The following is a 57,671-nucleotide window of genomic DNA, read 5'->3' as shown; positions in this document are numbered from 1 at the left end:
CCATGCGCACACTAAAAAAATCAACAGATACTTTGTGGCTTTAATACGGATTTTACGAAAATTCCACGGCTCTTTTTCAAGCTTCAAACGCTTGTTACGGTCGCCTTCTACCAAATGGTCTATCCACAACATAATTTCGGTGTAAACGGTTTGAGGACAGGCATAGCCGCACCATAAGCGCCCCGCCAACGTTGTCCACCAAAACAAACCGAATGCACAAATAATCAGCAACCCGGCCAGATAAATTAAATCACCCATGCCCAGCGACAAACCGAAAATATAAAAATGACGGTCGGGAATATCAAACAGCACCATCTGCCGGCCGCCCCAGTTAAACCAAGGCAAAACATAAAATACAAACTGCGTGGCTAAAATCGCCAAAATACGCAAATTGGCAAAGCGTCCCTTCGCCAACTTCGGATGAATACGCTTACTGCCTTGATAAAGCTGGATAACCTGCTCTTTCGGCTGTTTGGATTGCGGCTCGGTTGACATAGTTTGTATTCCTTAATTATTCATAATAATTGAATTATTCATAATAATTGGCTCCGCCCGGCGGAATTGCAATTGCATTGTACGGTTCTTTCAGACGGCCTCAAATATATACATCAACACAATTTGATATATATGAAAGCATTGGGGTTATGCCATCTGAAAACGCTTGCCAAATATTGAAAAGTAGGTTAGATTTTATTGTACTAGAACAATATTAATTTTGTGTTATGCAATTAAAACCGAAAGGCAACAGTGCTGTCAACATCGCCGCCTCAATCGAAGAACTCGTCCGTACCGAAGCGTGGCCGCCGGGCTACAAACTTCCGACCGTGCGCGCACTGGCAAGCGAACTCAACGTTAATCCCAACACGGTCTCAGCCGCTTATAAACAATTACGGGATGCCGGCATTATCCAAACAGATGGCCGCCGAGGCAGCTTTGTACCCGAAAAAACGGCAGCCCACTATCCCGAAATGGCAATTCCGGCAGGCTTGGTGGATTTAGCCAGCGGCAATGTAGACCGCCGGTTATTGCCCGTTCTTACCCCCGAGCTAACCGAAGGTTACACACTGGCTACGGATGTCGGCAGTCATGGCGACAGCAGTGATTTAGTGGATTTTGCCCGCCGATGGCTGGATGCCCGCTGCGGAATCAAGCACGAACCGTATCTTTTTTTCGGTACACTCGATATTATCGAACGCGCCCTGACCCAGCGTTGCATGCCCGGTGCGAAAGTCCTCATCGAAGACCCTTGCTGGCCACCGGCCCTCGCACTGATTAACCATCTGCGCCTGCAAGCCGTACCACTTGTACTCGATAGCGAAGGTGCAAAAATACCTGATGAAAACGATTTGGCAGGTGCCTCGGCCGTTATCCTTACAGCACGCGCGCACAGCCCAACCGGCATTTGCTACAGTGCTTCTCGCTGGCGGGCATGGCAGCAAGCTTTAAGCCGCCATACGGCTCTTTTAATCGTAGACGACCATTGGGGGGCACTCAGCCACCAAACCTTTCACGGCATGGAAGGATTTCAAAACGAATGGATTTATTCTACGTCGACCAGTAAATTCCTCGGCACTGATTTCCGTATCGCTATCGCAACAGGTAATACGCCCATTCTGAGTGCTATGAAAATACGCTTTACCCTCGGTCCGAGATGGATAAGCAAATTATTGCAACACATGGCACTGCATATTTGGAGAAACTTCACTCCTTCACGTTTAAATGAAATTGCAGAAAGTTACAGCCGGCGGCGTACCTGTTTGTTAGAAAGCCTCCGCCGCCACAATATTCATTTACCCTACCATCCCGAAACCGGAGAAGGTATGCATATTTGGCTGCCCGTTAGCAACGAACCTCATGTCATCCAATCTCTTGCGGCAAAAGGCTGGGCGGTACAAAGCGGTTCTCCTTTTACCATTCGGAAACAATCCGCCATCCGCATTACCATCAGTAATCTCAATTTATCGGAATGCGAGCTACTGGCCGATGATATTGCCGCCGCACTTGCAAGCAGCAACCGCAGTATTTATTAAAAATATAAAAAACAGGCCGTCTGAAATTTTCAGACGGCCTGTTTTTTATATTAAAACGGGATACCGAAGCAACCGTTATCAACGCAATATCACATCGTTAGAAAGCTCGTTGACATCGCTGTCCGGCTGTTGTGGAAAATGCCGAACCAAAATCGTGCCGATATCGCGCAATCCCAACCGTAATCCGGAAATGAAATCACCGCCACGGAAATGCAACAACATATTGTCGCACACCCGGCGCCACTCACTTTCCGGTACTTTTGCCGCAATCCCGCGATCCGCTACGATTTCAACCGCATGATCGGCAAAAGAAACATACACCAACACCCCGCTGTTAGACATGGTATCCCACACACCCAACTCGCCAAACCATTGCCATGCCCGAGTACGCGTATCTATGCCTTTTAATACATCGGCGCTATCATAACCGGACTCGATCACAAATCGGATTTCACCCGAGTGGGCCAGTTCGGATTTGCCGATTTCATCACTGAGCTTCTTTAATTCGGATGAAGGGAAATACCGTTCGACACGCCAGCGGGGATGCAGCCAATGCTGCCATAAACGTTTAAATCTATTTTTTTCCTGCATTACCAACCTCCCGATGCACCGCCGCCGCCAAAACCACCGCCGCCGCCGCTGAATCCGCCACCGCCGCCAAAGCCGCCGCCCCCTCTAAAACCTCCTCCGCTGTGCCAACCGCCGCCACGCATCGGTCCGCCGCCTCCTGAAATAAATGTCCCGCTGCCAAGCGCAAACACCAGCACTGCGCCTGCAACAGCAGCCAGAACGGCAATAATCACGCCCCAGCCCAAAAACCAAGCCAGGCCGAACAATGCACCTCCGGTAAACAAACTGCCCAAAATCCGCCCAAATACTGCTTTTAAGAAGCCGCCGATAACAAACGGAAAGATCAGCAGAAACATCAGGCTGCTACCCTCTTCTTGCACATCATATCCGGTACTAGTGTGTACGGGAGGAGGTAGCTCTTCACCTGCAATCAGTTTTTCAATCTGAGCCACAGCCGCATAAATACCTTGATCGGTTTGACCCCGTTGCAAATACGGACGTAAAACATCTTCCAAGATACGTTTGGCATAAACATCAGGAATGGCACCTTCCAAGCCGCGCCCCACTGCCAAATGGGTTTTTCGCTCGTCGCGCACCAACAGCAACAACACGCCATCACTAACATCTTTGCGCCCCGGAGCCCATGCTTCCATAACTCTGGCCGCATAATCAAAAGGAGTTTCAGGAGCAATGGTAGGAACCGTCAACACAACAATCTGGCTGCCTTTGTCACGACTATATTGGGTAAGGTGCGTATTAAGCTGCACCCGTGCCTCGGGCTGCATCATCTGCGCACTGTCCATAACGGGTGCTGTAAGCGGCGGTATCGCTGCCAAATCGGCGGCAAATAATCCTATACTGGTCAGCAACACTGCCAGAAAAGTGCCGAAACGTTGGATATTCAATAGCATACTTTTCCCTAAATAAACCAAGCATACGCGGTTTAAGACTACATACACGGAATAACCGAACCCGCTCTCGCATTGTTTTAAAGCAGCTTTAAAAGAAAATAATTTTAAGTTGCCGTTTTCAAACAGTCGGCAAGAAGGCTGAAAATAACCGCTGATATTACCTTGGCGGTTTTATGTTTTCGCCCCCATCATAATGACGACCATTCCACTCAAACACAGCGCAGCCCCGAGCAAATCGGTTGCCGTAGGGCGAACGCCATCTATCTGCCACAGCCACAATAAAGCGGCACACACATAAACCGCACCATAAGCCGCATACACTCTACCGCTGGCAGTTGGGTGCAAAGTCAATAACCAGGCAAACAACGCCAAACTTACAACCGCCGGCACCAACAGCCAAGATGAACCTTGCTGCCGCAGCCAAACATAAGGCAGGTAACAGCCTATAATCTCAGCTAAAGCTGTAACCGCAAATAAAAACAATGTTTTCAACATACGGAATTTTCAGACGGCCTATAAAAGGTTGGGCCGTCTGAATAAACACTAACCTAGAAAGTCAGAAAGAAACTTTCGGAGCATTGGAAACGGCGGCTTCATTTTCTACGCTGAAATTGGCGCGGACCTTCATGCCGAAAATTTTTGCCGTAATGTTTTGCGGGAATTGGCGCAAAGTCGTGTTATAAGTTTGCACCGCTTTGATATAATTGTTACGCGCCAAAGAAATCCGGTTTTCCGTACCTTCCAATTGTGCCTGCAAATCACGGAAGTTTTGATCGGCCTTCAATTGGGGGTAGTTTTCAGAAACCACCAACAAACGTGAAAGCGCACTGCTCAGCTCTCCTTGAGCCTGTTGGAACTGTTTGATTTTCTCCGGATCGGTAGCGTCTTCGGCAGTCAGTTGAATGCTGCCTACCTTACTGCGCGCCTCGGTTACTTGGGTAAATACCTCTTGCTCATGCGTGGCATAACCTTTTACCGTATTCACCAAATTCGGAATTAAATCGGCACGGCGCTGGTATTGGTTTAAAACTTCCGACCAAGCTCCATTAGCCGCCTCATCTTGGGCCTGCATAGTGTTATAACCGCAACCGCTCAAACTAAATAAAGACAACATCACCGCAACCGCGGCCAACCATTTTTTCAACATTTTTAGAACACTCCGTTCAAATCAAACAAAATCTTACCGCTTCAACGGCAAACGCAATTTCATACCGTCTATTGAAACATACCTGATTGAGTATAGCCCAAAGCCGAACTATTACAAAACAAAGTCATCGTAACAATAAATAATTATCTTAAACACAACACGTTTTTCAACTTTCGCCCCTATTAATTTTCACCCCTATCGGAATATTTCAAAAAATCAAATAATTTCGTGTAATTTATACGGCTTGTTTTATAATGGAAACAATCATGCCGTCTGAAATCACCATATCCGGCACAGCTGTCAACAGCCTAGCGGCGCCGCTGCCCACTTAATAACAATCAGGCACGGGCTATCGGCACTTGCATTCAAATAACGAACAACAACCCAAGGAAATGACTCATGAGAATTCTGCTCACCGGATCCAAAGGCCAACTCGGCCGCTGCATCAAAGACCGTCTGCCCGAAGATTGGGAATTGATTGCCGCCGACTCTGCCACACTCGACATTACCGATGCCGCCGCCGTTCTCAATATGGCGCAAAACTTCCAACCCGATGCAATCATCAATGCAGCGGCTTATACTGCCGTAGATAAAGCCGAAAGCGAAAGTGCCAAAGCCTTTGCCGTAAATGCGCGCGCCGTATATAACTTAGCTGCCGCAGCCCGTACCGTACACGCCCGCTTCGTGCACATTTCAACCGATTACGTCTTTAGCGGCAACAATAAAGTTCCCTATACCGAAAGTGATGTTCCTGATCCCCAAAGCGTTTACGGCCGATCAAAATTAGCCGGCGAGCTGCTGGCATTATCCGAACACTCCGCCAGCGTGGTTATTCGCACTTCATGGGTATTTAGCGAATACGGCCAAAATTTCGTGAAAACTATGCTGAAAGCAGCTCAAGAGCGTGGAGACTTGCATATAGTTAACGATCAGATCGGCACGCCCACTTACGCCGGCGATTTGGCACAAACCATCCTTACCATGCTGCAACAGTCAGACTTTCCCCGTGGTATTTATCATTACTGTGGCGACAAGCCCGCCTCTTGGTATGACTTTGCCTGCACGATTTTCGAAACTGCCGCTTTACAGGATCCGACGCAACAACCTCCCCGAATCCATGCCATCGACAGCAGCGGCTTTCCCACTCCTGCCGCCCGCCCTGCCTACAGTGTGCTGGACTGCAACAAAATTCAAAACACCTTAGGCATTATCCCTGCCGACTGGCAAAAATCACTAGCTGGTGTTTTATTGAAATTACAGGCCTAAAACCATCCCAATCCGACATTTGGCGCGCTTTGCTTTACAGCAACGCGCCTTTTACATATCCGCACACATACTCCCAACCGGATTTAGATCTCTTGTAAAAAAGTATTTGAAATACATTTCAGCGTACCTAAAAATACGACCTTCCCTCATTAAAAGCCGCCCGACAATGCAAAACAATTCTTCTAACCAAGAAATACCAACATTAAGCCAATTTTATATTGCCCCGAAAAGCCATAGCCTAATATAATTACAAGTTTGTAATTCAACTGTACATAACCTGCTGCCCGTGCGCTTTTCCAGCAAGCAAACAGCTTTTTATCACCCTATAAAAAATGCCGCATACGGCATTTTGCTACTTAACCGGAGCATTCGCCCATGACCGCAACCGCTGCCTCTTCCGCCGCGCCCTACCTGCAAATCCAAGGGCTGGTGAAAAAGTTTGGTGACAATTACGCTGTCGACCATATCGACCTCGATATCTACAAACATGAAATATTCGCCCTACTCGGCAGCTCAGGCTGCGGCAAATCAACTTTGCTGCGTATGCTTGCGGGCATGGAAACGCCTACACAAGGAAAAATCATCCTCGACGGGCAAGACATTACCAAACTGGCCCCGTACGACCGGCCGATTAATATGATGTTCCAAAGCTACGCCCTCTTCCCGCACATGACGGTAGAGCAAAATATTGCCTTCGGCCTCAAGCAAGACAAAATGCCGAAAGACGAAATCGCCGCCCGCGTAGAAGAAATGTTGCGCTTGGTTCAAATGACCAAATTTGCAAAACGTAAACCGCACCAGCTTTCAGGCGGCCAACAACAACGCGTCGCATTGGCCCGCAGCTTGGCCAAACGCCCGAAAATCCTGTTGCTTGACGAACCATTAGGCGCCCTCGATAAAAAATTGCGCCAGCAAACACAACTCGAGTTGGTAAACACGCTTGAACAAGTCGGCGTTACCTGCATTATGGTTACCCATGACCAAGAAGAAGCCATGACTATGGCAACCCGTATTGCCATTATGTCCGAAGGCCAATTGCAACAAGTCGGTACCCCAAGCGACGTGTACGACTTCCCTAACAGTCGTTTTACCGCCGAATTTATCGGCGAAACCAATATCTTCGAAGGTACGGTAACGGAAGACCATGCCGATTACGCCGTCATCCACTGCCCCGAGCTGGAAAATCCCGTGCGCATCGACCACGGCTTAGGCGGCCCAACCGAGCAAGATTTATGGTTGAGTATCCGCCCTGAGGATATCGACCTATATAAAGAAAAACCCGAACACTTGGGCGAGTTCAACTGGGCGCGCGGTACGGTTAAAGAAATTGCCTATCTCGGCAGCTTTGCTACCTATCACGTTGAGTTGGAAAACGGCCGCATCATAAAAAGCCAAGTTCCTGCACCGTATTGGTATGTACGCAATATCACACCGCCTACTTGGGACGAAACCGTGTACATGAGCTGGCCTGCAAACCAGCCTACCCCGCTCACCCGCTAAATAAAGGGCAAGCCCAATGGATTTTCCTAAACTCAAAAGCAAGCTTCACTTTAAGCCCAGCCGCGGCCTGGTTATCGGCATACCTTATATCTGGTTGCTAGTGTTGTTTTTGATTCCCTTTGCGATTGTATTGAAAATCAGTTTTGCCGAGCAGGAATTGGCTATTCCGCCCTACTCGCCCCTGATCACCACCGACCCCGACATGGGCCGTCTGAATATCGCATTGAGCTATCAAAACTATGCGGATATTTTCCAAAACTTCTGGTCTACGCTCAGCCAAATGCTGAATCCGTTTACCGAAGGGCGCGGCAATAATATTTATCTCCTGACTTATTGGCTTTCTATCAAAACCGCGCTGACGACAACCATTATCTGTCTGCTGCTCGGCTACCCGATTGCTTATGCAATTTCCCGTGCCAACCCTTCTATCCGCAACGGCTTGTTATTGGCTATCATGCTGCCCTTTTGGACATCTTTCCTGTTGCGCGTTTATGCATGGATGGGGTTACTCGGCCACAACGGCATCATTAATAACATGCTGATGAAATACGGCGTTATCAGCCAACCGTTGGATTTGTTCTACAATGCTTTCTCGCTCAACTTGGTTATGGTATATGCCTACCTGCCGTTTATGATTCTGCCGCTTTATACCCAGCTGGTAAAACTTGACGGCCGCTTACTTGAAGCCGCATCTGATCTTGGAGCCGGCCCGATCAAATCTTTTCTCACTATTACTCTGCCGCTTTCGAAAACAGGCATTATCGCAGGGTCGATGCTGGTGTTCGTACCTGCCGTCGGTGAATTTGTGATTCCCGAACTGGTAGGCGGCCCGGAAAATCTGATGATCGGTAAAGTATTGTGGCAGGCATTCTTTGACCAAAACAACTGGCCATTGGCTTCCGCCGTTGCCGTTATCATGGTATTGCTGCTGGTCGTGCCTATTGTGCTGTTCCACCGCTATGAAAACCGCGAACTTGAAGAAGGAGCGAAATAATGCAGGGTCACAAACTCTCCTGGTTCTTAAAGCTGATGCTGTTTATCGGCTTGGCGTTCCTTTACATTCCCTTGGTCGTACTGGTCATTTATTCGTTTAACGAATCCAAACTGGTAACCGTATGGGGTGGTTTTTCGACCAAATGGTATAGCGAACTGCTACAAAACAGCACTATTCTGGAAGCGGCCTGGCTCTCGCTTCGCATTGCATTGGTTTCGTCTTTTGCTGCCGTTATTTTGGGTACACTGGCCGGCTATGCTCTCGCGCGTATCAAGCGCTTCCGCGGCAGTACTCTGTTTGCAGGTATGGTATCTGCGCCGATGGTAATGCCTGACGTTATTACCGGCCTATCAATGCTGCTGCTGATTATCCAAGTGCAAATGTTCCTGCAAAACAGCGAACTGCTCAGTTTCCTGTATTTTGACCGGGGCTTTTTCACCATTTTTCTCGGTCACACCACTTTATGCATGGCCTATATCACCGTGGTCATCCGCTCACGTCTGATTGAATTGGATCAATCTCTAGAAGAGGCAGCAATGGACTTGGGCGCCCGTCCATTGAAGATTTTCTTCGTGATTACCCTGCCTCTGATTGCTCCTGCTATCGCATCGGGCTTTTTATTGGGTATTACCCTTTCGTTGGATGATTTGGTAATTACTTCGTTCCTATCCGGCCCGGGATCTTCCACATTGCCGCAAGTGATTTTCTCAAAAATCAAACTCGGCCTTGATCCGCAGATGAACGTATTGGCCACTATCTTCATCACCATCGTAGGCAGCTTGGTCATCCTTATCAATTACTATATGATGCGCCAAACTACGAAGCGGGAACGGGAAGCGGCCGAAGCTTACCGCCAAGAAAAATTAGCGCTTGAAAAAGCCAATCAGGCATAAAAATACAGGCCGTTTCAAAACGGCCTGTATTTTTATTAAGTGTTTACAAAAACATGCAGACGATTTTCCAATTTAATTCTATAATCAACCAACCATCAAATTTGTATTTATACCTCTCAAACCATACTTGTTATTTGTATTAATACCTGCTTCAGACCGTTTTCAGACGGCCTCGGTTTTCCACTTCAAAATATCGGTGCCGTCTGAAAACAGTTTGCCGACAACAACTTTATTTTTATGCGAACTCCGGCTTCAAAAGACTCCACCTCCTCTTATTACCACCACAGCATTATCTCACCACCCCGATACCCTCAACTAAAAGAGCATATTGAAGTCGGTACATGTATTGTCGGCGGCGGACTATCAGGCTTATGTACTGCGCTACCGCTGGCTGAAAACGGCTATAGTGTCGCGCTCATCGAGGCTGCCCGTATCGGCTCGTGAGCATCCGGGCACAGCGGCGGGCAAATCCTCAGCGATTATGCCTGCGGAATGGGAACCTTAGAAAGGCAGGCCGGCAGCGAACGCGCCCTGTGGTTTTGGCAACAATCACTGGCAGCAGTCGAGTTGGTAGACGAACGTATCCGTAAATACCGTATCGAATGTGATTGGACACGAGGCTATGCCACCGTTGCCATCCGCCCCCGTCATTTAGAAGCCTTAGAAGAGTGGCAGGAAAAAGCCCGCCGCCAATATGGCATTACCCATCTGGAAATGTGGGATAAAACCGCCCTTCAACAACAACTCGCCAGCGAGCGCTATCTCGGCGGCCTATATGATCCTCTTTCAGGGCATCTTCACCCGCTCAACTATACTTTAGGCATTGCTCGTGCCGCAGCCGCTTCGGGAGCGCATATATATGAAAACACCCCCTTCATCAGCATGGAGCCTGCTTTCGGAGGTTGGCTGATACACACTCCCGCGGCTACCATTCAATGCGACAACGTTGTGTTGGCAGTTAATACATTTGCCGGCAAAAACCGTAACCGCGCATTCCGACGTCTAGACCGTAAAGCCCTATCGGTCAGCACTTTCATGATTGCCACTGAACCTTTAGGTACTACCGCGCAAACGCTTATCCGAAATAATATGGCCGTATGCGATAACCGCTACATTCTCGATTACTACCGCCTCAGCGCTGACGGAAGGCTACTCTTCGGAGGGAAAGACAGTGAATTCATCCACGATCCGCAACGCATGACCCAAGCGGTCCGCCGTGATATGCTGAAAGTTTTTCCGCAACTCGAAAATGCACGCATCGACTTTTCATGGGGAGGAGATTGTGATATTACTCCCAATCTTACTCCGCATTTTGGCCGCCAAGCAGCCAACCTCTACTTTTTGCAAGGCTACTGTGGCCACGGCATGGCCATTACAGGCATTGCAGGCCTGGCTGTTGCCGAGGCGATATTAGGCGACAACAGCCGCCTGCAGCCTTTTGAACAGCTCCGCCACAGAAGTATTCCCGGAGGCAAGCCTCTACGTAAAGCCGCATCATTTGTCGGCTCTTCCTACTACCGTTTTCAAGATGCCCGCCGATGACAGACTATACCGCTGAACTCAACTGCCTACTTGCCACACAATCCGCCACCATTGCCCACCATATTCTTGCAGACGGGCTAAATGTATGGGTACGCAAAACCGGCAAAACCATTCCCCAATGGCGCTACACCCTACTCAGTATTCTTTCCCGCTCATTAAATTTGGGTGCACTGCAACCGGTTCCGAATCCGGGCGGGCGGGCGGCACTGAAAATTGAAGCGCGTCGTTTGCGTCAACTCAGCCGGCATCATATCCGCGTTCCGCGCCTTTTGGCAGAAGCCGACAACGGATTGATGTTCACCCATATCGGCGATCATACCTTGCTTCACTACATCGAAAACAGCCCCGACCGCCTTGAGTATTGGCAACAAGGCCTGGATGCCATCAATAACGTGCACAAGCAAAACCAATATCTCAGCCAAGCATTCGCCCGCAATATGATCGTTTGCGAGGACGGTATCATCGGCTTTATCGACTTTGAAGATGATCCGGGTGATTATCTGACTATAGAGCGCTGCCAAAGCCGCGATTACCTTTGCTATCTGCACTCTACCGCTATCTGGCTGAGAAAGCACAATCTACTAAACCAAGCCTCTGCTATTTGGCAGCAACATCAGAATACCCTCTCCAACGATATTGCAACCGCAATCAACTCATCTATAAAACCGATAAATTGGATGCGCCACCTACAGGCGCGAAAATGGGGGAGCGACACCCTCCGCCTTTCAGCCCTTGCCGCACTGTTTACACAAAACCCGCCAACCTAAAAATTTTATAACCAAGCAAACGGATAATATGGCGGCCTATCACCAAGGCCGTCTGAAAATCCAATAAGTTTCCAAACAACCCATCTAAAAAAATAAAATTTTAAAATTGCAGCAATTCAAATAAAAAATATCAAATAAAAAATATTTAAACAGCGGTATTAACAAAATAATGCCGTCTGAAACTTTTCAGACGGCATTTGAACGGTGAAATATTGCAGATTATCGATATATCAACTTTATCTGCTTCCGCGCTTCACCAGAGATTTAAAACAGCATTCCCGCACCTACCTGCACCGAAGTATTACTGCTGCCTTCACGGGCAAAATCTCGCCCCAAGGCAGTGTGGAAACGCAAGCGCTCCTTAGGTTGTCATACCACGCCCAGCTGGCCGTTGATCCAGCTGCGGTCTTCATTGGCTACAGGCAAAGTAAAACTGCTACCGTTTAAAGTGGCCGTTACCTGTTGTTGGTTATTTTTCCACTCTTTCACCCAACGCACATTGGCAAACGGCGTCAGATTACCTACCGTATGTTTGGCCTCCAAGCCCAAACCACTGCGCAATGAGCGGATATTTTGTTCGGCGAATTGCATCTGTGTCGCTCCGCCGCTTCTCTCGTTTACGGCATTGACTTTACCTGAAGATAGAGTCAAATCTCCCAAAGCCGCAATACGGGTATCACCTTGCCGCCATACATCATAACCGCCGAACAAACCTGCCGACCGTATACGGCCACCGCTTTCGGCCTGCTGGCTAATGCGGTTTTGGCCTAACACGATGCTTCGACGCGTCGTATAATCGGCATCACCGATCTGCAGCAAACCGCCTACCCAAGCACGCGGCATATCATAACGCAAATAAGCCCCGAAATGATGGGCTCTGCCGCCAATCTCGGTTTGACCATAACGGCTGTCTACATTTTGTCTTCCGACCATTACCCCGGCTTGCCATTGCGGATCAAACTGCACCTTTGCACCCGCATAAACAGTCTGCCCGTCATCACCGTTATGATTGTACGCAGCTATCGCATCTAATGTGCGCGGAGGCTGTTTACGGCTTCGGCGGCTTTCCTCTCTGATAAAATCTGCCGCCGCCAAACTACCGGATAAGGCCGTGCGTCCTAACCCTGCTATTTCTTGCGGTGCCTGTAGCGTGCTAAGCAGATAATCGGCCATTATCTGATGTGCTTTCGGTCCTGGGTGGAAACTATCGGCGAACAAGCGGCTATCCGCTTCTGCGGCATTGGCAGGGCTGCATAAAGTTTGCGCAGTACTGCTACTGCAAACCGGAACAGTCGTATTATTAAATCCATAAGCCGCCGGGTTATTTAATATATCGGTGAAAAGTTGGTTGGTATCCAATCGGACAACATTGCCACCGACTTTGCCGACAGCTGTATTGGTTTCATTATTCAAGCGGCCCGTTGCATCCGCCGCACTGGTCGAAAATGTTTGGTATTGAGCCTGCAATCCCGCAGAAAAAGCCGCCTTGCCCACACCTGCCGCCGTCAATGCCGCACCTATAGGCGTAGCATATAATTTTTCAACAGTGTCATTGAGTACCGCAACACGGGCATTTTCAAAGTCTGCTAACGAAGTTTGGTTACTGGCAGCCAGCGAAGCTGAGGCCGCCTGAAATGCTTGGGTAAATTGGTTGGCAACCATACCGGCGGTTGCTGCAGCCTGTTGGCTATCCTGCCCAGCAGTAGTCAAAGTATCGATTACCTGTTTGTTGATGCCCTGTGCGGCCGCTTTGCCGAACAACTCAAATAAAGTAGGCGTATAAACAACATTCGGCACATTCGGCATCACCACCAAATCCACCCCGGCATTTTTCAAACTTTGCAATTGTTTGGCACCGGATTCAGCCGCAGCAGCAATATCTACCGCTGCAGATAAAGCAGGTGAGGTACTACTTTGCGCCCGTTCCAAAATAGCCGCCATATCATTACCTCCGCCCCATAAAATATGCAGAGCATCTTTTTTGACACCGGCGGCCAAATAATTATCTACCTGCGTTTGCAAGGCTAAATTCGGCTGCACGGCGGTACGCTGGCTGTTGCTGCCTACCACAACTCCACCGCTATAAGCATAAGCCGTACCATCGGCTCCTGACGCAACCAATTTGCCGCCCAAAGACTCGGCTACAATTTCATCATATAAACGATGCTGCTGCCCCGTTTCGTCTGTATATGTGGCTTTTAGAGCCCACCCCGGCTGGCCGATATCGCTCAAACTGTCTCCAAATACTACTGTATCTTGAGCAACCGCCCACACCGGCAATGCCGCAATCCATGCTGCAATTAATGTACGCTTCATACTTTCTCCCTCGTTAAATTTTCTTGAATAGTCACTAACTGTCCAAATTAAGACAGCGGTTTAAATAAAAATATTATGTGAATAATAGCAAATACTCTACCATTTATTCCAAATAAATCTAATGATAAAATATTTAACCAAATTATATTAACCACAGATAGTTTATTCCCGTACAGCATAAAATACTAAAAAGGCCGTCTGAAAATTTCAGACGGCCTTTATTTGCAAATTTAATCAATTGTGTACATTATTTCTTATTACCCAATTGCGGCAACACAGAACCTTCACCTAATTGCAATAAGCCTGATTTCGAATAAATACCCAACTTAGCACGGGTATCAACGATATCCAGATTACGCATAGTCAACTGACCGATACGGTCAGCAGGTGTAAAGGCCGCATTTTCTACTTTTTCCATGCTCAGGCGTTCCGGCGCATAAGTGAGATTGGGCGACTCGGTATTCAACAGAGAATAGTCGTTACCGCGGCGCAGTTCCAGCGTTACCTCACCCGTAATGGCACGGGCAACCCAACGCTGTGCAGTTTCGCGCAACATCAGTGCCTGAGAATCAAACCAGCGGCCTTGGTACAGCAAACGTCCCAAACGCAAGCCGTTGATGCGGTATTGCTCAATAGTGTCTTCATTGTGAATACCGGTTACCAACCGCTCATAAGCGATATGTAGCAAAGCCATCCCCGGAGCTTCGTAGATACCGCGTGATTTGGCTTCGATAATGCGGTTTTCGATTTGGTCGCTCATACCCAAACCGTGACGGCCACCAATACGGTTTGCCTCTAAAAATAACGCTACGGGATCAGCGTATTCTTTGCCATTGAGAGCCACCGGCACCCCCTCTTCAAAGCGCACAGTCACTTCTTCGGGTTTGATTTCCACGCTTTCATCCCAGAAAGCCACACCCATAATAGGCTTAACGATTTTAATACCGGTATTCAAAAACTCGAGATCTTTGGCTTCATGAGTCGCACCGAGCATATTCGAATCGGTAGAATAGGCTTTTTCCACCGACATTTTATAATCGAAACCATTGGCAATCAGAAACTCGCTCATTTCCTGACGACCGCCCAGTTCATCGATAAATTGTTGGTCGAGCCATGGTTTATAAATACGCAGATTGGGGTTGGTTATCAGGCCGTAACGGTAAAAACGTTCGATGTCGTTGCCTTTGTAGGTCGAACCGTCGCCCCAGATGTTCACATCATCTTCTTTCATGGCGGCTACCAACATGGTACCGGTAACCGCACGTCCCAACGGCGTGGTGTTGAAATAGGTTACCCCGCCGGTCGACACATGGAACGCACCGCATTGGATAGCGGCAATGCCTTCGTGTGCCAATTGAGTACGGCAGTCTATCAGACGGGCCTCTACCGCACCGTATTCTTTCGCTTTACGCGGAATGGCATCGTAATCTTCCTCATCCGGCTGTCCGAGATTGGCCGTATAGGCATAAGGTTGCACCCCCTTAAGTTTCATCCATAAAAGCGCCGCCGAGGTATCCAAACCGCCCGAAAAGGCGATACCGACTTTTTGGCCGACAGGAAGAGTTTGTAAAATAGTATGATTTTGTGTGCTCATGCTGTTTATTCCGATGCAATACAGGTATGGTTTTCAAAATGGGTTTATTATTGTATGAATCGGCTGATTAGTCCAGTTTTTCCAACTGCATACCTGTTTTCAGACGGCTTCGGCACACTTAGTCTTAAATTATTTAAGGATACCCGCATGTACTTCAACTTAATCATTATCGGCGATGAAATCCTACATGGCAGCCGTACCGACAAACATTTTGCGTTTTTTAAATCACTCTTAGAAAAATACGGATTTAATCTAGGCCAAGTACAATATCTGCCTGATGACCGGCAATGGTTGGCCAAACAGCTGCGCCGTAGTTTTTCAGACGGCCTGCCTACTTTTGTGACCGGAGGCATCGGAGCCACACCGGACGACCATACCCGACAAGCAGCGGCAGAAGCATTAAATACACCTTTAGTGCTGCACGAAGAGGCCTCTGCCCTGATTGAAAAAGTTTCTCTGCAACGGGGCGATAGTCTTGACTCCGCAACCCACCTCCAACGGTTGAAAATGGCGGAGTTTCCCAAAGAATCCACATTAATTCCAAACCGTTACAACCAAATCGCCGGTTTCTCTATCCGCCAACATTACTTCCTGCCCGGTTTCCCCGTAATGGCGCATCCGATGGCTGAATGGGTATTGTCAACATACTATGCGCAATATTTCCATAAACGCAAAAATTGCCAACGCCAAATATATTTATTTGACATTGCCGAGTCTAAGCTCGTCCCACTGATGCATGAAATCGAAGCAATCTATCCCGGCATCCGCACTTTCAGTCTGCCAAGCGTAGGCAAACCGGACGGTGCAGGCAGATTTCAACAACCACATATCGAGTTTGGCCTAAAAGCCGAAAACACTGCCTGCGAATCCATTAATGACGCATGGACATATACACTCGACAAACTGCAAGCATTAGGTGTTCGAATATTGGCAAACCACTAAAACAGCAAATAGTGTTAACATTAAACCGTTTTATCCTATCTGATTTGAATTTTCGCTATGAATCCTTTACTAAGCCAGCTCAAGCCCTACCCTTTTGCCCGCCTACGCGAAGCCATGCAAAACTGTAATGCGCCCGAAGGTATCAAACCTATTCCCCTGCATATAGGCGAACCCAAACATCCGACCCCTAAAGTGATTACCGATGCGCTGACAGAAGCCCTGCCGGAGCTTTCCGCCTACCCGCTTTCTGCCGGCCTGCCGGAATTGCGGCAAGCCTGTGCCGATTGGGCGGCCAGACGCTATAACGGCTTGCAGCTCGACCCTGACACTGAAATCCTGCCTGTATTAGGCAGCCGCGAAGCTTTATTTTCATTTGCGCAAGTAGTGTTGGCACACAAAGATGACAAACAGGCCGTTATCAGCCCCAATCCGTTTTATCAAATTTACGAAGGAGCTGCTTTTTTAGGTGGAGCGGATATTGTTTTCGCAAACTGTAATGCCCCGCGCTTTCTGCCGCAATGGTCGCAAATCAGCGAATCAGATTGGCAGCGTGCCGCCTTGGTGTTCGTTTGCTCTCCGAATAATCCCAGCGGCAGCGTGATGCAGAAAGAAGACTGGGAGGAACTCTTCAACCTGCAAGACCGCTATGGTTTTGTCATTGCTTCTGACGAATGCTATTCGGAAATCTATTTCAACGGCAACAAACCTATCGGATGTCTACAAGCCGCAGCAGAGCTAGGCCGAAGCAATAAAGGCATTGTGATGTTTACCAGCTTGTCCAAACGTTCGAACGTTCCCGGCCTTCGTTCAGGTTTTGTAGCCGGAGATGCTGAATTATTAAAAGCTTTTCTGCTTTACCGGACTTATCACGGCAGTGCCATGAGCATTCCGGTCCAACGTGCCAGCATTGCTGCTTGGAATGACGAAGCGCATGTTGAAGAAAACCGCCGCCTATACCAAGAAAAATTCGATAAAGTCTTGCCGATATTACGCCAATCTTTTGATGTAAATATGCCTGATGCGTCATTTTATTTATGGTTAAAGGTACCCGGAGGCGATGATTTGGCCTTTGCCAAAAATTTATGGGAGAAAGCAGCTATCCAAGTATTGCCGGGCCGCTTTTTAGCTAGGGATGGTGTTGACGGCAACCCCGGCGAAGGCTATGTCCGTATTGCGCTGGTCGCCGGCGTAGAAGAATGTGTAGCAGCGGCAGAAACTATCGCACGCCTTTATCGCATATAATTTTTGGGGCTTGTCGGCAATAACAAAACCATATAACCATCATAATCCGTGCCGTCTGAATTTTAATTTTTCAGACGGCATTTTTTGATTATTATCTTCTTTATCAATCCGATAAGAAAACAGCCGAAACGGGCAAACCGTTTCGGCTGTTTAAGATTATATTTTGCTTATCGGAGTCTCCTTAGAATAAGGAATCCAATTGGCCATGTCCTCCGCCTTGAGCCGGTGTGGGCTGAGAAGGTAACGAACCCTCTCCTCCTTGCGAAGGAGCAGCAGACGGCGCCCCTCCGTTTTGCTCGGATTTACCCGGCGATTGTTCGGCGGCGATACTTGAATCACGCTCTTCGCTCGCCACCGGTCTGCTGGCTCGATTATCGAGAGGCAGATTCGGATTGGTGCTTTGCTGCTCGCGCAAATAGTATTCCCCACCACGGTTAACCAAACCTTCAGGCGGCGTCATTCCTTTTGCAGGAACGCCTTTCAGCGCAAAACGCATGTAATCCACCCACACCGGTACCGCTATAGTACCGCCATAACCCGCACGTCCCATACTCTGGGGCTTGTCGTAACCGATATAAACCGCCGTAACGATATCCGGATTAAATCCGACAAACCAAGCATCTTTATTATCATTGGTCGTACCGGTTTTACCTGCAATATCACTTCGGCCCAAAGCATTAGCTCGGGTGGCCGTACCATAACGGACAACATCTTGCATCATACGGTACATGATATATGCATTGCGGGGATCAATAGCCTGAGGGGCATTTTCTTTTGCAACTAAAGGCTGCATTTGGGCGCGCAACCGTCCCTGGCTATCATATATTTTGTCAATAACGTAAGAAGAAACCTTATAACCGCCGTTAGCAAATACTGCATAAGCTTCCGCCATTTTCAATGGGGTAGTTTCACCTGTTCCCAAAGCCATAGACAAGCTGGCCGGTATTTCAGACGGCTTGAAGCCAAAACGCTGAATATATTGCTGTGCATAATTCACACCAACCGACATCAGAATACGGATGGAAACCATATTTTTAGAAGCGGTCAAAGCTTGGCGCAAGGTAATATAACCCGCATAACGTCCATCTGAATTCTTAGGATTCCAAGTAGAACCGTTCGGCCCACGCCCCGGCAAAGAGATTGGTGCATCATTAATGACCGTTGAGGCAGTCATACCTTTTGCCAATGCTGCAGAATAAACGAAAGGTTTGAATGACGATCCCGGCTGGCGCTGTGCCTGTGTAGCACGGTTGAATGTTTTACTGTGAAAATCATAACCGCCCACCAAAGCGCGAACCGCACCGGTTTTACTGTCCAAAGCAACCAGCGCCCCTTGCAACAAAGGCTCTTGGGCTACATACCAGCGATTATTACGGTTTTGCAATCTGATAACCGCTCCTTTGCGTATTTGAGCGTCTCCCATGGATTTATTATTGACAGCCCGCGCAGCAAAGCCCAAATTTGCACTACCTAATTTTACTTCTTCTCCATCAGGCATCTGAACCGTCACCAACTGTTTGCTGGCTGCCGTCACTACTGCGGGCACAAAGCCGTCGACAGTATAAAGAGAAGACAAATATTGGCTAACGGCATCTTCCGGATTTTCTTCTTTGCTTAAATCCAGATAATGCTCTGCTCCGCGATAGCGGCTGCCTCGGTCAAAATTGCGTAATGCCTTACGTAAAGCGGATGTGGCTACTTTTTGATGTTCGGTACTTACCGTAGTGTAAACTTTAAAGCCTTGGGTATAGGCATCTTCACCATATTTTTCGTAAAGCTCTTGCCTTGCCATTTCAGCCACATACAGTGCGCTTTGATCTACCCGCTGTACAAACCGTTCATAATGCAATTTTTCAGCTAAAGCCTGATCACGCTCTTGCGGACTGATCATTTTCAGTTCCACCATATTATTCAGAATGTATTGCTGACGTACTTTAGCCCGTTGGGGGTTTACAATAGGATTAAATGCAGAAGGAGCCTTGGGCAGGCCGGCCAAAATAGATGCCTCAGCCAAAGTCAGTTTGTCTACCGGCTTATTGAAATAAATTTGAGCGGCTGCCGCAAAACCGTAGGCACGCTGGCCAAGATAAATTTGATTAAAGTACAGCTCTAAGATCTGATCTTTAGTTAAAGACTGTTCGATTTTATAAGCCAATAAAGCTTCGTTAAATTTACGCGTAAACGTACGCTCATTGGTTAAGTAAAAGTTTTTAGCAACCTGCTGGGTAATCGTACTAGCCCCCGATTGTACTGAACCGGAGCTCAAATTACCTAATATGGCACGCGCAACACCAATTACGTCTACTCCCCAGTGCTGATAAAACCTCTGATCCTCTGCCGCAATTACAGCATTTTTCAGGTTGTCAGGAAAATCAGCTATTTTTGTAAACGAGCGGCGCTCCTCGCCGTACATGCCGATGACCTTGCCGTCTGAAGAATAAATCGTTAAAGGCATTTTGGGCTGGTAGTGCTGCAATGTATCCAACGAAGGTAATTTGGGATATGTAACCAAAATTGCAATCGCCAAAAGGCCTACTCCAAATAAAGCCAATCCGAATATTAAACCAACTAGAGTTGTTATAATCTTTTTAACCATAACCAAATATAAATTTTGCCATCAAAAGCATTAAATAAAGTAAAATAACCAAATATTTCAAAATGGGCAGCCTAAACAGAACCCGTTTAAGAAAGAAACATTACAGTTAACGCCAAACACCATTTACTTACTCAGAGCAAGAAAGTTACATGATGCGTTTCAAAAAAAGTGTAAAAAATACAAATAATAAGGCATTAAATTCGTTATCCGCCCGTTCTGCTATAGGCGTAGATATCACACAAAATGCAATCACCTTGGTTCAAGTTTCCAGCCGTAGTTTAAACCAAATTCAGTTGGAAAAATATGTTATTGCCAAATTGCCTAAAAATATTATCAAAGGCAGTAGAATTCAAGACTACGAACAGCTAACCACGTATTTGCAACACGCATATACCCAATTGCATGCCAACAGCAAAAATATTGTTGCTGCATTACCACAGAATCTCTCCACAATTGAAAACTTAACATACAACGCCCAAAACGCAGAAACAGATATTGAAGGCTTTGTAGAGTTTGAAGTCTCTCAAACCGCTCCCATTGAAGAAATGAACTACGATTATCAAGTTGTAGACTCAAGTGCTGCATCGGAGCAAATCCTGCTGGCTGCGGTTCGTAAAGATGATGTAGAGCCGCGTATCGAAATGTTTGAAAATGCCGGCATGCCCCTATCATTTATGGATGTTGATCTTTTCGCGCAATCAAACGCCTTTTCGTTCTGGATCAACCAACATGCTCCTGAAATGGCAGATGAAAAAATTGCATTGATTGGCATTCACGCAACACAAATGTACGCATTGATTGTAGAAAAAGGCAAAATACTCTACAAACAAGAAACTTCTGTAAGCGCAGAACAGCTGAATCAGCTCATTCAACGCACATACCAAGTTACCGAAGAAAAAGCAGATCAAATTCTGCTTTCCACATCAAAGCCCTCCGATTACCAAAGCCAAGTTGCCGACCGTTTTAATATACAAGTGGCGCAAGAAATCCAACGGGTCTTACAATTTTATTACACAACTCAGCCTAGCGATCAATTCTCCAGCGTGAAGCATATCCTACTTACGGGTCTGCCTGCACAACAAAATGGTTTGCCGGAAACCGTCTTTACCCAAACAAATACGGCTACCGAATGTATTCACCCAGTATTGTATACAAACCATAGCAACCATATAGACTTACCACAATTACAACGAGACGCACCATTATTGACTATTGCCTTCGGTTTGGCACTTAGGGGGTTATAAACATGATCGAACTCATTAAAATCAACCTTCTTCCTTATCGTGAAGAGATTGAACAAAAAAAGAAACAACAATTTAAAATTATGATGCTGACGGCAGCAGTAATAGGTCTATGCCTATCTGCTTTAGCTTATGTAGGCTTAAACCAAGCAATTAGCCGACAAGAAGACCGTAACCAATTTCTTTCATCAGAGATAGAAAAGCTAGATCAAAAACTTGTGGAAATCAAACAGCTTGAGCAAGAGAAACAAAACTTTCTTACACGTAAGCAAAAAGTTGAAGAACTACAAGAAAAGCGTTTCCAAGCAGCATCTATTATTGATACTTTAAATGTTCTTCTTCCGGAAGGTGCTTACCTAACCAATATACAAGCAGAGTCTGCAGATACCTATACCATCAGTGGTAAAGCAACAAGCGACAATAAAATCGCCATGTTTATGCGTTCGATTCCAAGCACAGGGGTATTCATGCAGCCTGAACTGTTGAGCATCAAAAAAGAAAATAATGCACAAGAATTCACCTTAAAAGTCTTGCTAAACCAACGCACGGCTACACCTGCTCCGAATAACACAACCGTCGCAGCCGAGGTGAAATAATTATGACTAAAATGAATAAAGACCTAGACATCAAAAATCTCCACCAACTCGGAGGCCCCGCAAAACTACTGCTTGCCATTATTGTTATAGCGGGTATTTTAATACTTGGCTATAGCTTGCTTTTCCGCTCGCAACTCGATGCACTGGAAGCAGCTGCAACAAAAGAAACTGAGCTAAAAAGCACCTATAACGAAAAAAGTATCCAAACAGCGAGCCTCGATAATCTGAAAAAAGAGCTTGCATCTTTGCGCTCCGCTTTTGATGTGCTGTTGAGACAATTACCCACGGATGCAGAAATTCCGAATTTGATCCAAGAACTTCATCAAGCGGGAGCTTCAAATGGCATGAGAATGGACAGCGTAAGCCCCAAAGCACCAATCAACGACGGCCCTATCCAGATACTGCCATACGATATCAGCATCAGCGGACGTTATAATCAGATTAGCCAATTCACACGTGATGTAGGCCAACTTTCGCGCATCATTACGCTTGAATCATTACAACTGAAATCTGATGACAAATCAAATCAACTGACTCTGAGTGCCACGGCCAATACCTATAAAGCCCGCCCTGCTGAAGAAGTTGCCGCAGAATTAGAGGCTGCCGCTAGCGAAACCAATAAAAACTAACGGGGTACCAAATGAAAATTAAACTTTTACTCCCTTGCTTCATTATATTGACTGCTTGTTCTCCTAAGCATGAAGATTTACATCAATGGATGGAAGATACCCAAAAACAAGCCAAAGCAAGCATCCGACCTTTTGAAGCACCGACTGTTAATCCGCCACAACCCTATAATCCTCCTACTTATACGGGACTAAATGCTTTTGATAGCAAACGTTTAAACGCAACCAATCAAGGAACCAATGCGCCTAACACAAACAGACCCAAAGAAGTATTGGAAGCTTTCAGTCTAGAAAACCTCCGTTATGTCGGCAGACTGACTAAGAACGGCAGTACATCAGGTTTTGTTGAGGCAGATGGTCATGTTTATACGGTTCGCCCTGGTAACTATATCGGGCAAAATTTCGGTAAAATTCAATCTATTCGTGAAGACAAAATCACAATTGTGGAAGTTGTAGAAGATACTTACGGCAACTGGACCTTTCGTAATGCCGAGCTACCTCTCAGCAGCACTTCGGACAACAACGCCAACCAAACAAATAATTAAAGGGGTAACAAGATAATGAAATTCAATAAAATCAAAATGCTTTCTGCTTTCAGCCTCGCTTTGACTCTACAGGCTGCTTGGGCAGGGAATATTACAGACATCAATGTTTCAACTTTGCCGGACAATCAGAAAATCATCAAAATCAAATTTGACCGCGATGTAGTATCACCAAGCGGTTTTATTACGACTACTCCGGCGCGTATTGCCTTAGACTTTCCCAGCACCGGCATTCAATTACCCCAATCCGTATTAGAATATGCCGATCCTTTATTAAATCAAATCACAGCTGCCCAAAACAATGATAGGGCGCGTATCCTTCTCGGTCTAAATAATGCAGGCCAATACAATACCGAAATTAAAGGTAACGAGGTATGGGTCTATGTCAGCGAAGCAGCTGATAAAACAACTGCACCTACTTATAATAACAATATTACCAGCACCATAGTATCAAGCAATTCACAATCTGCAGCTGTTGCTACTTCCAGCAACAAGCAAACTCAGGTTTCTGCAAACATTGATTTCCGACGCGGTAACCGAAACAGCGGTATTATCGAACTAACAGCTCCTTCTTTCAGCAGCCAACCGGATATTAAACAACAAAGCGACCGCGTCATCATTACATTGAAAAACTACCCTCTGCCGACTCAAGCTCAGCGTAGTTTGGATGTCTCTGACTTCAACACCCCCGTCCGAAACGTAACTATGAAACGTATCGGTAATTCGACCCAAGTTATTATCCGTAACCAAGGTAGCTGGGATATCCGTACACAGCAGGGCAACGGTCGTTTTAGTTTTGAAATTTCCCCCAAAACTGATGTCGCTTCTCAAGGCTTGGGCAGTGCCCCGAAACGCAACTTTACCGGACGCCGTATTTCACTGGATTTCCAAGATGTTGAGGTTCGTACTATTTTACAAATCTTAGCTAAAGAATCCGGTACCAATATTGTTGCCAGTGATAGTGTAAACGGCAAAATGACACTGAGCCTTAAAGATGTACCTTGGGATCAAGCTTTAGATTTAGTCATGCAAGCACGCAATCTAGATATGCGCCGCCAAGGCAATATCATCAACATTGCGCCGCGCGACGAATTGCTGGCCAAAGATAAAGCCACCTTGCAAGCACAGAAAGAAATTGAAGAGCTTGGCCCGCTATTTTCACAAACGTTCCAACTCAAGTATAAAAATGTAGAAGAATTCCGCAAAATTCTACGCTTAGATGATTTGAACAATAACAATACGGACAAAAACCGCAATACGTTGCTTAGCTCACGTGGTAGTGCTCTGATAGATCCGTCCACCAACACCCTGATTATCACCGACAACCGTATTGTGATTCAAAAATTCCAAAAATTGATTGAAGAGCTGGATGTACCTGCCCGTCAAGTGATGGTAGAGGCTCGTATTGTTGAAGCAGATGATGGTTTTTCACGCGATATTGGTGTCAAATTCGGCTTTGCCGGCGCCAACTCACGTAATAGCTGGGGCTCTAATTTTGGTAATGCGATCACCAACACCAACGCTCAAATTGCCAATGATGCCGCCAGATTTAATGCCAATGAAACCAATTATGCAGCAGCAATTAATGATGCCAAAAACGGGGGATATACACCACGTGTATTACCTACCCTGACACCTTTCACCCTAAGCCCCAATATTAACCTACCCGCAGCAGCAGCCTCTTCCAGCATCGCCTTAGTGCGCGCAATCGGTTCAGGTGCACTGGGCTTGGAGTTGACTGCCATGCAAGAACAAAATCGAGGCAAAATTATTTCCAACCCTCGCGTCTTAACCCAAGATCGTAAAGAAGCCGTTATCGAATCAGGTACTGAAATTCCTTATGAAGAAGCTACTTCTAGCGGAGCCACTTCGATTACCTTCAAAAAAGCTGTATTGGGACTGACTGTAACCCCCAACATCACACCAGACGGGCAAATTATTATGACCATTAAAATCAATAAAGATACGCCCCAAGATTGTGTGATCAACAGCCTGACAACCAAATGTATCAGCACTAAAAACCTGCAAACCAATGCAATGGTTGAAGACGGAGGCACATTAATCGTCGGTGGTATTTACGAAGAAGAAAACCGCAATATTGTGAATAAAGTACCGTTGTTAGGAGATATTCCGGTTGTCGGCAACCTCTTCAAATCTCGATCACGTAATGAAAAACGCCGCGAATTATTGATCTTTATTACCCCGCGTATTATGGATAATATCGGCAGCACTCTGCGCTATTAATTTGATTCAGATGAAAATTTTAAAGTGTTAAGAAATTGAACACTTCTTAGAAGTTTTCATTTAAAATGCCTGCTATGAAAAACATAGCAGGCAATTTATTTTTAATCGGCTTAATGGGGGCCGGCAAAACCACTATCGGTAGACAAATCGCAAGATTGTTAGAGCGTCCGTTTTACGATAGCGATCATGTGATATGTGAGCGTACCGGGGTTTCTATTCCAACTATTTTTGAGCTGGAAGGAGAGGAAGGTTTCCGCAACAGGGAAAGTACTATTATTGACGAACTATCCCAACAGAATCCCATAGTACTTGCTACAGGCGGAGGTGCCGTACTGAGAGAAGAAAACCGCCGTCATTTACGTCAACGCGGTACGGTTATTTACCTCCATGCACTGCCGAAAATTTTACTGGAGCGTACACGCTGTGATAGTAACCGTCCATTATTAAATGTTCCTGATCCTCTAAGTAAACTACAAGAACTGTATTCTGCCAGAGATCCCCTATACCGGGAAACTGCCCATATCATACTGGATGCTAACCGCAATCACTGCCAAAAAACCATTGAGCAGCTACTTTCAGCCATACGTGAGAAAAAATAACTTATGCGCACTTTAACCGTACACGCACCCTCCCATTTTTATCCTATTTATATAGGTTCAAAACTACTGGGCAATGAGGATATATTAAAATGTCATCTTACGGGTAAAGCGGCCATCATCACCAATGAAACCGTAGCACCACTATATTTGAATCAGCTTCAGACGGCATTAAATAATATCGGTATTCCACATTTCGCGATTATTCTACCTGATGGAGAAGCGCACAAAAATTGGCAAACATTAAATCTTATTTTTGACGGCCTTCTAGAGAATCACGCCGACCGAAAAACCACATTAATTGCCTTGGGAGGCGGAGTAATTGGAGACATGGTCGGCTTTGCTGCAGCTACCTTTCAACGTGGCGTTCCATTTATTCAAATCCCGACAACCCTACTTAGCCAAGTTGATTCCTCGGTAGGAGGAAAAACAGCCATCAATCATCCTCTAGGCAAGAATATGATTGGTGCATTTTATCAACCTCAAGCCGTACTCGCTGACTTGGACACCTTATCCAGCCTTTCCTCTCGCGAACTATCTGCCGGCTTGGCAGAGGTCATTAAATACGGCCTTCTCGGTGATGCGGATTTTCTAAAATGGCTAGAACAACACATTACTGATTTAACGCAAAAGAATCCTGATACGTTAGCAGAAGCCGTTTATCACTGCTGCAAAATGAAAGCAGACATCGTACGGCAAGATGAAACCGAGCAAGGTATTCGTGCTTGGCTAAACCTTGGCCATACTTTCGGTCATGCTATCGAAGCAGAAATGGGATATGGCAACTGGCTACATGGAGAAGCCGTAGCTGCCGGCTTAGTTTTGGCCTGCCGACTATCCAGCCAAACAGGCTCAATCAGCGACCAAGATATTGCATGCGTTGCTACTTTACTTGAAAAAGCCGGCTTACCAACAGCTCCGCCCCAGTTTCCTTTTGAACGCTGGATACAACACATGCAACATGATAAAAAAGTTAGTGGCGGCATTATGAGGTTTATTGGTTTAAATCGCATAGGTGAAGCCAATATTACTGAAGTATCCGACTACGAGATACTACGCCACACCTTAGCCCCTTATCTTCCGCAATAAAAACATCATTAATATTATTTATAAATATGTAATGAAAATGCCGTCTGAAAATATTTTCAGACGGCATTTTCATACTACTAAAAAGCTTTAAGGCTTCTTCACTAATCGGTAAAAAACTTCACCGTTTTGGATATAACCCAAATCTACACGGGCAATTTCCGCAATAGCATCACGGCCTTCCGACAAATCGGTTACCTCTGCATCCAGTGCGGCATTGCGCAAGGTAAGCGCATGGTTTTTGGTCTCTTGCTCAACCACTTGGTTTTGCAAGCTCCACATATCGCGCCAGCCACCCTTCGATAACCAAAGGTTATACTGAAAGCCACCCAACGCTGCAATTAAAACCACTGTTACCCACTTCATGTATCAAACCTTACTTACCCAGTTGATAAAAAGCGGTTTTACCCGGGTAGTATGCGGCTTCGCCCAACTCCTCTTCAATACGCAACAATTGGTTATATTTTGCCATACGGTCAGAGCGGCTTAACGAGCCGGTTTTAATTTGCATACAATTGGTTGCTACGGCCAAATCCGCAATAGTGCTATCTTCGGTTTCACCCGAACGATGGCTCAATACGCTGGTATAACGGTTGCGTTTAGCCAACTCTACTGCTTTTAAGGTTTCACTCAAAGTACCGATCTGGTTTACTTTTACTAACAAAGCGTTACCTACACCAGCCTCAATGCCTTTGGCCAAAATTTTCGGATTGGTCACAAATAAATCATCACCAACCAACTGTACTTTAGCACCCAACTTATCGGTTAACAGCTTCCAACCTTCCCAGTCGTTTTCATCCATGCCGTCTTCAATAGACACAATCGGATACTCGTCAACCAGCTTGGCCAGATAATTGGCGAACTCTTCGCTGCTCAAAGCCAAGCCTTCAGCGCTTAAATGGTATTTACCGTCTTTATAGAACTCGCTCGAAGCACAATCCAGAGCAAATAACACATCCTCGCCCGGAATATAACCGGCAGCAGTTACTGCTTCTTGCATCAGCTTCAATGCTTCTTCATGGCTGCTCAGATTCGGAGCAAAGCCACCTTCATCCCCGACCGTTGTGGGAAAACCTTTACTGTCGCACAATTTTTTCAGAGCATGAAATACTTCCGCACCGCACCGTAATGCTTCACGGAAACTGGAGGCGCCTACCGGCATAATCATAAATTCTTGGATATCCAAGCTATTATTGGCATGTGCACCGCCGTTAATAACATTCATCATAGGTACAGGCATAGCCATAGGGCCTGCACCGCCCAAGTAACGGTATAATGGCAAACCTGCATCTTCAGCCGCAGCGCGCGCCACAGCCATAGATACGGCCAAAGTAGCATTCGCACCTAAGCGTCCTTTGTTATCGGTACCATCCAAATCCAACATAACTTGATCGATATAAGATTGCTCACTCGCATCCAAGCCGATCAAAGCCTGAGCGATTTCATTGTTTACATTTTCAACAGCCTGCAACACGCCCTTACCCAAGTAACGGCTTTTATCACCATCACGCAACTCCAAAGCTTCTTTTTGACCGGTAGATGCACCTGAAGGTACTGCGGCACGTCCCATCACGCCCGATTCGAGCAACACATCACATTCAACAGTCGGGTTGCCGCGTGAATCCAAAATTTCGCGGGCGAAAATATCAACAATTGCGCTCATGCAAAGTCTCCTGAAAATAAAAAATAACAGTACGAATCTAGATAATAAAATATTATCCGAACCATGCCGTCTGAAAAAACATTACCGAACGGGATTATACTGATTCAGACGGTATCAAACGAGTATTTCCCCAAAAATCTCTTAAATCGAGTTAGGCACCATAAAATGATGCAAAACGGCAGGCTGCCTACAGTATAAATAACGTACCAAACGGCGAACCAACCGTAATCCAACCCTATCAATAATCAAACTGCTGAAACATTACCGTCCTACAAATACAGCAAAGGGTTGCCTGCTTGAGACAACCCCCTGTTTAATGCCTAACGAATATGATAGTTTGGTGCTTCTTTGGTAATTTGCACATCGTGCACATGTGATTCACTCATACCTGCCGAAGTAATTTCCACAAACTCCGCACGCTCATGCATTTCCGAAATAGTCGCACATCCCAAATAGCCCATACTCGAGCGCAAACCACCCATCAGCTGGTGGATAATCTGCACAATCGGGCCTTTATACGGCACCCGTCCCTCAATACCTTCCGGTACATATTTATCGGCATTATCTTCTTTATCTTGGAAATAACGGTCTGAAGAACCTTGACTCATTGCCCCCAAAGACCCCATACCACGGTAAGATTTATAAGAACGGCCTTGATAAAGCTCGATTTCTCCCGGGGCCTCCTCCGTACCGGCAAACATACCGCCCAGCATCACGCAATGCGCGCCGGCAGCCAATGCCTTGGCAATATCACCTGAAAAACGGATACCGCCATCCGCAATCAGAGGAATACCCGTACCTTTCAACGCTTCGGCTACATTATGGATAGCAGTCAGTTGGGGCACCCCCACGCCGGCCACGATACGGGTTGTACAAATCGAGCCGGGGCCAATACCCACCTTAACCGCATCTGCGCCTGCGGCCACCAAGTCACGCGCAGCCTGAGCCGTAGCAATATTGCCGCCGATGACCTGTACCTGAGGGAAATTTTCCTTAACCCATTTAACACGGTTTAATACGCCTTGGCTATGGCCATGGGCAGTATCCACTACCAATACATCGACACCTGCCTCAACCAAAGCCTTTACGCGCTCGTCCGTATCCGCACCAACCCCCACGGCTGCGCCGACACGCAAACGACCGTCGCTATCCTTATTCGCATTAGGAAACTCGGTATTTTTCAAAATATCTTTTACAGTAATCAGGCCTTTCAACTCCCAATTATCATTAACCACCAAAACACGTTCTACTTTGTGCTCGTGCATCACATCGCGCGCTTCATCGACACACGTACCTTCAGGTACAGTTACCAAGCGTTCGCGCGGTGTCATAATCGCAGATACAGGCTGATCCAAACGCTTTTCAAAACGTAAATCACGGTTGGTTACCAAACCGACCACTTTACCGTTTTCCACTACCGGCAACCCCGACATCTTGCGCTTGCGTTTCGCCTGCATTTCCATCAACTCACCAACCGGCATATCGGGTGAAATTGTTACGGGCTCTTTCACCACACCGCTTTCGTGACGCTTAACTTTCGCCACGGCATTGGCTTGGCGTTCAATACTCATATTTTTATGGATAATACCGATACCGCCCTCCTGTGCCATAGAAATGGCTAACCTAGCTTCGGTTACCGTGTCCATCGCGGCGGAAAGTAAGGGAACATTCAAAGAAATGGCTCGAGTGAGCGGGGTTTTGAGGCTAACGTCTCGTGGGAGCACTTGGGAATGTGCGGGAACCAACAAAACATCGTCAAAGGTATAGGCTTTTTCTACGATACGCATGATGCTTTCAGACTTTCAGTTTGTGCAAGATGCACGGCATTGTAGCAAATTTACACCCTTTCTGTCAGGCCGTTTTACGAAAATTTAGCCAAATTTCCGCCCTTTCCCACCCATGACATCCCGCTGATTACACAGTACAATAGCAGGGCTATGAAAACCACAATTTAGGGGAATAACCGACTATGCAACTTATCAAAACCGCCAAAATTCTCGCCCTAGGCGTATTGTTCGCAAGCAGCAGCTTATACGCATCAGAAGTATTCAGCTGGAAAAATGCCAACGGCAGCACAAGTTACTCAGACGTACCACGCAATCTCAAACCTTCTCATGCCAGCCGTCTGAACGTGCGTACCCAAACCGTCACCCCGCCGCCTGCCGCTCCCGCAGCACAACCGGCAAGCGGAGAATCCTTGGCCGAACAGCAACAACAACTCAGCAACCAAGTGGCGCAACATAACCGGCAAATCGAAGAGCAAAATAAAAAAATCGAAGAAGAAAACCGTCAGCAACGCGAAGCCAACTGTAAAACAGCCCGCATGAACCGCCAGTTTGCGGAGAGTGCCCGCAGCAACAACCGCGATCAGCTCATACAGCGTTATGACGCGGATATCAGCAAATTCTGCAACTGATAGCCAAGCGGTAAACATATCTATTATGCTTATGCGGGACAAATCTTAAGTAAAGTTTGTCCCGTAATTTTTGCAAACTCGATTTAGCTTGAATACACAACAAAAACCACTTCATCGCAATATCAATAAAGCCCGGAAAAGATTTTCCGGGCTTCCACCGTTTTCAGACGGCTGCCAAGAATTAATGTATTATTTATGCCGTCTGAAACCTATCCGTCGCACACCGTGAGCCAAACTTTCGATATTGATATTTTTCTTAAAAACCTACCCAACCTACCAGGCGTTTACCGCATGCTAGACCGGGATGGACACGTGTTATACGTCGGGAAAGCCGTCAACTTGAAAAGGCGGGTGTCAAGCTATTTCCAAAAAAATGACCATTCGCCGCGCATTAAACTGATGCTCAAACAAGTTGCTTCGGTGGAAACCACCCTTACCCGCAGTGAAGCCGAAGCTCTGATTTTGGAAAACAACTTCATCAAAGCCCTCTCACCCAAATACAACATCTTATTTCGCGACGACAAAAGCTATCCTTATCTCATGCTCAGCGGTCACGACTACCCGCAAATGGCTTATTACCGCGGTACGCTAAAAAAAACAAACCAATATTTCGGCCCCTACCCCAACGGTTACGCCGTACGCGACAGCATCCAAATTCTGCAAAAAGTATTCCGTCTCCGCACCTGTGAAGACAGCGTTTTCGAACACCGGGACCGAGCCTGCCTGCTCTATCAAATCCGCCGCTGCTCAGGCCCCTGTGTCGGACACATTAGCCAAGAAGATTACAAAGCCAGCGTACAAGAGGCCGTTACATTTCTCAACGGTAAAACCGGCGAACTCACCCAAACCCTTCAATACAAAATGCAACAGGCCGCCGCTGCCCTCAATTTCGAAGAAGCGGCACGCTTCCGCGACCAACTGCAAGCCTTGGGATTAGTACAAAGCCAACAATTTATCGACAGCAAAAACCCCAACAATCCCAACGATATCGATATTCTCGCCCTGCTTATCCAAAGCGGTACGGTCTGTATCCACTGGGTCAGCATACGCGGCGGACGGCATGTCGGCGACAAAAGTTTCTTCCCCGATCTCCGTAACGATCCCGACCCACAAGCACAAGACTATGCGGAGGCCTTTATCGCCCAACACTATTTAGGCAAAAACAAACCCGATATCATCATCAGTAACTTTACCGTCTCCACCACCGTGCAAGAAGCTCTGACTCTTGAACACGGTAAGCAAATACAGTTCGTCACCAAAACGATAGGCGAACGGCGGATATGGTTGAAAATGGCCGAACAAAATGCCCGCCTAGCCATGACCCAACACAAACTACAACATCACAACCAAGAACAACGTATCGAAGATTTGGCACGCATCCTCAACACCGACAGCGACAATCTTCAACGGTTAGAGTGTTTTGATATCAGCCACACCCAAGGCGAAGCAACTACAGCATCATGTGTTGTATACGACGAACATAAAATCCAACCCGGCCAATACCGCCGCTACAACATTACCACCGCAAAACCAGGCGACGATTATGCCGCCATGCAAGAGGTATTGACCCGTCATTACGGCAAAATGGCGGAAGCACAAGCCAACGGAGAAAGCGTCAAATGGCCTGATGCCGTCTTAATCGACGGAGGTAAAGGGCAAGTCGGTGTTGCCCTCAACGTTTGGCAGGAGCTTGGCCTTAATATCCCCATCATCGGTATCGCCAAAGGCCCCGAACGCAAAGCCGGCTTAGAAGAACTTATCCTCCCGCTCACCGGAGAAACGTTCCGCCTGCCGCCCAATAGCCCTGCCCTGCACTTACTGCAAACCGTACGCGACGAATCTCACCGCTTCGCCATTACCGGCCATCGTAAAAAGCGCGATAAGGCACGCATTACCTCATCACTCACTGACATTCCGGGTATCGGCAGCAAACGCCGCCAAGCGCTCCTAACCCGCTTTGGCGGGCTAAGGGGTGTTGCGGCAGCCAGCAAAGAAGACTTGGCTCAAGTAGAAGGTATTAGTGCCGCATTGGCCCAAAAAATATATGACAGCCTACATTAAAGAGCGACTGTTCATATAAAGAAAGCAGGCCGCCTGAATTTCATATCCATAAATTTCAGACGGCCTCTTTATCAGCTACTGCAAAAAACACTTATGCTAAAATTGTTTTTTCACTTTGATTCAGACGGCATCCTACTCTTATGCTCAATCCGTCCCGCCAGCTCACCGAACTCGTCCGCCTGTTGCAAGAGCGCGGCTATATTTTTTCTGCCGACCCCGAGCCGATAACCGAAACCCTCCGCCATACCGAAGGTAGTCCGGAAACCAAGCTAAACCGCCGCGCCGAAATGATTGATAGCGATCATCGCCTTCAGGACGCACTGACCCGAGTACGAAGTACATTTTCTTGGCTACTATTGGCCGCTACCCTCTTTTGGCTGTTCGGCGGCTTTACCGGCACTTTTACCCTCATGCAACAATCAGGCTTGAATTTCTTTTTCATCCTTGCCAGCGTGCTCGGCCTACACACTTTCATGCTACTGGCTTGGTTACTGTTCGCCTTGATGCCGCGCTTCAAATCTAACGGTTTTGTTGTCAACCCTGCTTTATGGATACGCGGCAAAGATCCTATAAACCAAGCCATTTTACGTTTATATGGTGACGAATGGCACAAACCCGGCATGCGCTGGCAAATAAGTCTGATCAGCCATCGACTTTGGTTAGCCGCTTTGAGCGGGATGCTTGCCGCGGTCATTTTATTACTGATGGTGCGGCAATATACCTTCAACTGGGAAAGCACTTTACTGAGCGACGGAGCATTTGCCAGTATCGTACAGATTTTGGCGTGGCTCCCTGCCAAACTAGGCTTTCCAACCCCCGATACCCAAGCCGTTTTGGCAAGCCGAATGAGTGGCGATACCACAACCGCCCGACAATGGGGCGGATTGCTCATCGGCAGCATCATCTGTTACGGCTGGCTGCCGCGGGCTGCTGCTTGGTTGATATGCAAATGGCTGGCCAAAAGCGTGCAAAGCCCGCTACCTATCGAGAAACCGTATTACCAACAAATTCTACAACTTTGGCAAACCAAAATAGTAGATGCCGACATCCACACCGAAACCGTGAAATCCGTCCAGCCCAAAATCCGCTTGGACGAGGACACCCCAAAATGGGCCATCATGCTTGAAAGTCCATGGTCCGACCCAACATGGCACCGCCATATACTCGGTATGCATTGGTTAGATAAAGGAATAGCAGACAGCCGCGACGCCGTAGCAGCCTTAAAACAAGAATTATCTCAACAGCCTGTACAACTTTTAGTAGGCGTACGTACGCGCCAAGTACCTGACCGCGGTATTCTGCGTCAATTGCTTACTCTAGCCGAAGCAGCCCAAGGAGGCGTAATTGTGCAACTGTTGGCAGAAGCTGACAGCCATCCTTCAGACGGCCTTCAAAATTATATGGAGCAATGGCATACGGCTTTAGCCGAACGCCAGCTTGCATGGCTTGATCCGCCGCGCATCAGTCAGCAAAGCCGTACCCAGCCGACTATTGAAAAATAAAATGATATTTCTCAATTTTCATAATATTGAATACGGTTTTCAGACGGCCTAAAAGCTGTTTCAAAACGATTAGGATAAACCATATGAAGCCCCTATCACTTGCCGTAGTAGGCCATACCAATACCGGTAAAACCTCACTTTTGCGAACACTTCTGCGCGATAGCAATTTCGGAGAGGTAAAAAATGCGGCCGCCACCACCCGCCATGTCGAAAAGGCCGCAATCAATAACGGTAGCGAAACCTTGGTTTATCTTTATGACACACCCGGATTAGAAGATGCGGGCGGCGTATTAGACTGGCTGGAGGAAAACACATCACCACGTTCAGACGGCATCGAACGGTTGCAACAATTTCTCGAAAGCCCCGCTGCCACAGGAGATTTCAATCAAGAAGCCAAAGTATTGCGCCAACTGCTGCAAAGCGATATGGCTTTATATGTTGTAGACGCTCGCGAACCTGTTTTAAACAAATACAAAGACGAGCTCACCGTATTGTCTTGGTGTGCAAAACCAGTGATGCCTGTTTTCAACTTTATCGCAGAACAAGACCTAACCGACTGGACGACAATGCTTGCCCGCCGAAACCTACACGTATACAGCGGATTCGATACTGTAGCTTTTGATTTTGAAGGAGAAATTCGTTTATGGGACAACCTTGCCACCATGCTACCCGATCGCGGAGTACTTGACCGGCTTATCGCCATGCGCCGCCGGGAATGGCAGCAGCTTGATATCGAATCCAAACGTGATATAGCCCACTTCCTACTTGACGTTGCAGCATACAAGCAAGAAATCAATGAAGACGACAACCCGCAGCCTGTTCTACAAACTATGCAGGCGGCCGTCCGACAACTCGAACGCAAGCTACAACAACAGCTTTTTCACAACTACCGCTTTTATCACAGTGAAATCGACACCGGCGAATGGATGTTGAAAGAGTTCCGCCAAGACCCGTTCGATAGCGAACTTTTAAAAGAATACGGTATACGCACCACTACCGGAGCCGCTACGGGGGCACTCATCGGCCTAGGCGTAGATATGGTTACCCTCGGCGGCTCACTCGGATTAGGAACCGCCATCGGCAGTGTTTTAGGTGGAGTTCTACCAAATATGCAAACCATTTCCGACAAACTTTCCGGCAAACAAACTTTACATATCGATCCAGAAACTATCACCCTACTGGCTGCCCGGGCATTAGATTTACTCACGGCGCTGCAAAGCCGCGGCCATGCGGCGCAGACACAAATCCGAATGCAAAGCGGCAAAGCACCTTGGCAGGCTTCGAAATTACCCACAGCTTTAAATAAGGCACGCAGCCAAAGTAAGTGGTCGTCTCTCAATACCCACCAACCTGAACAAAGCCATCGCGAGCGCACAGAAAGTGCTAACGACTTAATCAAACTCCTAGGCAACAGCTAATTTACAGCGAATCTTATCGGATAAGGGGTAATGTACAGACACTAACTTTCATACCACCCGAGTATTTCCGTACCCTATCGTATTCTTATAAAAATACAAATTCTCAGGATAAACCCGCCTAAACAATAACCCTGATGCCCTTAGGCCACTGATTTGACATTCCGTCAAAGTGAAAAAAAACGAACAAAAATAAGTTTACAAATGTGCGTTATGTTGCGATTTTGCTTTTTTTATGATGGAAATCGCAAAATTTAATTGACTAACCACGACAAAACAGGGACAATAACACCCGTTAAGTTGCTTAGCGCAGCTTAACTTTCTCCTCTATTTCTCCTTTGTAGACTTGGCGCGCATCCTTTTTGATGCGCGTATTTTTTATCCATGAAATTTAACTACAAAATAACAACACCATCACACAGATAACGTAATAAAATAAACAAATGATTGACGGCACTTACAAATTTTTGGCATAATTTCAACATTGATTGGTTTAAACTTACCAGTTAATAGTTTCTCCTCTATTTCTCCTTTGTAGACTTGGCACACATTCCAAAAGAATGTGTGCATTTTTTTATCTTAAGAATCAATACAAAGGAAAAGGCGCATAATAAAAATCATAACCCCCCTCTCTTTTTAACATATACAAGCCAGTATGATGCAGAATCTCATCACCATATAGTTCATCCTCTAAACCATATGCAAATTTGTAGTAAAGATACATATATAAGTGATATTAAACTACAAACCCTTTCCCTAAGAGCAGGAGAAAATACCGTACGAACTATTCGGTCCAGAACAAAACCTATGCTCATAAAATAACCAACCTGTATCAAAGCATTTTCAACCTTTAATTAAATATATTAAATCGAAAGTTATTAACCGAGTTTAGCCATAAATATAAAAGGCCGTCTGAAACATTTCAGACGGCCTTTTATATTTATGGCTAAACAACTTATTTAGGACGGCGGAATGTATCGTGACAAGATTTACAACTTGCTCCAACATTACCATAAGCAACTTTAATAGCCTCCAAGTTACCTGTTTGAGCCTGAGCGTTCAACTCAGCAACCGCAGCGGCAAATTTTTCTTTTTGGGCATTAAATTCGTCCGGTTTTTCCCAAGTAACCGGTAATAAGTCGCCATCACCTTGCTCATCTTTTTGAAAATGTTCAAAAGGCTTTTTACTATCTTCTGCAAACGCAGCAGCGGCAGTTTTAAACTTTTCCACATCATAAGGCTCTTCGCCTTTTACCATTTTGCCCATACTGCTGAAATTCGGCATCATCGCTTTAAAAGCTGTAGTGCGGGCCTCTGAAATTGGCCCTTTTGCAGGTTCGCCGGATGTACCGCCACTACCGCAAGCAGTTAACGCAAAAACTAACGTCGAGTTCAAGAGTACCAAAGCTGTTTTCATTTTCATCATTTTTTCCTTTCCACAAGTAAAGTTCACTTTGAAAGGATAATGGGCGAACATGGTTTTTCTGTCAATGATTTACTTAAGAAAAAATGTCGTACAGCCGATTTACAGGCTTAAGAAATATAACCATATCCACAAAAAATAAAGCCGAGCAACATTTTCAAGAGAACATACATCACATATTTAGGTTCATGCTCGATAAAAATAGTTGGTCGGCTACATATCCATCTTTCGATTTTTATAACTACTTTACGAAAAACGGAATATACCAATAATTAAATCAAAAAATCATATGGAATTTCTCATTCATAATATTCAAAAAATTATTATATTACAAATATTTCAATAAGTTACTTTACACCCAACATTTGAATGCTCCAAAATGCCAAAAAGCCGGCAAATAGCACCAAGGTATAGTAATTTTTTTCTTCTGTTTCATGTGCCTCTATCAATAATTCCTCTGTAACCAAATACAAGAGCGCGGCAGCACTGCAAGCGAGAACAGCCGATATAACCATAGTCGAAGCATTACTGAGGAGCAAGTTGCCCAAATAAGCAAAAGCCAGAATTTCAATACCTAACACCGCAGTAACCGCTACAATTTTCCAGCCTTTCAATCTATCCGATACTAAAGCTAACCCTAAAAACAACATTTCTACCGATAAACCCAAGGCCAATATCATACCTGTTTCAGTATTACTGGCAAAACCCGCACCAATAATCAAGCCATCAACGGCAATATCAATAAACGTCGCAACCAACATTCCCAAAGCCAATCCTTTAGGCTCCCCCTCCCGCTGCTTTGATAATTCTTTTTTCTCTAAATAATCGGTCAACAGCTTCATACCAAACATAAAAAAACTACCCAATGCAAAAGAAATAATCAATATAGAAGGCTTTGCATGTTCGCGTGCAATTTCCGGCAGTAACTCAGTGGCTAATGCCGCCAGAATTACGCCGGCCGCAAAGTGCTGTATCATGCTCCTAGCCTGAGGGGAAGGATTCCAAAGTAAGGCAACAACACCGCCTATTACCGATATCACTGCCGGAATCAACATAAATACAAAAGGTGAAACTGCATTCATCAAGAAATACTCCTAAAAATTAATAAATTAGATTATGGTTGTGATCCTAGATTCTATAATGATAAGTAATCAATCTTTAGCCAAACTTAAAAATAAAATTAAAGCTGTCTTCTACCGGTCAATAAAAAGCATCCGGCCATAAAAAATGGGATAAAGGCCTACATAAAAAAACATAAAACGGATACTGATTCATACCGTATCTGGTTTACTCTTCACCACTACTCCTGCTAAGCATTAGGAGCAGCAAGCAAAATACAGTTCCCACAAGCCACCGCATAACTATTGGCCATAAATCATTTATACACCTTTCTTTACAGATAGCCATTTGATTCATTTTATATTTACTGGTTTCCGACCTCTTCAAACCTTATAATGCTTTTATTTTAGTAAGCACACACTATCAAATAACTGTTTTCCAAGGAGAGATAATGGCTATTTTAATAACCGGCGCTTCCGCCGGATTTGGCTTAGCAATGTGCCATAGCTTTATAAAAGCAGGATTTCAAGTAATCGGAGCAGCCAGACGCATAGATAAGCTGCAGGAACTACAAGACATATTAGGCTCTAAATTTACGGCTCTGGAGATGGATGTATCCAACAAAGAAAGTATTCGTAACGCATTAGAAAGACTACCTGAGCCCTTCCAACAAATAGACTGCCTCATCAATAACGCAGGTTTGGCACTGGGCTTGGATCCTGCATATAAAGCAGATTTTGAAGACTGGGAAACCATGATCCAAACCAATATCATCGGACTCACTTATCTAACCCGGCAAATACTACCTCAAATGGTAGCCCGTAATAGTGGTTACATTATCAATATCGGTTCGATCGCCGGCACCTATCCCTATCCCGGAGGTAATGTATACGGTGCAACCAAGGCATATGTAAGACAATTTAGCTTAAACTTACGTGCCGACTTAGCAGGAACCGGTATACGCGTTAGCAATATAGAACCGGGATTATGCGGAGGAACCGAATTTTCCAATGTACGCTTCAAAGGCGATCATGAAAAAGCGGCCCAATTATACGAAAAAGTACAATTCATTCGTCCCGAAGATATTGCAGACACCGTATTATGGTTATATCGCAGTCCAGCGCACATGAACGTAAACAGTATAGAAATCATGCCTGTTGCCCAAAGCTTTGGCGCATTACCTGTTCATCGCGAACCATAAAATGATACAGCATCCGAAAGCCTTCTCAAACACGACATACCTCATTCCGAGAAGGTTTTCTGTCCGCTAAGAAGAAAAGTTAGAATAAAATGCTCCGACTGGCCATCAGGACCTGCAATAAACATAAAAACTTAATGATGACCGGAGATCCGAATCTGCCAGAAATCCACAAGCATCATCATAAATTCGCTATAATAGGCCATATTTTAGCCCTCCTGATAACTTCAAAAAAGAGAGTCTTGCCGAAACCATGCCGTGGAACATCCCGATTTTCCTCACTTGGATGCGCGTCCTGCTCATTCCGGTATTTACTATCTTATTTTTCTTACCCAAAGAGTGGCTAAACGACCATATCACCGTCAATTGGCTAGCTGCATTTATCTTTGCTGCCGCAGCGATAACCGATTGGTTTGACGGATTCTTAGCCCGCCGCTGGAAGCAAACATCCGATTTCGGGGCCTTTTTGGATCCTGTAGCCGACAAACTGATGGTTGCCGTTGCATTGATCCTACTTGTCAGCTTGGGGCGCACATACGCCATATTTGCCATGATTATCATTGGCCGTGAAATTACCATTTCCGCTTTACGCGAATGGATGGCTCAAATGGGTAAGCGTGGCAGTGTTGCTGTAGCCACCATAGGTAAATTTAAAACTGCAGCACAAATGGCAGCCATTTTATGTTTACTCGTCGGCCTAAGAAATTTTTACGGTTTTGACTTAATATATATCGGCAATATGCTGATGTTGATTGCATCAATATTAACCATTTGGTCTATGTTCTATTATCTTAAAATGGCTTGGAAAGAGTTCCAACAATAATTTTTCCTAAATGCTTGACATTTATTTTTTAGACACTATAATAGCTTTCTCTCTTCACTAGAGAACAAAGCGGGAATAGCTCAGTTGGTAGAGCGCAACCTTGCCAAGGTTGAGGTCGCGAGTTCGAGACTCGTTTCCCGCTCCAAAATTAATTTTGACATACCCACGCGGGAATAGCTCAGTTGGTAGAGCGCAACCTTGCCAAGGTTGAGGTCGCGAGTTCGAGACTCGTTTCCCGCTCCAAAATTAATTTTGACATACCCACGCGGGAATAGCTCAGTTGGTAGAGCGTAACCTTGCCAAGGTTGAGGTCGCGAGTTCGAGACTCGTTTCCCGCTCCAAATATAAACCAAGCCGTTTAAACCACAAAACGGCTTGTTTGCAGTTTAGGCGGAATGGCAGAGTGGTTATGCAGCGGCCTGCAAAGCCGTGGACGCCGGTTCGATTCCGACTTCCGCCTCCAAATACAAAAGCCTTAATGGCGGGGTGGCAGAGTGTTTATGCGTTAAGGGATGCAACCCTTATCTAGGCCGGTTAAAATCCGCGCCCCCGCCTCCAGTTAAATATATTCAAGAAATAAAAAGCTTGAGTATAGCCCGGGTGGTGAAATAGGTAGACACAACGGACTTAAAATCCGTCGACCCTAAACAGGTCGTGCCGGTTCGATTCCGGCTCCGGGCACCACACTCAAAAACAGCAGCCTTTTTAGGTTGCTTTTTTTACGCCTTATATCGTCCGATAACACCCACAAGATTCAATCAGAGCAAGGCTTTCAGCCGGTTCACCTATTCTCCTGCCACTGATTTTATATCCAATAACATCTAAAGCATAAAGTAATTCTGCTAAATCAACTTAAAAGAGGGGTATATTTTAGGAATGCTCTATAAATATCCTTGGAAACACCCCCCGAAATGCTGCTAAGTAACCTCAAATTTAAAACACTAAAGCCTACAAGTTTCAGACGGCATTTAAGCCCCCATACTTGGTTATTATCTCGCAGGCAGTAAATTGTAGCGGCTAAATACCATATTGGTAAAAAGAAAGATTGCTTTCAATTGGTAAATACCCCTGCCGTATCACTTGAGGAAGATGAGGCCACCAAAATACTATTCTCCTCGCAGGGAAAGCTTTTACCACATCTAAGAGCAAGCCAAAACTGCAAGAAGCACTGTACAGGTTTAACACCTTCAGACAATTATCCCTCATGGTGCACCGTCAATCTATACCGCTGAAAGCCCATAAGGCGGAAAAAGCTATTGCACTACGCACAGAACATACTGGCACTTATAAGCAATATACCGTTGAATAAAACCAATTTGGCAGTCATTGAGAACCTGCTGAATCAAATTGCTGTACAAGGTTTAATTCCTATTACCGAAACATCAGGTAACCAACAGAGGCTATTTTGCATATGCGGTCATGTCGGAATTTACAAATCATAAACCTGTCTAGGTATTAAAGTAGTATTTATCCAACCTCATAACCAAACATATGTCCGCCTTGCCGTGTACAGAGTACCGGAGTTTTACTGCCGTTTGTCGATGGTCAACGTGGATCAACACAACAGAAATGGTGTGTTATTTGATTATGTATTTATTAGGGGCGGTTCATGTGAAAAGAAATCGACGGCAAGGAAATACTATGTGTGCTGACAAAAAATGAAATGGCCAAAGCCGCATAAAGTACTCTTGTCTGATTGAATAGTCGGTTGTTGCAAAAACTACACGGTTTAATCAGCTCCCCCCCCTGCTCCCAGCAAAAATACCAGCAACTATATTAGTAGCAATCCCATAAGAAAAATCATCACTGGCATGGATTACAAGTTGCTATTACTATACCCCAAAGCCTCATAAGTCTTGCCAGTAGCTTTTTGAGTGAGCAAGGTTTTAACCCTGGCACAATATGATTTGTAACTTGCCAAAGTTCAAGAAAACAAGATACGTACTACCTATAACCAACCGAACTGACTATATATGACAGAACGCCGAGCCATAATGCAATGAATACAGCAAAACGGCACAACGAAGCGACAACCAGCTGAAAAGCCATGATAAACATTAATTTATCTGGATAAATACTCTACCTGTAGAGCCATTATTTTTGTTATTTATTGTGAACGATATAGGCCAGTTAGCCAAACACAATTTATAGGTTGCTTGCACTTACCTCATGATATGAAAACCTATTGCTCGCATATCAATATTTTCGTATGATATTCCAAATAAATTTAAATATGTCTTAATGTATAAATTTCTTCTACAATATTTGTTCAATTTTATTCTTTATATTACTACCCCATCATTTCTAAAACGCTTTATCAAATAAGGATTTAAACCATGCTTATTCGTTCAATCTCAACATTATCCCTATCTATAATGTTAGCCGTAACACCGTTAGCAGCTATTGCAAACAGCGATAAGCCTGTTAAAACGGTAAATGTACAATTTAAACCCGGCACCTCCTCCGCTACTTATAAAGGGAAAATTAAAGGTTATGATTTTGACAGCTACCGCTTTTATGCAAAAAAAGGGCAAACCTTAAATATTAATTGGAATAACAGTAATCCGAACATCGATGTTTCAGTACGCTATTTAGGTCAGAATAAAAGTGATGAATTATTAGCAACCTCTGATCAGATTCTCCCTTTTACCGGGCCTTATGAAGTACGTGTTTTACAAACCCGAAATGGAGCCAGAAAAAATAATAATCTACAGCCATATACGGTCAAGATATCAATTACAAATTAAAAAATACCATTAATATTGCAGCGGTATGGCACATAGTGCCATACCGCTGCAATAATTTGTGTTTCTCTTCTTAGTCTGTTATTTGAATTAAATTTTTACTCTCCGCATTAGCAATAAAATATCTATGTTCGCAGGCCAGGATTTTATTATTTTTTAAGTAGTAAGTTTTAATTATTAGATTTCTTCCAATCATCATTCTTACTTTAAAAGGCCGTCTGAAACTCAATTTCAGACGGCCTTTAATTTAAGATCTTTTTTTCTTTAAAGCTACATTCAACATACAGCCTAATAAGAATCCTACCAGTGCAGGTAAAATCCATCCCAATCCTACATCATAAAATGGCAACGTATTATTGATAGACTCTAAAGTTTTAGCGCTAAATCCAAATGCGGTTTTATATGCATCCAACAATCCTACTACCAATGTTGCAAACATCGTGCATGCATAAACAATACGGCTTCCGCCAAAAAAGTTATGCAAAAATGCCAATAAAATAATCACTACTGTTAATGGATAGAGCAACATCAGCATCGGAATAGAGAAACTAATAATACCGCTCAAGCCTTTATTGGCCAAAATACATGAGACAAGTGTAAAAATAATAGCAAAGTTTCTGTAGGAAACCTGAGGGAAAACCCTGTTGAAATACTCTGAACAAGAAGTAATTAAGCCGACAGAAGTGCTCAAACAAGCCAAGAATACAATCACCGCCAACAAAACATTCCCGCCAACACCAAAATAATGTTGAGCTGATAAAGCTAAAACCTGAGCACCGTTATCAAGCAAACCTAACAAGCCAACACTGGTAGCCCCCATATAAGCAATCGAAGCATATACCAAAACCAAACATAGAGCGGCCAAGGCACCGGCAGCAATAGTTAAGCGCATGATTTGGTTTTGATTTTCAACCCCCATTGATTTCACTGCGTCAATAACAATAATGGCAAACACCAACGAAGCCAATGCATCCATGGTGTTATAACCTTCCAAAAAGCCTGTCAACACCGGTAATTCTACAAAACCGCCCTGCGCAGCCTGTAAATCACTCATGGGCGAAAAAATAGCGGCTCCAACCAAAATTGCAATACTTAACAATAAAGCGGGTGTTAAAACCTTACCAATACGGTCAACCAATTTACCCGGAGAAATAGACAGCCAATAAGTAACGGCGAAAAATACCACACTACTAACAGCCAAAGCGATTTCCTTCCCATATTTGGTCAGCTCACCCAAAAACGGGACAACACCAATTTCATAAGCTACTGTGGCTGTACGTGGAATAGCAAACATCGGACCGATAGAAAGATAAAGCAATACGGCAAAAGCAAAACCAAACCACGGAGTGACGCGCGAGGCCAACTCTTGTACATCGCGCGAACCCGAATAACCGATTGCGGCTACCCCCAACAAAGGCAAGCCGACACCAGTCAACATAAAACCAAACATTGCCGACCATAAATTACTACCGGCTTGCTGCCCCATTGCCGCAGGGAAAATCAAGTTGCCCGCACCAAAAAACAATGCGAACAGCATCAAACCTGTGGCGATCATCATACCTTTAATTTTATTATCCATATTATCCAAATATTACCTGCCGAATTATTTATATTTCAGCGATTTATGTTAAACCCACAATTCGTAACATCTTCGCGTGTTACCATGCAAACTTCTTTAAGACAGGCCGTTTTAAATACCGGCTACGGCTCTTGATAAATTTAATATCAAAATTTCAAAAATATCATATCCCCCTTATGCTTTAATCTTTATTTAACCAAATGGCACTTACCATACGTCCGGTTTGCCCGTCCCGACGATATGAGAAAAATGAATCACGTTCCAATACGGTGCAGCGATCCCCGCCGTAAATTTGCGTCACACCTTCCCGCCGCAATATCAAACGTGCCAGCATATAAATATCTGCTAAATACTTACCATCTCCGATCGGCTCGAAGGCTGCCTCCGCCAAAGGCATCTCTCGACAAAAAGCATCATAGACATCCTGCCCTACTTCAAAAGCGTCAGCGCCAATAGCCGGCCCCAAATAAGCCAATATTTCTTCAGGCGGCACGCCCATGGCAGCCACCGTATTTTGTAATATACCGCCCTGCAAACCGCGCCACCCAGCATGTGCCGCTGCAACCACCGTACCCGTGCGGTCACAAAACAAAACCGGCAGGCAATCGGCAGTCATCACGGCACAAGCAACCATTCCGCTACGATCTATACTCGCATCTGCATCAGCAGGCACCTCTCCATCAACCGCCTGTACGACATCCGTACCATGCACTTGATTAAGGTATTTTAGAGGTAAGCCGACCTGATTCTGAATTTTTCGCCGATTTTCACAAACAGCCTCATCATCATCGCCGACATGCATACCGACATTCATACTATGAAAAGGCGCCTTACTAACACCGCCGTTACGCGTACTGATTAATGTATGCACATTCGAAGGAGCGGGCCAATCCGCCCGCAGAAATACTGTTTCGCCGTTGCTTATCCCAATTGCCTCATTTAAATCAAATGATTTCATGCTACAGCTTTCTTCTTTCTGTTTTCAGACGGCCTCATAATATATATAGAGACTGCCATATTTTTCAAAAACACCGATTCTACAATATAAAGTATCAAACATGCATAAAGCATTTTCAAGAAATATCATTCGGCTTAATCACGCACATACATGACTTCAACATCATAGTCATCATCATTCCAATCATCATCGTCATCGCCGCCCAGCTTGTCTTTCCACTCGACCGCGTCGCTCAACGATGAATCCAATCCGGCCTCCAAACGCAAGACTGATAGCAAATGATACATATCCTCCGGAATAGGAGCTTCAAAAGAAACCGTTTCCCCGCGGAGCGGATGAACAAAGCTCAAACGATAAGCATGCAGCGCCTGCCGTGCCAGTCCTTTAACTGCTTCTTTAACCGGATCGGAACATATATGGCGCGGATTACCGTATACGGGATCTCCGGCCAAAGGATGATTGGCTTCCCGCATGTGTACGCGGATTTGATGCGTCCTCCCCGTTTCCAATGCACACTCTATATAACTGTGCGCCCGATAACGTTCCAATACCTTCACATGCGTTACCGCAGGCTTGCCGCCAAACTTCACTACCGCCATTTTTAAACGGTTATGCGGATCACGCCCAATCAAAGTATCGATTTTGCCATCGAAAGGCACGACGCCATTCGCAACCGCACGGTAAATCCGCTTCACCGTACGCGCTTGCAACTGCTGAACCAAATGATTTTGCGCCGGCAAAGTTTTTGCTACAACCATCAAACCGCTGGTTTCTTTGTCCAACCGATGTACGATACCTGCCCGTGGTACTTGTGCCAAACCCGGACAATATGCCAACAAACCATTTAACAAAGTACCGCTCCAGTTACCGGCTGCCGGATGCACCACCAAACCGGCAGGCTTATTAATCACGATTACGGTATCGTCTTCATAAACGATATCCAAATCCATCTCTTCCGCAGTAAAAGCTAATGCTTCATCGTTCACCTTTACGGTTACTGCAATTTGTTCGCCACCTATTAATTTATCTTTCGGTTGTGTTGGTTTATTATTTAGTAAAACCGCACCCTCTTTAATCCATCCGGTCAGGCGGCTGCGTGAGTAGTCAGGCAATAATTTAGCTAAAGCCGCATCCAAACGCATACCGGCAAAGTCGACCGGAATGGTTAAATTTATGCAACTTTCTGCATCAGGGGCTGCCGAAAACTCCAAATCATCGTTATAATCGGCTTCATTGTCAAAGGAAGTGTTTTGCATGAAAAAAATTCTTTTAGTAGTAACTCTAGGCTTGGCATTGGGCGGCTGTGCCGCTACCGGCACCGTAGATAAAGATGCCCAAATGACCCAAGATTGGACAGTAGAACGTCTTTACACTGAGGCGCAAGACGACTTAAACAGCAACAATTATACTAGAGCCATCAAGTTATACGAAATTTTAGAATCGCGCTTCCCTAATGGCCGCCATGCGCAACAAGCGCAGCTTGACACCGCATATGCCTACTATAAAGATGACGAACCTGAAAAAGCCCTCGCCGCAGTTGAGCGTTTCCAGCGTATGTACCCCCAACATCCGAATATGGATTACGCCCTTTATTTAAAAGGCCTCATCCTCTTCAATGAAGATCAGTCTTTCCTGAACAAACTGGCCTCGCAAGACTGGTCTGACCGAGATCCAAAAGCAAACCGCGATGCTTATCATGCTTTTGCGCAATTAATCGAACGCTATCCCAACAGTCGCTACGCACAAGATGCCACCGAACGCATGACCAAGCTGGTAGATGCCTTGGGAGGTAATGAAATTGCGGTAGCCCGCTATTACATGAAACGCGGAGCCTATTTGGCGGCTGCAAACCGTGCGCAAAAAGTGGTTCAGCAGTATCAAAACACACGTTTTGTAGAAGAGGCTCTAGCCATCATGGAGCAAGCCTATCAACGGTTAAACAAACCCCAATTGGCAGACGATACCCGCCGTATTTTATCGCAAAACTTCCCCAACAGCCCCTATCTGCAAACCGGATGGAAATTGGATAGCATGCCTTGGTGGCGTTATTGGAAATAAGCGATCCGATTAGAAATATTTCAGACGGCATTTTAATAAATGCCGTCTGAATTTTTTTATGCTTATATTTAAACTATCCAAGCTTACCTGCATCAGACTTTGACATATATTAAGCAAATTTCAAAAGTTTTCCCTCAAACGGCCACTTTCGTTTATCCTCACCCAGCTTGAAATATTTATTATTCCAAGGAAGCACCATGACAACGAACAGCGATATTTTAGTTATCGGCGCTGGCCCTGCCGGTTTAAGTTTTGCCGCTGTGCTCGCTGACAGCGGTCTGAATATTACCCTAATAGAGAAAAGTTCTCTGGAAACGCTTCAAAATCCGCCTTATGATGGTCGTGAAATCGCCCTTACCCACGTTTCAAAAAATATTATGCAACGGTTAGGCATATGGCAAAGAATTTCAGAAAACGAAATCTATCCCCTACGTGATGCCAAAGTATTGAACGGTAATTCTTCCTACCAACTCCATTTCCCCCCTCCCGATCAAACCCTGAATATTTCAGCAGACTGCTTAGGCTATCTTATTTCCAATCACAACATACGCCAAGCGGCTTATGAAAGCATTCGCGATAAAAAAAATATTACTTTATTGTGCAATAGCACCGTAATACATACACAAACCGACACTCAAGGTGTATCAGCAACCCTCGACAACGGCAAAACGTTAACGGCCCGCCTGTTAATTGCCGCAGACAGCCGCTTTTCCCAAACAAGACGCCAGTTTGGCATTTCCTGCGATATGCATGACTACAGCCGGACAATGTTTGTCTGTCGTATGAAGCACACTATCTCCAACCAACATACGGCTTACGAATGTTTCCATTATGGTCGAACCATCGCCTTGCTCCCACTGGAAGAGCACCTCACGAATACAGTCATCACCGTAGATAGCGACAAAGCAGCCGAAATCGAATCTATGACACCTAAAGCGTTAGCGGCAAGTATACAAAAACAGATCAACCACCGATTAGGCGACATGGAGTTGGCCAGCACCATACACAGTTACCCCTTGGTAGGTATGATTGCCCAACGTTTTTACGGCACCCGTAGTGCTGTTATCGGCGATGCGGCAGTTGGTATGCATCCTGTCACTGCTCACGGTTTCAACCTCGGTTTATCCAGTGCAGAGATTTTAGCCACATTAATTCTGAATGCCCACAAGCATCATTTGGATATTGGTTCGGAACATATCCTGAGCCAATACAATGCTAAACATATGCGCCAAGCCAAACCGTTGTATCATGGTACCAATATGTTGTTGAAATTATTTACCGATGAGACGCCTCCGGCTAAACTGTTGCGCAATGCCGTATTAAGAATCGGCAATAATTTCCCACCGATTAAAAAACTGATTACCAAACAGCTTACAGGGTAGCTAATAAGTGAGATGAGGGTTATTTAATATCTAATAGGCCATCTGAAATACATTTTCAGACGGCCTATTTTGAATATAAACAGAGTATAGATAAGAAAGCCGGCTTCGTACAAAACACAAACCAAGCCGCAACATAAGCCGTCTGATTATATTTAGAAGGACTCTTTCAAAATAAAAAACCTTTGTGTAAACACAAAGGTTTTTTAGCACAGACTACTATCAAAAACCAATTATTTCAATTTGGTTTCTTTATAGATAACATGCTTACGGGCTACCGGATCAAATTTTTTGATCTCTAGCTTGCCGGGCATAGTGCGTTTGTTTTTGGTAGTGGTGTAAAAGTGGCCAGTACCTGCACTAGATTCCAATTTGATTTTATCGCGCATTGCAGTAATCCTCAGTAAGCGTTAAATTAAGCTTCGCCGCGAGCACGCAGATCAGCCAATACGACATCAATGCCTACTTTATCAATGGTGCGCAATGCTGCGTTAGATACACGCAGGCGAACCCAGCGGTTTTCACTCTCTACCCAAAAACGACGTGATTGCAAGTTGGGCAAAAAACGACGTTTGGTTTTGTTGTTGGCGTGTGATACGTTGTTGCCAGACATCGGGCGCTTACCGGTCACTTTGCAAACTCGTGCCATGGTCAGTCTCCAAACTTCTAAAATAGTAAAACGTGATTTATATCACGAAATACCCTCTTCTTTCAAGTAGCTTTTTGAAACAGCTATAATTTCAGAAGCAAACCAAATAGAATATGTTGTGTTTTACCAAACAAGTAATCTTAACAAGATAAAAAATACCTCCTTGCAACAATAAAAAATCACTCGCCACCAAAAGTAACGCTCAATTTACGCAAAGCCTGCCCTAGCGGCCTGATTACCTCATGAATCGTGCTTAATCGGCTTGATGAAAACCATGTGTAATTCTCATAAAAAAATGCCGTCTGAAAATATTCATATCCTATTTTCAGACGGCCTCCAGCAACTTATAACATCAATAACATATTTTACTGAGAAACAGGCTCTTCTTGGGTAGTAAAGCGCTTTAAACCTCCTCCAAGTGCTTTATATAGATCGGCTAAATTTTCCAAACGAGTAAGCTGCGTGCTCAATAAAGCCGTATCCGCACCATAGCTACTACGTTCTGCATCTAGCAAATCTAACGCACTGGCCACGCCGTGTTTATAGCGTAAATTAACCAATCTCAAATAATCGGCATATGCTTTGCTTTGGCTAACATTCGCCGCATACGTTTTATCCAGCTGCTCCCGTGCGACCAAAGCATCAGCAACATCTCTGAAAGCCGACTGTACAACCGCTTCATAATTAACTACTTCTACTTGTTGTTTCAATTTTGCATAGTCCAAATTGGCAACATTACTACCCCAATTGAAAATCGACAGATTAATACTGGGCGCAAATGTCCAAGTACGGTTACCAGCACCGAACAAACCGCTCAACTCAGTAGATCCGGTTCCCACCATACCCGTGAGACTGATGCTCGGAAAAAAGGCGGCGCGGGCCGCTCCGATATTGGCATTGGCTTGTTTCAAAGCAAATTCTGCGGCACGAATATCCGGTCGGTTCAGCAATACTTCCGAAGATAATCCGGCAGGCAGCCGCTCAATTTTAAACTGCTTACTTAAAGGCAACCCATCCGGCAAATCATCAGGTAACGGTTGGTTAATCAACACCGCCAAAGCATTACGCGCTTGTTCCCTGCCTTGCACCGCAGAGGAGTAAGATGCCTTCGCTGCTTCAATTAGTGCTTCCTGCTGCCGTAAATCGACTGCGGATATTACTCCTGCCTTATGCTTCAATTGAGTCAGCTTATAAGTTTGTTCGCGGGTTTTTAAAACATTTTGCGCCAACTTCATGCTTTCTTCGGCATAACGCTCATTAAAATAGGCCTTTGCCACCCCCGCAATCAAAGCTAAATGGGCAGAATCTTTACCGGCCACGGTTGCAAAATAACTTTGCAAAGCAGCCTCTGCATTACTACGTGCCTTGCCGAACAAATCTATCTCATAAGCCGTAATGCCCAAACCTATATTATAGGCAGAGGAAATAGACGAAGCTCCTCCGGCCAGGTCTGCAGCAACACGCGACCGACTGCCGCTACCGCTGGCATTGATACCAGGCAGTAATGAGGCCCTGCTGATCATATATTGAGAACGCACAGCCTCTGCATTGAGTGCCGCTGCTTTCAGATCCGTATTCTGAGCCAAAGCCAACTCAATCAGCCGATGTAAGCGCGGGTCTGCAAAATAATCCTGCCACCCCAAAGAGGCTGCTTGGATTCCGGGCTCGGCAGTATCATATTTAAAAGAAGTGGGTATATTCACCGCAGGTTGCTCATATTTCGGAATCATCGTACATGCCGACAAAATGAGACCTGCCGCCACCGCAGTCAAAACAGGTTTTATAGTTGTCATTTTCATCTTAACTATCCTTGCTTTCATCTTCCGTCGGATAAGTATGCTCAAGTGAGCGACTACCTGTTTGCGCATCATGCAGGTACTTATCGGCCATTTCAGGCGTAATGCCGGCTTCTACCGCATGCTGCCGCGCACGTTCCTGCTCATGTGTACTACCCTTAAAGAGTTTTCGCACGACGACATAAAACAACGGCACTAAGAAAACAGCCAATACTGTACCAATCAACATACCCCACAATACGGTTGTACCAATGGCACGCTGGCTTGCAGAACTGGCACCCGATGCCACGTATAAAGGCACTACACCCAAAATAAATGCGAACGAAGTCATAATAATCGGACGGAAGCGTAAATGAGCCGCAGAGAGTGCCGCCTCAACCGCCGTTTTGCCTTGGGCTTGTAAGTCTTTGGCAAACTCAATAATCAAGATAGCATTTTTGGCACTTAAACCGATAACCGTAATCAAGCCTACTTGGAAATAAATATCATTGAGATATGAAGGCGGCAAGCCAAAAAGACCACCGGTCAGATTGCGACCGGTTACCCCCAGTACCACACCTAAAAACCCCAACGGCACTACTAAAATTACAGCCAACGGAATCGACCAGCTTTCATACAAAGCGGCCAAAGCCAAAAACACAGCCAAAATAGCAAAACCGTATAGGATCATAGTTTGCGACTTACCCTTGGCTTCCTCTCGCGACTGTCCTGCCCATTCAAGGCTGTAGCCGTCCATTTCATTCACCATGCGTTGTACTTCAGCCATTACTTCACCGGATGAATAACCGGCCGCGGCCGCACCGTCAATCTGCATTGCCGGATAACCGTTAAACCGAACACTTTGTTCCATACCCGTTTGCCAAGATGCAGTCGCTATCGACGCAAGCGGTACGGCAATACCCGAGCTGTTAGGTACAGTAATACGTAATAGATCCTCAGGCTGCATGCGGGAGGCAGCATCAGACTGTACGATAACACGTTGCAACCGGCCATTATTCGGGAAGTCATTAATATAAGCCGACCCCAAAGCCGACCCTAGAGCAGTACGGATGCTGGAAAAATCGATTCCTTGCGCAGCTGCTGCCAAACGGTCGATTTCAATTCTCAATTGAGGAGCATCTTCCAAACCTGAAGAACGCACATTGGCCGGATTAAACATCGGATTCTGGCGCATTTTTCCAATTAGCTCGTTACGCTTGGCAAGTAACGCGGCATGACCGTTATTATTACGATCCTGCAAATACATGCTAAACCCAGAACTTGTACCAAGCTCCATAATAGCCGGCGGATTCAATACCAAAGCGAAACCGTCTTTCACGCTTCCCATCAGCGCACCGGTAATCTTGCCGGCAACAGAAGAAGCATCGCTACCCGGAGCCTTGCGCTCACTCCAGTCTTTCAATGTAACGAAACCAAAACCCATATTCTGTCCCGAACCTGCAAAGCTGAAGCCCGAAACACCAATAAAGCTTTCCACTTCCGGCATTGAGGTGATTACCTTATTAGCTATAGCTAAAGTGGCATCCGTACGCTCTTTGGTGGCGCCCGCGGGCAGCTGTACCATCATCATTAAACTGCCTTGGTCTTCCTGAGGTAGGAATGAGCTGGGGATACGCATGAATAAGAATGCCGCAATACCACCCAACGCCAAATAAACCATCATCATACGGAAAGTTTTACGTAAAACTTTAGCAACCCACCCTTCATAACCATGCGTCCATGCCGTAAATTTACGGTTAAACCAACCGAAAAATCCGGTTTTTTCATGGTGTTGTCCTTTGGGGATTGGTTTCAACAAAGAAGCACATAAAGCAGGTGTCAGCGAAAGAGCCAAAAAGGCAGAAAAAGCAATCGCAATTGCCATAGTTACGGCAAACTGTCGGTAAATATTTCCTGTTACCCCACTGAACATCGCCAAGGGGACAAATACCGAAATCAAAACGGCGGTAATACCGATAACCGCGCCGGAAATCTGTCCCATTGCTTTTTTAGTAGCTTCCCGAGGCGACAAACCTTCTTCCGCCATAATCCGCTCAACGTTTTCCACCACTACAATCGCATCATCAACAACAATTCCGATAACCAATACCATGGCAAACATGGTCAATACGTTAATCGACATTCCCAAATACCAAATAGATGCGAAAGCTCCTAATAGAGAAATCGGCACTACGATAGTAGGGATAAGGGTATATCGGATATTTTGTAAAAACAAAAACATCACGATAAACACCAGCACAATTGCCTCAAGAAGGGTGTGCACTACTTTTTCAATAGAGATGCTGACAAATTTAGATGTGTCGTAAGGTGCACTCCAAGTCAAATCTCCGGGGAAAAAGCGCTGCAGCTGCTCCATTTTCGCTCTTACTGCAGCAGCCGTTGCCATGGCATTACCGCTATTTGACAACATTACAGCCATACCGACAGAAGGCTCGCCATTTAAACGTGTAGACGAACTGTAGCTTTGGCTGCCCAACTCGATTTTTGCTACGTCCTGCAAATAAACGTTCGCTCCGCTATTATTGGAGCGCAAAATAATCTTACCGAACTCTTCTGGAGTGGCCAGTTGCCCATCCACCGTTACCGTAGCACTGATTGTTTGCCCTGCAACCGCCGGCAGTGCTCCCAGTGTACCTGCTGAGATTTGTGCGTTTTGAGCGCTGATAGCTGCAGATACATCTGCAAACGATAAGTTGTAATTTTGTAATTTGGCAGGATCAACCCAAATTCGCATCGCGCGCTGCGAGCCAAACAAACGGGCATCACCTACTCCATCGATACGCTGTACCTCCGGTTTGATATTGCGTTCGATATAGTCAGCAATATCTTCTGTCGTCATCGTTTTAGACGACATCATCAAGACCATCAGAAAATTTGAGCGCGATTTGGATACCACTACCCCGTTTTGCTGAACCGTAGCGGGGAGTGCGGCCGTAATTTCAGAAAGTTTGTTTTGAACATCAACTTGCGCGAGGTTTTCGTCAACATTAGGTTTAAAAGTAAGGCTAACCGTACCTGAGCCGCTGGAAGTTGCATTGGTAGACATATAATCCAAGCCTTCTACACCATTCATATTGCGTTCGATTACCGACAGAACGCTGTCTTCCATCACTTGTGCAGAAGCTCCCGGATAAGTGGCCGTCAATGTAATTGTCGGCGCTCCAACCGAGGGATATTGTGATACCGGCAGATTTTGAATGCCAAGTAAGCCGGCAATGATGATAAAAATCGCAATTACCCATGCAAAGATAGGTCGGTCAATAAAAAACTTTGCCATTTCCGTTCCTTACTTTGCTGACGAAGCTGTAGGTTCAGATGCCGGCGCACCTGCAGGCATCTTGTCAGATTGGGTAGCTTGTACTTGATTAGGATTACTCCATTCTTTAGGCGTAACTTTTTTCGCACCACTCATTGCCGCTATCGACAAACCTTCGACAATCACCTTATCTCCGGCCTGTAGTCCGCCCGTAATAATCCAATTGCTACCTTGTTGTTGGCTTACAGTCACCATCTTCGGCGCCATTGTTCCGTCTGCATTTACAACCATTACTGTATCTTGCTGGCCACGCGCAACCGCCTGCTGGGGAACAACAAAAGCATTCGCCATTTTTGCCTGTGGCAGATCTACACGAACATACAGGCCGGGTAGCAATACGTTATCCGGATTAGGCACTTCCGCACGCAATGTTACCTGACCTGTTGTTGCATCAACGGTCGGATCTGCAAACAACAGGCGGCCTTTATGTGCATATCGGGCGCCATCCTCCATCAAAATATCAACCTCTACCGCGCCGTTTACCGACTGCATTGTTCCATCAGCAATACTTTGGCGCATCTTCATTACAGAAGATGCAGATTGGGTTAGATTGACATACAGCGGATTGGTTTGCTGTATTTTTGCCAAAACTGTCGCATCATTGGCTGATACCAATGTACCTTCAGATACATTTGATTGCCCGATGAAACCTGAAATCGGAGCTGTAATACGGGAATAATTCACATTGATTTGTGAAGATTTAATGGCTGCTTGTGCGGATTTAACAGATGCCTCTGCAGCACGTTTCGCCTGCACAGCAGCATCATATTCCTGTTTGCTGATCGCATCTGCATCAACCAAAGGCTTATAACGAGCCAAATCGGCATTAGCCTTTGCTAACGATGCCTGAGCCGAAGCTAATTGGGCGCGGGCACTTTCTAAATTAGCGCTATAAACCGCATTATCTAATTGATATAGCGGCTGGCCTGCTTTTACGTAGCTCCCTTCTTGGAAAAGTCGACGCTTAATGATACCCCCTACTTGCGCCCGCACTTCTGCCGAACGGTGTGCTTCCAACCGCCCCGGCAGATTAGTGCTAATGACTACCTGCTGCGGTTGAACTGTTACCACTCCGACTACTGGAGCCGGCCTCTCGGCAGCTGCCGCACTTTTTTGTTTTTGTGCAGCCGTGTCTGATCCGCCACATGCCTGCAATACCAATGCAGCCGATATTACCAATACCGGCAAGCGCAATTTTTTGGGTATATTGCTCAACATTTTTCTTTTCCTATTTTATAAAATTCCATAAATCAAGCGGCAATCACACTTTCCGCAAACAGCATACGGAATTTTATAGTATTTTCCGCATCTAAACTGTTAAGCCATGCTCTGCTGCCCGTTTCTTACCGTTAGGAAGAAATAAATTTTGCCTACAAGTTCTCTCGTTATTTTAAAAATATTATTTTTAAATTATACATACACCATTGTATGTAATAAAGATACATCATTATAATATCTTTGTTTTTTTTTTACAAATTATAACTATAGACCACTATGCGAAAAACAAAAGCCGAGGCTATGAAAACCCGTGAACACCTGCTACTGGCCGCACTAGATACCTTTTACAGCCGTGGCGTAGCACGAGCCTCTCTCAACGAAATTGCCCAAGCCGCAGGTGTTACCCGCGGTGCCCTATACTGGCATTTTAAAAATAAAGAAGATCTTTTCGATGCCCTATTCCAACATATCTGTAACGATTTCAATACTAAAACAGCCACTGATATAAACAATATATCTGCCGATGCATGGCAAGGGCTGCGGTATACCCTGATAAATCTGTTCGAACAAATGCAGAGCAATGTAATACATCAAAAATTTATCAGCATCTTGTATTTGAAATGCGAGCATACAGAAGAGAACCAAGCTATCGTCAACCTGATGCACCGCTATAACCAGCTTTTTTGGCACGACCAACTATATGCCTCACTGCAACAATGTATTGATCAAGGAAAGCTACCTGCTAACCTGAATATAGAAGCAGCAGCCATTTATCTGAAATCACTCTGCTCCGGCCTGATGCGTATCCTGCTTACAGATACTTCAAAGCTGGATACCACTTTACTGATCCCCGCTATGATTGATACTGCTTTGCAGTCACTCAAACACAGCATGACTTTACGCCACCCTGGTAAACACGATACCGATACGAGCAGTACCTAACTTTTTAAAAAGGCCGTCTGAAAATTTTCAGACGGCCTTTTAAACCAACAATACCTTCCTAAATGGTATCTATCCGGCACAATAAATCCGATATTTATTTTGGAGCTGTATTAGATTGGCAGTTATGTTACCCTTTAAAAATGAAGATAACACACTGTAAACTATCTAAAAAAGTACAAAAAAAGTTGCTTGAATTTTTTGTACTTGAGGTAACCGCCCGTTCTGCTGCCA

46 protein-coding genes, 5 tRNA genes and 2 pseudogenes (1 of these 53 running past the window's edge) are annotated in these 57,671 nt (G+C 45.5%); 32 read left to right on the top strand and 21 right to left on the bottom strand.

The annotated features are described in order from the left end of the window. A protein-coding gene (ccoG, locus tag ACEPPX_RS06760; RefSeq protein ID WP_416623439.1) for a cytochrome c oxidase accessory protein CcoG crosses the window boundary here: on the bottom strand, positions 1–495 show its 5' portion. Its footprint begins 933 nt before the window's first position; only the first 495 of its 1,428 coding nucleotides appear in the window; the start codon lies at positions 493–495; its stop codon lies off the left edge, out of view. A 227-nt stretch (positions 496–722) separates the two neighbouring features. Between ccoG and ACEPPX_RS06755 the strand changes: the two genes are divergently transcribed. Further along, a complete protein-coding gene (locus ACEPPX_RS06755) occupies positions 723–2,030 on the top strand; it encodes an aminotransferase class I/II-fold pyridoxal phosphate-dependent enzyme (protein WP_416623438.1) in 1,308 nt (435 codons plus the stop codon). Between the two features lie 78 nt (positions 2,031–2,108). Here ACEPPX_RS06755 and ACEPPX_RS06750 read toward each other — a convergent pair whose 3' ends face one another. The 4 genes from ACEPPX_RS06750 to ACEPPX_RS06735 all read right to left on the bottom strand — a co-directional run bounded on the left by ACEPPX_RS06750 (position 2,109) and on the right by ACEPPX_RS06735 (position 4,658). Further along, positions 2,109–2,621, bottom strand: coding sequence for a TPM domain-containing protein (locus tag ACEPPX_RS06750; protein WP_416623437.1), 513 nt, complete (start codon positions 2,619–2,621; stop codon positions 2,109–2,111). Continuing rightward, entirely contained in the window at positions 2,621–3,511 is an 891-nt protein-coding gene (locus tag ACEPPX_RS06745) for a TPM domain-containing protein (protein WP_416623436.1), read from the bottom strand. The genes ACEPPX_RS06750 and ACEPPX_RS06745 overlap by 1 nt, the downstream gene beginning before the upstream one ends. Before the next feature lie 171 nt (positions 3,512–3,682). Further along, complete coding sequence (locus ACEPPX_RS06740) at positions 3,683–4,006, bottom strand: YnfA family protein (protein ID WP_416623435.1); 324 nt, start codon at positions 4,004–4,006, stop codon at positions 3,683–3,685. A 61-nt stretch (positions 4,007–4,067) separates the two neighbouring features. After that, positions 4,068–4,658, bottom strand: a complete 591-nt coding sequence (locus ACEPPX_RS06735) for a LemA family protein (RefSeq protein ID WP_047760713.1) — start codon at positions 4,656–4,658, stop codon at positions 4,068–4,070. A 399-nt stretch (positions 4,659–5,057) separates the two neighbouring features. Between ACEPPX_RS06735 and rfbD the strand changes: the two genes are divergently transcribed. The 6 genes and pseudogenes from rfbD (at position 5,058) to ACEPPX_RS06705 (ending at position 11,620) form a co-directional block, all read left to right on the top strand. Beyond that, positions 5,058–5,924, top strand: coding sequence for a dTDP-4-dehydrorhamnose reductase (gene rfbD, locus ACEPPX_RS06730; RefSeq protein WP_416623434.1), 867 nt, complete (start codon positions 5,058–5,060; stop codon positions 5,922–5,924). A gap of 375 nt (positions 5,925–6,299) precedes the next feature. Beyond that, positions 6,300–7,424 (top strand): ABC transporter ATP-binding protein, encoded by a 1,125-nt coding sequence (locus ACEPPX_RS06725; protein WP_047760715.1) that lies wholly within the window; start codon positions 6,300–6,302, stop codon positions 7,422–7,424. Between the two features lie 16 nt (positions 7,425–7,440). Continuing rightward, positions 7,441–8,418: an ABC transporter permease subunit gene (locus ACEPPX_RS06720; RefSeq protein WP_047760716.1), complete on the top strand. Its 978-nt coding sequence runs from the start codon at positions 7,441–7,443 to the stop codon at positions 8,416–8,418. After that, positions 8,418–9,311 carry an ABC transporter permease subunit gene (locus ACEPPX_RS06715; RefSeq protein ID WP_047760717.1) on the top strand — a complete coding sequence of 298 codons (894 nt, stop codon included), beginning with the start codon at positions 8,418–8,420 and terminating at the stop codon, positions 9,309–9,311. Before ACEPPX_RS06720 ends, ACEPPX_RS06715 begins: the two co-directional genes overlap by 1 nt. A 237-nt stretch (positions 9,312–9,548) precedes the next feature. Continuing rightward, a pseudogene (locus ACEPPX_RS06710) lies at positions 9,549–10,853 on the top strand (NAD(P)/FAD-dependent oxidoreductase). After that, positions 10,850–11,620, top strand: coding sequence for a hypothetical protein (locus ACEPPX_RS06705; RefSeq protein ID WP_416623433.1), 771 nt, complete (start codon positions 10,850–10,852; stop codon positions 11,618–11,620). The pseudogene ACEPPX_RS06710 and the gene ACEPPX_RS06705 overlap by 4 nt, the downstream one beginning before the upstream one ends. 369 nt (positions 11,621–11,989) lie before the next feature. Here ACEPPX_RS06705 and ACEPPX_RS06700 read toward each other — a convergent pair whose 3' ends face one another. Further along, complete coding sequence (locus ACEPPX_RS06700; protein WP_416623432.1) at positions 11,990–13,936, bottom strand: autotransporter domain-containing protein; 1,947 nt, start codon at positions 13,934–13,936, stop codon at positions 11,990–11,992. 247 nt (positions 13,937–14,183) lie between these two features. Next, complete coding sequence (argG, locus tag ACEPPX_RS06695) at positions 14,184–15,530, bottom strand: argininosuccinate synthase (RefSeq protein WP_416623431.1); 1,347 nt, start codon at positions 15,528–15,530, stop codon at positions 14,184–14,186. 147 nt (positions 15,531–15,677) lie between these two features. Here argG and ACEPPX_RS06690 point away from each other — a divergent pair, with 147 nt between their 5' ends. Next, entirely contained in the window at positions 15,678–16,472 is a 795-nt protein-coding gene (locus ACEPPX_RS06690; protein WP_416623430.1) for a competence/damage-inducible protein A, read from the top strand. A gap of 57 nt (positions 16,473–16,529) precedes the next feature. Further along, a complete protein-coding gene (dapC, locus tag ACEPPX_RS06685; RefSeq protein ID WP_416623429.1) occupies positions 16,530–17,714 on the top strand; it encodes a succinyldiaminopimelate transaminase in 1,185 nt (394 codons plus the stop codon). Between the two features lie 181 nt (positions 17,715–17,895). On the opposite strand, the gene ACEPPX_RS06680 is transcribed toward dapC, so the two are convergent. Then, a complete protein-coding gene (locus tag ACEPPX_RS06680) occupies positions 17,896–20,310 on the bottom strand; it encodes a penicillin-binding protein 1A (protein ID WP_416623428.1) in 2,415 nt (804 codons plus the stop codon). 152 nt (positions 20,311–20,462) lie between these two features. Between ACEPPX_RS06680 and pilM the strand changes: the two genes are divergently transcribed. The 7 genes from pilM (at position 20,463) to aroB (ending at position 27,244) form a co-directional block, all read left to right on the top strand. Continuing rightward, positions 20,463–21,554 (top strand): type IV pilus assembly protein PilM, encoded by a 1,092-nt coding sequence (pilM, locus tag ACEPPX_RS06675; RefSeq protein WP_047760781.1) that lies wholly within the window; start codon positions 20,463–20,465, stop codon positions 21,552–21,554. A 2-nt stretch (positions 21,555–21,556) separates the two neighbouring features. Next, positions 21,557–22,147: a PilN domain-containing protein gene (locus ACEPPX_RS06670; protein ID WP_047760725.1), complete on the top strand. Its 591-nt coding sequence runs from the start codon at positions 21,557–21,559 to the stop codon at positions 22,145–22,147. Then, positions 22,147–22,776, top strand: coding sequence for a type 4a pilus biogenesis protein PilO (locus ACEPPX_RS06665; RefSeq protein WP_416623511.1), 630 nt, complete (start codon positions 22,147–22,149; stop codon positions 22,774–22,776). Before ACEPPX_RS06670 ends, ACEPPX_RS06665 begins: the two co-directional genes overlap by 1 nt. A gap of 11 nt (positions 22,777–22,787) precedes the next feature. After that, the gene (locus tag ACEPPX_RS06660; protein ID WP_416623427.1) at positions 22,788–23,318 is read left to right on the top strand and encodes a pilus assembly protein PilP; all 531 of its coding nucleotides are present in this window, start codon (positions 22,788–22,790) and stop codon (positions 23,316–23,318) included. 15 nt (positions 23,319–23,333) lie between these two features. Continuing rightward, a complete protein-coding gene (gene pilQ, locus ACEPPX_RS06655) occupies positions 23,334–25,559 on the top strand; it encodes a type IV pilus secretin PilQ (RefSeq protein ID WP_416623426.1) in 2,226 nt (741 codons plus the stop codon). Positions 25,560–25,624: 65 nt separating this feature from the next. After that, the gene (locus ACEPPX_RS06650) at positions 25,625–26,158 is read left to right on the top strand and encodes a shikimate kinase (RefSeq protein WP_416623425.1); all 534 of its coding nucleotides are present in this window, start codon (positions 25,625–25,627) and stop codon (positions 26,156–26,158) included. A 3-nt stretch (positions 26,159–26,161) separates the two neighbouring features. After that, positions 26,162–27,244, top strand: coding sequence for a 3-dehydroquinate synthase (gene aroB, locus ACEPPX_RS06645; RefSeq protein ID WP_416623424.1), 1,083 nt, complete (start codon positions 26,162–26,164; stop codon positions 27,242–27,244). Between the two features lie 87 nt (positions 27,245–27,331). Here the strand turns inward: aroB and ftsB are convergent, their stop codons facing one another. From ftsB to guaB, 3 genes are all read right to left on the bottom strand, one after another. Continuing rightward, on the bottom strand, positions 27,332–27,607 hold the full coding sequence (ftsB, locus tag ACEPPX_RS06640; RefSeq protein WP_416623423.1) for a cell division protein FtsB: 276 nt from the start codon (positions 27,605–27,607) through the stop codon (positions 27,332–27,334). 10 nt (positions 27,608–27,617) lie between these two features. Then, positions 27,618–28,904: a phosphopyruvate hydratase gene (eno, locus tag ACEPPX_RS06635; RefSeq protein ID WP_047760732.1), complete on the bottom strand. Its 1,287-nt coding sequence runs from the start codon at positions 28,902–28,904 to the stop codon at positions 27,618–27,620. A 320-nt stretch (positions 28,905–29,224) separates the two neighbouring features. Then, positions 29,225–30,691, bottom strand: coding sequence for an IMP dehydrogenase (gene guaB / locus ACEPPX_RS06630; RefSeq protein WP_416623422.1), 1,467 nt, complete (start codon positions 30,689–30,691; stop codon positions 29,225–29,227). Between the two features lie 182 nt (positions 30,692–30,873). Here guaB and ACEPPX_RS06625 point away from each other — a divergent pair, with 182 nt between their 5' ends. From ACEPPX_RS06625 to ACEPPX_RS06610, 4 genes are all read left to right on the top strand, one after another. Continuing rightward, complete coding sequence (locus ACEPPX_RS06625) at positions 30,874–31,320, top strand: DUF4124 domain-containing protein (protein WP_416623421.1); 447 nt, start codon at positions 30,874–30,876, stop codon at positions 31,318–31,320. Positions 31,321–31,515: 195 nt separating this feature from the next. Then, positions 31,516–33,381, top strand: a complete 1,866-nt coding sequence (gene uvrC / locus ACEPPX_RS06620) for an excinuclease ABC subunit UvrC (RefSeq protein WP_416623420.1) — start codon at positions 31,516–31,518, stop codon at positions 33,379–33,381. 140 nt (positions 33,382–33,521) lie between these two features. Then, a complete protein-coding gene (locus ACEPPX_RS06615) occupies positions 33,522–34,883 on the top strand; it encodes a DUF2868 domain-containing protein (protein ID WP_416623419.1) in 1,362 nt (453 codons plus the stop codon). Positions 34,884–34,966: 83 nt separating this feature from the next. Continuing rightward, a complete protein-coding gene (locus ACEPPX_RS06610; protein WP_416623418.1) occupies positions 34,967–36,301 on the top strand; it encodes a DUF3482 domain-containing protein in 1,335 nt (444 codons plus the stop codon). 952 nt (positions 36,302–37,253) lie between these two features. Here ACEPPX_RS06610 and ACEPPX_RS06605 read toward each other — a convergent pair. Together ACEPPX_RS06605 and ACEPPX_RS06600 are read right to left on the bottom strand one after the other, a co-directional pair. Continuing rightward, positions 37,254–37,715, bottom strand: a complete 462-nt coding sequence (locus tag ACEPPX_RS06605) for a c-type cytochrome (protein ID WP_416623510.1) — start codon at positions 37,713–37,715, stop codon at positions 37,254–37,256. A 353-nt stretch (positions 37,716–38,068) separates the two neighbouring features. Next, positions 38,069–38,803, bottom strand: coding sequence for a ZIP family metal transporter (locus ACEPPX_RS06600; protein ID WP_047760738.1), 735 nt, complete (start codon positions 38,801–38,803; stop codon positions 38,069–38,071). 428 nt (positions 38,804–39,231) lie between these two features. Here ACEPPX_RS06600 and ACEPPX_RS06595 point away from each other — a divergent pair, with 428 nt between their 5' ends. The 8 genes from ACEPPX_RS06595 (at position 39,232) to ACEPPX_RS06560 (ending at position 43,548) form a co-directional block, all read left to right on the top strand. After that, complete coding sequence (locus tag ACEPPX_RS06595; RefSeq protein ID WP_416623417.1) at positions 39,232–39,981, top strand: SDR family oxidoreductase; 750 nt, start codon at positions 39,232–39,234, stop codon at positions 39,979–39,981. Between the two features lie 250 nt (positions 39,982–40,231). Next, positions 40,232–40,801, top strand: coding sequence for a CDP-diacylglycerol--glycerol-3-phosphate 3-phosphatidyltransferase (gene pgsA, locus ACEPPX_RS06590; protein ID WP_047760740.1), 570 nt, complete (start codon positions 40,232–40,234; stop codon positions 40,799–40,801). Positions 40,802–40,870: 69 nt separating this feature from the next. Further along, positions 40,871–40,946: transfer RNA gene (locus tag ACEPPX_RS06585), tRNA-Gly, on the top strand. Between the two features lie 22 nt (positions 40,947–40,968). Then, positions 40,969–41,044 (top strand) — tRNA-Gly (locus ACEPPX_RS06580). Between the two features lie 22 nt (positions 41,045–41,066). Next, positions 41,067–41,142, top strand: a tRNA-Gly gene (locus ACEPPX_RS06575). A gap of 48 nt (positions 41,143–41,190) precedes the next feature. Continuing rightward, a tRNA-Cys gene (locus ACEPPX_RS06570) sits at positions 41,191–41,264 on the top strand. A 131-nt stretch (positions 41,265–41,395) separates the two neighbouring features. Then, positions 41,396–41,485, top strand: a tRNA-Leu gene (locus ACEPPX_RS06565). 1,652 nt (positions 41,486–43,137) lie between these two features. Beyond that, positions 43,138–43,548 carry a hypothetical protein gene (locus tag ACEPPX_RS06560; RefSeq protein WP_416623416.1) on the top strand — a complete coding sequence of 137 codons (411 nt, stop codon included), beginning with the start codon at positions 43,138–43,140 and terminating at the stop codon, positions 43,546–43,548. Positions 43,549–43,792: 244 nt separating this feature from the next. On the opposite strand, the gene brnQ is transcribed toward ACEPPX_RS06560, so the two are convergent. The 3 genes from brnQ to rluD all read right to left on the bottom strand — a co-directional run bounded on the left by brnQ (position 43,793) and on the right by rluD (position 47,338). Continuing rightward, positions 43,793–45,124 carry a branched-chain amino acid transport system II carrier protein gene (brnQ, locus tag ACEPPX_RS06555; RefSeq protein ID WP_416623415.1) on the bottom strand — a complete coding sequence of 444 codons (1,332 nt, stop codon included), beginning with the start codon at positions 45,122–45,124 and terminating at the stop codon, positions 43,793–43,795. Positions 45,125–45,305: 181 nt separating this feature from the next. Further along, on the bottom strand, positions 45,306–46,082 hold the full coding sequence (pgeF, locus tag ACEPPX_RS06550) for a peptidoglycan editing factor PgeF (RefSeq protein WP_416623414.1): 777 nt from the start codon (positions 46,080–46,082) through the stop codon (positions 45,306–45,308). Between the two features lie 134 nt (positions 46,083–46,216). Further along, positions 46,217–47,338 carry a 23S rRNA pseudouridine(1911/1915/1917) synthase RluD gene (rluD, locus tag ACEPPX_RS06545; protein WP_416623413.1) on the bottom strand — a complete coding sequence of 374 codons (1,122 nt, stop codon included), beginning with the start codon at positions 47,336–47,338 and terminating at the stop codon, positions 46,217–46,219. Here rluD and ACEPPX_RS06540 point away from each other — a divergent pair. Together ACEPPX_RS06540 and ubiM are read left to right on the top strand one after the other, a co-directional pair. Continuing rightward, positions 47,337–48,140: an outer membrane protein assembly factor BamD gene (locus ACEPPX_RS06540; RefSeq protein WP_047760744.1), complete on the top strand. Its 804-nt coding sequence runs from the start codon at positions 47,337–47,339 to the stop codon at positions 48,138–48,140. The two genes, rluD and ACEPPX_RS06540, sit on opposite strands and share 2 nt — an antisense overlap. 197 nt (positions 48,141–48,337) lie before the next feature. After that, positions 48,338–49,522, top strand: a complete 1,185-nt coding sequence (ubiM, locus tag ACEPPX_RS06535) for a 5-demethoxyubiquinol-8 5-hydroxylase UbiM (RefSeq protein ID WP_416623412.1) — start codon at positions 48,338–48,340, stop codon at positions 49,520–49,522. Positions 49,523–49,752: 230 nt separating this feature from the next. Here the strand turns inward: ubiM and rpmG are convergent, their stop codons facing one another. From rpmG to ACEPPX_RS06510, 5 genes are all read right to left on the bottom strand, one after another. After that, on the bottom strand, positions 49,753–49,908 hold the full coding sequence (gene rpmG / locus ACEPPX_RS06530; RefSeq protein ID WP_003684373.1) for a 50S ribosomal protein L33: 156 nt from the start codon (positions 49,906–49,908) through the stop codon (positions 49,753–49,755). A 26-nt stretch (positions 49,909–49,934) separates the two neighbouring features. Next, the gene (rpmB, locus tag ACEPPX_RS06525) at positions 49,935–50,168 is read right to left on the bottom strand and encodes a 50S ribosomal protein L28 (protein ID WP_002216391.1); all 234 of its coding nucleotides are present in this window, start codon (positions 50,166–50,168) and stop codon (positions 49,935–49,937) included. Between the two features lie 365 nt (positions 50,169–50,533). Next, complete coding sequence (locus ACEPPX_RS06520; RefSeq protein WP_416623411.1) at positions 50,534–51,967, bottom strand: efflux transporter outer membrane subunit; 1,434 nt, start codon at positions 51,965–51,967, stop codon at positions 50,534–50,536. Between the two features lies 1 nt (position 51,968). Beyond that, positions 51,969–55,241, bottom strand: coding sequence for an efflux RND transporter permease subunit (locus ACEPPX_RS06515; RefSeq protein ID WP_416623410.1), 3,273 nt, complete (start codon positions 55,239–55,241; stop codon positions 51,969–51,971). A gap of 9 nt (positions 55,242–55,250) precedes the next feature. Next, positions 55,251–56,498: an efflux RND transporter periplasmic adaptor subunit gene (locus tag ACEPPX_RS06510; protein WP_416623409.1), complete on the bottom strand. Its 1,248-nt coding sequence runs from the start codon at positions 56,496–56,498 to the stop codon at positions 55,251–55,253. A gap of 276 nt (positions 56,499–56,774) precedes the next feature. On the opposite strand from ACEPPX_RS06510, the gene ACEPPX_RS06505 reads away from it, so the two are divergent. Together ACEPPX_RS06505 and ACEPPX_RS06500 are read left to right on the top strand one after the other, a co-directional pair. Further along, a complete protein-coding gene (locus tag ACEPPX_RS06505; RefSeq protein ID WP_047760748.1) occupies positions 56,775–57,440 on the top strand; it encodes a TetR family transcriptional regulator in 666 nt (221 codons plus the stop codon). Positions 57,441–57,580: 140 nt separating this feature from the next. Continuing rightward, positions 57,581–57,671, top strand: a pseudogene (locus tag ACEPPX_RS06500) (IS1595 family transposase); the annotation flags it as partial.

Origin of the sequence: Neisseria sp. S1 (assembly GCF_048060015.1) — a bacterium.
GTDB classification, from domain to species: domain Bacteria; phylum Pseudomonadota; class Gammaproteobacteria; order Burkholderiales; family Neisseriaceae; genus Neisseria; species Neisseria arctica.
The sequence above is the reverse complement of the archived record's forward strand: the minus strand, read 5'-3'. Positions and strand labels throughout refer to the sequence as shown.

Excerpts from the sequence above, each read along its gene's own strand:
- ACEPPX_RS06755 (WP_416623438.1), top strand. The coding sequence starts at position 723 with ATGCAATTAAAACCGAAAGGCAACAGTGCTGTCAACATCGCCGCCTCA.
- ACEPPX_RS06750 (WP_416623437.1), bottom strand. The coding sequence starts at position 2,621 with ATGCAGGAAAAAAATAGATTTAAACGTTTATGGCAGCATTGGCTGCAT.
- ACEPPX_RS06745 (WP_416623436.1), bottom strand. The coding sequence starts at position 3,511 with ATGCTATTGAATATCCAACGTTTCGGCACTTTTCTGGCAGTGTTGCTG.
- ACEPPX_RS06740 (WP_416623435.1), bottom strand. The coding sequence starts at position 4,006 with ATGTTGAAAACATTGTTTTTATTTGCGGTTACAGCTTTAGCTGAGATT.
- ACEPPX_RS06735 (WP_047760713.1), bottom strand. The coding sequence starts at position 4,658 with ATGTTGAAAAAATGGTTGGCCGCGGTTGCGGTGATGTTGTCTTTATTT.
- rfbD (WP_416623434.1), top strand. The coding sequence starts at position 5,058 with ATGAGAATTCTGCTCACCGGATCCAAAGGCCAACTCGGCCGCTGCATC.
- ACEPPX_RS06725 (WP_047760715.1), top strand. The coding sequence starts at position 6,300 with ATGACCGCAACCGCTGCCTCTTCCGCCGCGCCCTACCTGCAAATCCAA.
- ACEPPX_RS06720 (WP_047760716.1), top strand. The coding sequence starts at position 7,441 with ATGGATTTTCCTAAACTCAAAAGCAAGCTTCACTTTAAGCCCAGCCGC.
- ACEPPX_RS06715 (WP_047760717.1), top strand. The coding sequence starts at position 8,418 with ATGCAGGGTCACAAACTCTCCTGGTTCTTAAAGCTGATGCTGTTTATC.
- ACEPPX_RS06705 (WP_416623433.1), top strand. The coding sequence starts at position 10,850 with ATGACAGACTATACCGCTGAACTCAACTGCCTACTTGCCACACAATCC.
- ACEPPX_RS06700 (WP_416623432.1), bottom strand. The coding sequence starts at position 13,936 with ATGAAGCGTACATTAATTGCAGCATGGATTGCGGCATTGCCGGTGTGG.
- argG (WP_416623431.1), bottom strand. The coding sequence starts at position 15,530 with ATGAGCACACAAAATCATACTATTTTACAAACTCTTCCTGTCGGCCAA.
- ACEPPX_RS06690 (WP_416623430.1), top strand. The coding sequence starts at position 15,678 with ATGTACTTCAACTTAATCATTATCGGCGATGAAATCCTACATGGCAGC.
- dapC (WP_416623429.1), top strand. The coding sequence starts at position 16,530 with ATGAATCCTTTACTAAGCCAGCTCAAGCCCTACCCTTTTGCCCGCCTA.
- ACEPPX_RS06680 (WP_416623428.1), bottom strand. The coding sequence starts at position 20,310 with ATGGTTAAAAAGATTATAACAACTCTAGTTGGTTTAATATTCGGATTG.
- pilM (WP_047760781.1), top strand. The coding sequence starts at position 20,463 with ATGCGTTTCAAAAAAAGTGTAAAAAATACAAATAATAAGGCATTAAAT.
- ACEPPX_RS06670 (WP_047760725.1), top strand. The coding sequence starts at position 21,557 with ATGATCGAACTCATTAAAATCAACCTTCTTCCTTATCGTGAAGAGATT.
- ACEPPX_RS06660 (WP_416623427.1), top strand. The coding sequence starts at position 22,788 with ATGAAAATTAAACTTTTACTCCCTTGCTTCATTATATTGACTGCTTGT.
- pilQ (WP_416623426.1), top strand. The coding sequence starts at position 23,334 with ATGAAATTCAATAAAATCAAAATGCTTTCTGCTTTCAGCCTCGCTTTG.
- ACEPPX_RS06650 (WP_416623425.1), top strand. The coding sequence starts at position 25,625 with ATGCCTGCTATGAAAAACATAGCAGGCAATTTATTTTTAATCGGCTTA.
- aroB (WP_416623424.1), top strand. The coding sequence starts at position 26,162 with ATGCGCACTTTAACCGTACACGCACCCTCCCATTTTTATCCTATTTAT.
- ftsB (WP_416623423.1), bottom strand. The coding sequence starts at position 27,607 with ATGAAGTGGGTAACAGTGGTTTTAATTGCAGCGTTGGGTGGCTTTCAG.
- eno (WP_047760732.1), bottom strand. The coding sequence starts at position 28,904 with ATGAGCGCAATTGTTGATATTTTCGCCCGCGAAATTTTGGATTCACGC.
- guaB (WP_416623422.1), bottom strand. The coding sequence starts at position 30,691 with ATGCGTATCGTAGAAAAAGCCTATACCTTTGACGATGTTTTGTTGGTT.
- ACEPPX_RS06625 (WP_416623421.1), top strand. The coding sequence starts at position 30,874 with ATGCAACTTATCAAAACCGCCAAAATTCTCGCCCTAGGCGTATTGTTC.
- uvrC (WP_416623420.1), top strand. The coding sequence starts at position 31,516 with ATGCCGTCTGAAACCTATCCGTCGCACACCGTGAGCCAAACTTTCGAT.
- ACEPPX_RS06615 (WP_416623419.1), top strand. The coding sequence starts at position 33,522 with ATGCTCAATCCGTCCCGCCAGCTCACCGAACTCGTCCGCCTGTTGCAA.
- ACEPPX_RS06610 (WP_416623418.1), top strand. The coding sequence starts at position 34,967 with ATGAAGCCCCTATCACTTGCCGTAGTAGGCCATACCAATACCGGTAAA.
- ACEPPX_RS06605 (WP_416623510.1), bottom strand. The coding sequence starts at position 37,715 with ATGAAAACAGCTTTGGTACTCTTGAACTCGACGTTAGTTTTTGCGTTA.
- ACEPPX_RS06600 (WP_047760738.1), bottom strand. The coding sequence starts at position 38,803 with ATGAATGCAGTTTCACCTTTTGTATTTATGTTGATTCCGGCAGTGATA.
- ACEPPX_RS06595 (WP_416623417.1), top strand. The coding sequence starts at position 39,232 with ATGGCTATTTTAATAACCGGCGCTTCCGCCGGATTTGGCTTAGCAATG.
- pgsA (WP_047760740.1), top strand. The coding sequence starts at position 40,232 with ATGCCGTGGAACATCCCGATTTTCCTCACTTGGATGCGCGTCCTGCTC.
- ACEPPX_RS06560 (WP_416623416.1), top strand. The coding sequence starts at position 43,138 with ATGCTTATTCGTTCAATCTCAACATTATCCCTATCTATAATGTTAGCC.
- brnQ (WP_416623415.1), bottom strand. The coding sequence starts at position 45,124 with ATGGATAATAAAATTAAAGGTATGATGATCGCCACAGGTTTGATGCTG.
- pgeF (WP_416623414.1), bottom strand. The coding sequence starts at position 46,082 with ATGAAATCATTTGATTTAAATGAGGCAATTGGGATAAGCAACGGCGAA.
- ACEPPX_RS06540 (WP_047760744.1), top strand. The coding sequence starts at position 47,337 with ATGAAAAAAATTCTTTTAGTAGTAACTCTAGGCTTGGCATTGGGCGGC.
- rluD (WP_416623413.1), bottom strand. The coding sequence starts at position 47,338 with ATGCAAAACACTTCCTTTGACAATGAAGCCGATTATAACGATGATTTG.
- ubiM (WP_416623412.1), top strand. The coding sequence starts at position 48,338 with ATGACAACGAACAGCGATATTTTAGTTATCGGCGCTGGCCCTGCCGGT.
- rpmG (WP_003684373.1), bottom strand. The coding sequence starts at position 49,908 with ATGCGCGATAAAATCAAATTGGAATCTAGTGCAGGTACTGGCCACTTT.
- rpmB (WP_002216391.1), bottom strand. The coding sequence starts at position 50,168 with ATGGCACGAGTTTGCAAAGTGACCGGTAAGCGCCCGATGTCTGGCAAC.
- ACEPPX_RS06520 (WP_416623411.1), bottom strand. The coding sequence starts at position 51,967 with ATGAAAATGACAACTATAAAACCTGTTTTGACTGCGGTGGCGGCAGGT.
- ACEPPX_RS06515 (WP_416623410.1), bottom strand. The coding sequence starts at position 55,241 with ATGGCAAAGTTTTTTATTGACCGACCTATCTTTGCATGGGTAATTGCG.
- ACEPPX_RS06510 (WP_416623409.1), bottom strand. The coding sequence starts at position 56,498 with ATGTTGAGCAATATACCCAAAAAATTGCGCTTGCCGGTATTGGTAATA.
- ACEPPX_RS06505 (WP_047760748.1), top strand. The coding sequence starts at position 56,775 with ATGCGAAAAACAAAAGCCGAGGCTATGAAAACCCGTGAACACCTGCTA.